Here is a 57671-nt window from a genome sequence, read left to right as displayed (position 1 = left end):
CAATATTCGTCTTATCTTCTCTGGAAAGTAAGTAAGCACGGTCGATGGCTTCAGCCAATTCTTTGGTTGGTACGACCATTTCAGTTTGAAAAGATTGCGGAATAAGCTTAGATGTATCAGGGTAAGTTCCGTCTAAAATACGAGAATAGAATAAAATCGAATGAATTTTGAATAAAACCTGATTGTCGGAAATAACTATATCTATAAGGGAATTTTGATCAGGCAAAATTTTGCTTAATTCATTCAGAGTTCTGCCTGCGATAACAATGTTAGGCAGTTGATGCGCATTATCATTATCGACCGTTACTTCTCTACTAGCGAGACGATGACGATCACAAGCAATAAATTTTAACTTATCACCTGAGATGTTCCAGAGGACACCCGTAAGAATAGGCGTAGACTCATTGGTTGATACGGCATAAGAAGTTTGCTTAATCATTGTTTTCAGCAAATCGCTGGGCAAACGAAGCATTTTACTTTCTTCAATTTCTGGAAGCAGCGGATATTCATCTGGGTCGAGCCCCATGATTTGAATTTCAGAAGAACCAGAACGAATAATCGTTTGAAAGTTATTTCTTACTTCGATTTCGATTAATTGTGCAGGTAGTTTACGAATAATTTCGACGAAGAATTTGGCTGGAAGAACGACACTGCCGGCTTGAAATAGTTCAATAATTTTAGTCGTGTCATTCTCACTAGGGGTAAAGCTTTGAATGGAAATATCCGTATCGCTTGCTGTAAGGGTTACACCGCTTAAGGTTGCATCTATTTTGATCCCTGTAAGGATAGGTATGGTTGTACGAGAAGATATGGCTTTGGAAACGTGACCAATGGATTCAATTAGATGGTCTTTTAGGATGGTTAATTTCATGATTTCACTCCTGTGGTTCTTTTTTTCATTGCGTTAGCATAATCATTATATAATAACATTCTTTATTAGTAATAGCAGTAGGGGCTCTGGATATGTGGATATGTGGATGAACCTTATATAAATCAAGCCTATCCACATGTGAATAGATTGTGCATAGACTTGCCCAAAATTAAATGTTATTAAGAGGGGTTCTTGATGCGTTCTGTCAGATTATGAACGATCTTGTAAAGATCCTGATCTACTTTTAATTGTTGTAATATTTTATCATGGGCATGGATAACCGTTGTATGATCACGCCCACCAAAATTATCTCCGATTTTCGGCAAAGAGAAGTCTGTCAGCTCACGTGCCAGGTACATCGCAACCTGTCTAGGGAATGCGACGGCTTTTGTTCGTTTACGGGCTTTGAAATCCTCTAACTTTAAACCATAGAATTCTCCAACCCGCTGCTGAATATCCTGTATCGTAATGACCCGCGGTCGATTCGATGGAATAATATCTTTCAATGCTTCGGCTGTTAGATGCACGCTAATATCCTGATTAATTAGGGATGAGTACGCAACAACTCGAATCAAAGCACCTTCAAGCTCACGAATATTCGTATCGATTTGGTTCGCGATATAGATCATCGCTTCATTCGGAATCTCCAGATTCTCTGCTTTCGCTTTCTTGCGAAGAATGGCTATGCGTGTTTCTAAATCAGGGGGCTGAATGTCTGTAATTAATCCCCACTCAAACCTCGAGCGTAACCGGTCTTCCAGGGTTGGAATTTCTTTAGGTGGCCGGTCACTAGAGATAATAATTTGTTTACCTTCTTCATGAAGTGCATTAAATGTATGGAAAAACTCCTCTTGCGTACCTTCTTTACCAGCGAGGAATTGAATATCATCAATCAACAATACATCGATCGTTCTATATTTATTACGAAATCCTTCGCCGCGGTTATCACGGACCGCATTAATAAATTCATTCGTGAACTTTTCTGATGAAATATATAAAACACGAGCCCCAGGGTTATGTTCTAACACATAGTGGCCAATGGCATGCATTAAATGGGTCTTACCTAAACCAACTCCTCCATATAGAAAGAGGGGATTATATGCTTTAGCTGGTGCCTCGGCAACTGCTAAGGATGCAGCATGGGCAAATCGATTGCCGGATCCGATAACGAACGTATCAAAGGTATACCTAGCATTCATCATATTGGTGAAATTTTCTTCACCTGTAACGATAGCAGGACCTTTAGGTGGGAAAACAGCTGGCTGAACTGCTGTAGACTGAGATTTCTGATCTTCCGTTTCAATGATGAATTTCACAGAAACCTGTTTACCCGTAAAGTCATAGATTGTTCCTTCAATTAGCTTGGTATACCGGCTTTCGAGCCATTCCTGTGCAAAATTGTTGGGCGCACAAATAACGACAGTTGAATCATTGAACACTGTCGCTTTGGTTGATTTAAGCCAGGTGTCGAAGCTTGGTTTACTGAGCTTAGTTTGAATAATCGTTAAAATTTGCTGCCATAAGTCCGTAGAATGGCCTTCCACAGTAATTCACTCCTTTGAAATCAAACATGTGGCATAAGGCCAGTAAAGATATGTTCGGTTTATAAAGCTTTATTGTTAAATCTCGAAAAATAAGCAATTCACATTACACGATTGACTTAATCGAAATCTGTATATAGCTTGCTCGGTTAACAACAAAAGAACCTTTATGTCTGATGCGGTCAAGAAAGGACGATTTTTGTCGATTTTATCCACATTATTAAGGATCGGTTGAAATGACTTATTCTTGTAGAGGGAAAATTGTTCACAATGTTATCCACAGGTTGTTGATAAGTCGGAGGGTTAGTGGTGTCTATCCACAACAGAAACATTATCATCTTATCAAAAGATTACTTGTTAATCAACGGATTGTTTGATATTATCCACATTTACAACAAGTTGTGCATAGATTTTGTTCACAACACAAGATATTGTTGATATTATGTTAATTTTCGACAAGCTTCTCTGTAGACCGGTAAAACTTTATACACAGGTTATTCTTTTTTTTATTTTTACTGAGATAATCTCTTCTTCACCTGTACACTTGAGTAGGTTGACTTTCTGCTGTGGAAATGATTTAATGAGTAGTAGAAATTTTGTAGGATGGATATCCTCAGGTAGGGAGGTGCTATAGATGGGTCCGACGTTTAACCCGAATACGAGAAAGCGTAAGAAGAATCATGGTTTCCGTAAAAGAATGAGCACGAAGAACGGTCGTAAAGTTCTGCAAGCTCGTCGTCTTAAAGGAAGAAAAATTCTTAGCGCGTAAAAATTGAGGCTCCGAAAGGGGCTTTTTTTTTTGCATTTTAAGGGATTGGTTTAGATGGTGTTAATTCTGTTAAAACTATATAAGCTAACTAATATTGTATTGAACCTAATTTAATTACGGAGTCATCTGTCTGGAGCGTACATAATCGTGGAAAAAATATATAGATTAGCTAAAAGAGAAGACTTTAATAAGGTATATCGATATGGGAAGTCGATGGCTAACCATCAATTTGTACTATATTATTTACCCCAACCTAAATTGGAACAATTTCGCCTTGGCGTGTCTGTTAGTAAAAAGGTAGGCAATGCTGTTGTTCGAAACCGGCTCAGACGAATGATGAAAGAAATTATCCGTTTGAAAAAAGAGAATATGACGCCACACTATGACTACATCTTATTGGCTAGAAAACCAGTGGTCGAAATGGACTATGCTGAGATGGAGAAAAGTATCTGGCATGTGATTCGCAAAGCTTCTTTATTAAAAAGAAATGATGTTATTAAAAAATGATGTAATATTTCCTTGCGAGCTGAAGATGTGTTATAGTTTATGATGGAAAAGATATTTAGGAGGATCTCATTTTGACTCGTCGAATTTATATGCTAGCTTCACTCTCTGCGTTGATCTTGCTGTTGGCCGGATGTAGTCCAACAGACGCTGCTACAGCACCTATTGATCCTGCTACAGCAAATTTTTTCACTAAATATTTAACGTACCCGCTTTCCCAGACATTAGACTGGTTTGCAGTTCATTTATGGGGTCAATACGGATTATCCATCTTGGTTGTTACCTTGATCATTCGTTTGATTATTTTACCGCTTACACTTAAGCAGTACAAAAGTTCCAAACGGATGCAGGATCTGCAGCCTGAGATGAAGAAGCTTAAAGAAAAGTATAAAGATGATGCAAAGAAACAGCAGGAAGAAACAATGAAGCTGTTTCAGCAAAATGGTGTGAATCCATTAGCAGGATGTTTCCCTATCATTGTTCAAATGCCAATATTGATTGCTCTTTATCAAGCGATCATGCGGAATGATCACATTCGTGAGCATACGTTCTTATGGATGAATCTTGGACAACCGGATCACCTATACATTCTTCCGATTATTGCTGCGGCAACAACGTTTATTCAGCAAATGTTTATGTCTTCCCAAATGAATCAACAAATGAAAAGCTTATTATATATTTTCCCAGTTATGATTTTCGTGATGTCCATGAATTTCGCAGCCGCGCTTCCGCTTTATTGGATTTACGGTAACATCTTCACAATCATTCAGTCTTACTTTATTTATGGTTCTCCTGGATCGCAAAAGTCCGGATCGCAAAATAATAAGGGTGGCCTGTCCAAATGAAAAAAATTGTGGTGACTGGAAAGACTATTGAGCTAGCGGTTAAATCCGGTTTATCTCAATGGCAAGTTTCCGAGGATCGTGTAAACATTCATATTTTGGTACAGCCCTCTCGTGGGTTGTTCGGATTTATTGGTTCCAAAGAAGCTAAAGTAGAGCTTGAATTGATACCAGATCCACTTGAGGAAGCTATTGCTTTCTTACAAGATATGTTCTCAGCGATGCAGATTTCCATCACCATAGATACGCGTAAAGATCGTGAAGGCTTCGTCTTGAATATGAGTGGCTCTGAATTAGGTATTCTGATCGGTAAAAGAGGACAAACACTGGATGCTTTGCAGTATTTGGTGAATATCGTTGCAAACCGGTATGCGAATTCACATTTTCGTATCATCTTAGATGCGGAAAATTTCAGGGACAGACGTAAAAAGACGTTGGAGGAGCTTGCAGTTAGGCTGGCCAATCGAGTGATTAAGTCCAAAAAAGAAGTGATTCTTGAACCGATGAATTCTCAGGAACGTAAGATTATTCATGCTGAATTACAGGGTCATCCTGTTGTAAAAACATACAGTAAAGGCGAAGAACCGAACCGTCGGGTGGTTATCGCTGTCAAATAACGCTACCGCAATGACTTTGATCATGTCATTGCTTTTTCTTTAAGATGAGGTAAATTCGAGGTGTAAATACTATGTTAAATGATACGATTGCTGCTATTTCTACACCGCTTGGTGAGGGTGGGATAGCGGTTATTCGTGTGAGCGGAGACGAAGCTGTTCCACTCGTGGAACGTATTTTTCGCTCTAAAACGAAATTATCTGTTGCTGAGACGCATACGGTACATTATGGATTCATAATAGAACCTGCTTCTGCCCAAAAGGTAGAGGAGGTTCTAGTTACGTTAATGAAAGCTCCACGTTCATTTACGATGGAAGATGTCGTGGAGGTCAGCTGTCACGGGGGCATTGTTTCTGTGAAAAAAGTGCTAGATCTATTGCTGCAGGAGGGTGTCCGGTTAGCAGAACCCGGCGAGTTCACGAAGCGAGCTTTCTTGAATGGTCGGATTGATCTGACCCAGGCTGAGGCAGTGATCGATTTAATACGGGCCAAATCGGATAGAGCTTTCAAGGTAGCTTTGAAGCAAGTAGAAGGAAATCTGTCGAAGCAAATCAAGCATTTACGTTATATATTAGTGGAATTAATGGCTCATGTGGAAGTGAATATTGATTATCCTGAGCATGACGTGGAAGAAATGACGAACACTTTCATAAAGAGCAAGTGTGACACGGTAATGCTTGAAATTGACCGTCTTTTGGTAACCGCGGAGCAAGGGAAGATATTGCGAGAAGGTATTGAAACGGCCATTGTCGGTAAGCCAAATGTCGGCAAATCATCGCTTCTTAATGAATTAGCGCAGGAGAATCGTGCAATAGTAACCGATATTCCAGGTACAACAAGGGACGTTATTGAGGAATTCGTGAATATTGGCGGTATTCCTTTGAAGCTGCTGGATACTGCGGGCATTAGGGAAACGTCGGATCTTGTTGAACAAATCGGAGTTGAGCGATCGAAGACTGCTTTAGCTGAAGCAGATCTTATTTTGTTAGTGCTAAATAGTAATGAAGAGCTTGAATTCGATGAGATTGCTCTAATGAAACAATTAGCTGATAAGCAAACGATCGTCATATTGAATAAGACGGATTTGAGCAGAAAGCTAAATGTTGAACAAGTTCTGAGTTATTTTCCACAGGAACGTATCGTTGAGCTATCCTTGATTGAGAATAAGGGTATTGAAGATTTGGAGAAAGCGATAGCGGCAATTTTCTTTGAGGGTAAACTAGAATCAAGTGATTTGACGTATGTTAGTAATATTCGTCATATTTCGCTACTAAAGCAAGCTAAACGTTCGTTACAAGATGCACTTGATGCTAATGAACAATATGTACCTATTGATATGATTCAAATAGATATTCGAGCTGCTTGGGAGCAGCTTGGAGAGATTATTGGCGATTCAGTTGGTGAATCATTGATCGATCAAATATTTACACAATTTTGCTTAGGAAAATGAAAACGACAGCATTTGCGTTTTCATAAAAGAGGGAGGGACGTTTATTATGGGATATCATGCAGGTGATTATGATGTTATTGTCATCGGTGCCGGACACGCAGGTTGTGAATCTGCTCTGGCCTCAGCACGCATGGGTTGTAATACGCTTTTATTAACAATTAATTTAGACATGGTAGCATTCATGCCTTGCAATCCATCTATTGGTGGTCCTGCGAAGGGCCACGTTGTTCGTGAAATTGACGCGCTTGGTGGAGAAATGGGTCGTAACATCGACAAAACGTATATTCAGATGCGAATGCTGAATACAGGGAAGGGCCCAGCGGTACATGCACTGCGCGCACAAGCGGATAAATTTGCGTATCAACATAAAATGAAAGAGACAATCGAAGCGACTCCAAACTTGACGTTACGTCAAGGTATGGCCGAGGAGCTCATTGTTGAAGGCGGCGTGTGTAAGGGTGTTATCACTAAAACAGGCGCTGAATACTATTCAAAAGCAATCGTATTAACGACGGGGACTTATTTAAGAGGGAAAGTTATTATGGGCGAGCTGATGTATGAGAGCGGACCAAATAATCAACAGCCTTCTGTTAAATTATCGGAATCCTTGCGTAAACTTGGTTTTGACCTCGTTCGTTTCAAAACAGGGACTCCGCCGCGCGTTCACAAGGATACCATTGATTTTAGTAAAACGGAAATTCAACCTGGTGATGATGAGCCTAAGTTTTTCTCATTTGAAACAAAAGAAGAAATTGGTGGCCATGAGCAGCTACCATGTTGGTTAACTTACACGTCTGAGGAAACTCATAACATTATTAATTCTAATTTACACCGCGCTCCGATGTTCTCGGGGGCTATTGAAGGAACAGGTCCAAGATATTGCCCATCCATTGAGGATAAAATCGTTCGATTCGCTGACAAACCTAAGCACCAAATCTTTCTAGAGCCAGAGGGACGTCATACTTCGGAATATTATGTTCAAGGGTTATCAACGAGCATGCCTGAAGATGTTCAATTGGGTATTCTGCGCTCAATCCCTGGATTAGAGAAAGTGGAAATGATGCGTACCGGTTATGCCATTGAATATGATGCGGTGGTTCCTACTCAGTTGAAACCTTCATTGGAAACGAAACTAGTTAGTGGATTATTCACTGCTGGACAAATTAATGGAACATCGGGCTACGAGGAAGCTGCTGGTCAAGGGGTTATGGCTGGGATCAATGCAGCTCGTAAAGTTCAAGAGAAAGAAGCTATTGTTTTGGACAGATCGGAAGGATATATCGGTGTTTTAATTGATGATCTTGTAACGAAGGGGACGAATGAGCCGTATCGTTTACTCACATCACGCGCTGAATATCGTTTACTTCTTCGTCATGACAATGCTGATTTCAGATTAACACCAATCGGTCATGAAATTGGTTTAATTTCGGATGAACGATATGCTGCATTTTTAAATAAGAAATCTTTGGTTGAGCAAGAAATTGAACGTTTGACTACGGTTAAGGTTAAACCTGAGCCGCATGTTCAGCAATTACTTGAGAGTTTGGATAGCGTAATCTTAAACAATTCAGTGCCAGCTATTGGACTGCTTCGTCGTCCAGAGATCGAATATAAACATATTGAACAAATGACTCCTTCTCCACTTGAGCTTGACGATGAAATGAAAGAACAAGTAGGAATTCAAGTAAAATATGCTGGTTACATTGAAAAACAAAGCAATCAAGTAGAACGTTTACGTAAGATGGAAAAGAAGAAAATTCCGGATGATATTGAGTATAGTGAAATACACGGTATTGCGACGGAAGCTAAGCAAAAACTAGCTAAAATTCGCCCGATTTCCATTGGTCAAGCATCACGTATTGGTGGCGTTACACCTTCAGACATTTCTATCCTGCTCGTTTATTTGGAACACTATAATAGAGTCATTGCGGCTAGAGGTTAATTTATGGATGCTATTCAACAACAATTTGTTCAGTTATTAGAAAAACAACAAATTTCTCTTTCTACAGATCAGCTTGATCAATTTGAGTTATATTACAAGACTCTTGTAGAGTGGAACGAGAAAATGAATTTAACAGGTATTACAGAGAGAGAGCAAGTTTACTTGAAACATTTCTATGACTCTCTTTCTGTTTCTTTTAATTATAACGTGGGACAAGTATCATCCGTTGCAGATATTGGCTCTGGAGCCGGATTCCCAAGTATTCCTTTGAAAATCGCTTTTCCACATCTTAAAATTATGATCGTTGATTCTTTGAATAAGCGAATTTTGTTTTTAAGAGAGTTAGTCTCTCAACTCGGGCTTACGGATACCGAATGTGTTCATGGCAGAGCGGAAGACATTGCTAGATTACCTAAATACCGCGATCAATTTGATTTGGTTACTGCAAGAGCTGTTGCGCGACTGCAGGTTTTGAATGAATTTTGCCTTCCTTTTGTTAAGAAGGGTGGAACGTTCATTGCAATGAAAGGTTCAGAGATTGATGAGGAATTAAGCGAGGCTTCATTCAGTTTATCAGAGTTGAAAGGGAAGGTAATCAAGGTGAATCGTATGCAGCTCCCGATTGAGGAATCGATCAGGCATTTTGTAGAAATTCATAAATTGGCAGCGACTCCCGCTAAATATCCTCGAAAAGCAGGTATCCCGCTGAAAATGCCTTTAATCAAACTGTGAATTTGTTCCACGTGAAACATTTACATGGATTCGAGTGTCAAATAGAAGGAAATAAGGACTCTATGTTGAATTATTAATAGAGCGAATCTAGCTTAATAGGTAAGTAATTTTAAGAGATTGCACAAGTTTTACTTCGGCGTAATATTGGCAAAATGTTTTCGTTCGTTGAAAAGAAAGTATAGGTTTATACTTTTGCTTCGCATCAACCTTGACAAACGCACTCGTCCTTGAAGGACGAAGATGCCGTTTATCCTTGTGTAGGACGAAGAGGTCGTCTATCTTTGGATCATTTTGGTCGCTTAAACTACGGGAAGAGTTGGTGGTAAGTTTTCCTATGAAAGAACAAATTTCAAAGCTATTTGGCCTATCAGATCGATCAACGACTGACGAGGTCAAGAACATATCGGTGAATAGTATTATTCCAAGTCCGTATCAGCCAAGGTTGCTGTTTGATGATGATCGAATTGATGAGCTAATGCAAACTATTCGAACTCATGGTATCATTCAGCCCATTGTTGTCAGAGTTAAGAACAACACGTTCGAACTAATTGCTGGTGAACGACGTCTAAGAGCTGTTAAAAAGTTGGGTCTCGATACAATCCCTGCGATTGTACGTGATTTTAATGATTCTCAAGCAGCATCTATTGCTCTTATTGAAAATTTGCAGCGCGAAGGGCTTACCGCAATAGAAGAGGCTGCTGCTTACCAACAATTAATTGAGATGCATGATTTAACACAGGAAAGCTTAGCTCAGCGTCTTGGTAAAAGCCAATCCACAATTGCAAATAAGATTCGATTATTACATCTAAGCGAACCTGTTAAGATGGCATTAATGGAACGAAAAATTACTGAACGCCATGCCAGAGCATTGTTGGCGCTTGATCAAGAGGAATTACAAGTTAAAGTGCTTGAAGAAATCATCGCCAAAGAGTTGAATGTAAAGCAAACAGAAATTAAGATTAATTTTTTGAAGGAAGCTACTAAAATCAAGAAATCTCGTCGCGTCTCTTTTTCGAAGGATGTTCGGTTAGCTCTAAATACGATTCGTCAATCCGTTGAGATGGTTTCGAGTTCTGGTTTAAATATTAATACATCTGAGCAAGATCATGATGATCATTACGAAATTATAATTAAGATTCCTAAACGATAATAAGGCATTTATTGCTACCTTAAACGGCGCAAGCCGTTTTTTTGCATCTTATGAACATAAACTATCAAATATTGATAAGGTAACTCGCTCATAGATATGTTAAGATAGTAATACTGCTTTAGTATGGCATTTGGAACATAAGCGATTGAGGTGAAATGGTTTTGTCTAAAATAATTGCAATAACAAATCAGAAGGGTGGCGTCGGCAAGACGACAACTTCTGTGAATTTAGGTGCTTCCCTAGCCTCTTTAGGGAAAAGGGTGCTTCTCGTTGACATCGACCCACAAGGCAATACAACAAGTGGCATTGGTATAAACAAAGCGGATGTTGTTAATTGTATTTATGATGTACTAATTAATGATGTTCATCCCAAAGATGCAACGGTAGAGACCAATGTTCCAAATCTCAAAATAGTACCTGCAACGATTCAGTTAGCAGGAGCTGAAATAGAACTTGTACCAACAATTTCAAGGGAAGTACGATTAAAGAAATCCCTCCAGTTAGTGAAACATTTATATGATTACATCCTTATTGATTGTCCTCCGTCACTAGGCCTTCTAACCATTAACTCATTAACTGCTGCCGATTCTGTCATTATTCCAATTCAGTGTGAATACTATGCGCTTGAAGGATTAAGCCAGCTGCTCAATACTGTCCGCTTAGTTCAAAAGCATCTTAATACAGGGCTTCAAATTGAAGGCGTTTTGTTGACGATGTTCGATGCAAGAACTAATCTTGGTATACAAGTTATTGAAGAAGTTAAAAAATATTTCCAGACAAAAGTATACCAAACGATTATTCCAAGAAATGTTCGCTTAAGTGAAGCGCCCAGTCATGGACAATCTATTATTACGTATGATCCCAGATCAAAAGGCGCGGAAGTGTATTTAGAGCTTGCGAAGGAAGTGATCTCTGTATGACCAAAGGCCTTTCTAAAGGTTTAGGTAAGGGATTGGATGCTTTAATTACTTCTTTACATATCGATGATAGTGATAAAGTTATTCAAATACCATTATCTCAATTGAGAGCAAACCCATACCAACCTAGAAAAAACTTTAATGAAGATAGTATTAGAGAGTTAGCTGATTCAATCAAAGAACACGGTGTTATTCAACCGATTATCGTTCGTAAAGTTCTCAAGGGTTACGAGATTATTGCGGGTGAGCGGAGGTTCCGTGCTTCTCAAGTAACTGGGATTGCGACAATTCCTGCTGTTGAAAGAAACTTTTCGGATCAACAAGTTATGGAAATCGCTTTGATTGAGAATGTACAACGTGAAGATCTCAATGCGATGGAAATTGCTTTTGCGTATCAAGGTATCATCGATCAGTTTTCTCTCACACAAGAAGAGCTTTCTGCAAAGGTTGGAAAGAGTAGATCTCATATTGCTAACTTTCTGAGATTGCTGCAACTGCCTGAATCCATTAAACAATATGTTTCACGTGGAACATTATCAATGGGACATGCTAGAGCTATTGTGGGTGTGAAGGATGATAAGGTGAAGAAAGAACTCGCGGAAACAACTATTAGTAAACAATGGAGTGTACGTGAGCTAGAAGAAGCTGTTAAAACGTTGGAAGAGACACCAGGGCAAGAAAAAGAAAGAAGTAAGCAAAAAGAAAAAAATAGAGATCCATATATTAATCAAGCCGAAGATCAGTTGAGAGATATTTACCGTACGACGGTGAAAATCAAACATCAGCAGGATAAAGGTAGGATTGAACTTCTCTACTATTCCAAAGACGATTTAAACCGTCTACTAGAATTACTTCAAGGAAAAATCTCTTAAAATTAGATAGCATACCGATGGTTTTCTTTCGAACTGAAAGATCAAACTAAGGTATGCTATATTTATGAGTTGATGAGTAAGTTTACAACTAGCGTGCTTTGCACCAACCTTATCAAGCGACCTCGTCTTTAAGGACGGGGTGAGCCTTTTATCCATGAGAGAGGGTGACTTAATGAAGGGTGTTATGTATTTTGATCAAGCGGCATCTTCGTGGCCAAAGCCGCCTGCCGTAATGGATGCCATGATGCAATGTATGCAGGAGTTCGCAGCCAATCCAGGCAGAGGCAGTCATCAGATGGCAGTGAAAGCCAGTAGGGTATTATTTGAGACACGAAAAAATACAGCGCGTTTATTCGGGATTAGAAATCCGAATGATATATCGTTTGCATTAAATACAACCCATGCGCTGAATCAAGCGATTAAAGGCTTCGTAAAACCCGGGGACCACGTGATATGCACCAATATTGAGCATAACTCCGTACGTAGACCGCTTGAATATTTGAAAGCTTCTGCTCAGGTTGAACTTACGTATATCCCTAGTGATGAACAAGGTAATATTCGATTAGATGAGTTGAAAAAGGTATTTCAGCCCAATACAACGTTAGTTGTTGTCAATCATAGTTCAAATCTGTTGGGAACAATTATGCCAGTTGGTGAAATAGGAGATATCTGTCGTTCTCAAGGCGTTAGGTTGCTCGTAGACGCGGCTCAAAGCGCCGGCATACTGCCTATTGATGTAGTGGGTATGAATATTGATATGTTGGCATTCCCGGGCCACAAGGGGCTCCTGGGGCCTCAGGGAACAGGTGGTTTATACATTCATCCGGACATTGATTTAGAGCCGCTATTACATGGAGGCACGGGGAGTCAATCGGAAGCCATACACCAACCCACCGTGCGACCAGACCGCTATGAAGCCGGGACACAAAACACAGTTGGAATAGCAGGACTGAATGAAGGCGTGAGATTTGTTTTGGCTGAAACCGTAGAAAAGATTCATGAAAAAGAGTGGCGTCAAACTCAGCTCCTGATGGAAGGGTTACTGGGAATTGAAGGAGTCACGGTTCTTGGGCCGACGCTTGGACAAAATAAAACAGGAATTATTTCCTTTAATATCAACGATGCGGATTCATCGGAAGTGGCCTTTATCCTGGATCAATCTTTTCAAATTGCTGTTCGTTCAGGCTATCATTGTACGCCACTTGCCCATGAAACTGCTGGAACTTTGGCTAAAGGTGCGGTAAGAGCGAGTATTGGTTATTTTACAACGGATAATGAAGTGGAAGCCTTGATTGATGCTGTAAAAGAGATTCAAACGCAGTATGCGAAGTAGAAAGAGGGATAAATCATGGGGGAAATGTTTGGCCTTGATGGTGAGGTCATTGTATTAACTTGTTTCGCATTAATCGTTGTGCTATTTATTTTCCTGTTAGTTGTATCCATTAAATTAAGTTCTTTGCGTAAACAATATAAACAAATGATGAACGGCTCACATGCAGAGAATGTGGAACAACTTATTATTGATATGCAAAAAGGATTGAACGAGCAAAAGGCCGAATCAATAGCGACTTCAGCCAAGGTTGAAACGATTCGTCAAGGAATGATGAAGACGAAGTCAAAAGTCACAATACATCGCTATAATGCCTTTAATGAAGGTGGAAGTGATTTAAGCTTTACACTAGCTATATTAGATGATTATCAAGATGGGGTCATTTTAACAGGTATACATAGCCGTGAACAGATGTATTTGTATGCTAAGCCAGTTCAGAATGCACAATCAACCTATACGCTAAGCCCTGAAGAAAAAGAAGCGATTAATCAAACTTTAAAGCAGTCGTAGCATTAGGTGCATAAGATTGCGTGCGACGCAAAGCTGAATGAAGAGCGTCACCAATAATATTGGCCATATTCATTACTAAGCTAAGCCGCGTGTTCTGCAGGACGAAATACTCCATAAATCCACCGACGTTTACAATTCCAGTGACATGGATGTTACCAACTGGAGGTAAATCTTTATTAACACCGGCACCCGGTTTAAGAGGTCCATCAGCAACCTGAATGCAACCGACACTGGATACTTGACCAAGGCAGGCATCGATGGCAACGATGAAGGGGTTTTGGAACTGGTTATGGATTTTATCCACGGTTTCTGCTAAATTCATGGCATGGACAGGCTCATCTAACGTACCGAAAAGATGGAGGTTGCGGAGGTTGGTTGTTCGATTCAAATGAGAGCCAACAAGTGGCCCTAACGAATCACCAGTAGAACGATCGGTCCCTACACATATGACAACGATAGGTTGATAGGTTGGTAGTTTGCTAAAGATGGTGTGCAAATGCTTTGAGAGAAGATAAGGAGTATCGGCATCTGTATGTTGAATTTTCAGTGGTTCTAGAACCGTATTTTTCACTCCATCGAAACCAAATTGGAATTTCATCGTATCCCTCCAAATGTTACTACTTTTTTTACTAGTATATGGAGAGATAGGGACATTTATACGTAGAAGAGGGGGACTTTCCCTGAAACTTTCAATCATGTTGCTAGCGTTCGATTCTACTCAACAAGCATTGAGGGCAGAAATGCTGCTAGAGTATGCAGATATCGAGATTGACATAAGACCAACTCCGAAAGAAATCACCGCGGGCTGCGCACTGTCTATCGAATTTCCAGGAGAGAATTTAGAACAAGTAAGAGACATTATTCATTCTGAAAATGTGGAAATAAGAGGCATCTATTTTAAAAATGAGGATAAATATGTTACGATGGAATGAAATTAAGGGGGGCTTCACATGGCCTTTGTAACTAAGTTTTTTGCAGATTTAGGTCAATGGATACAGGAACATATAAGTAAACCGGAAATGATAGCTTCGATATTTTGGATTGTTGTCAAGATTATATTAATCTATTTTGTAGCTAAAATTTGCATAAAAATAGCTGATAAAACAATTGCTCATATGATTTCAGCAAGAGATAAGTCGCCATTGAAATTTGATAGAAGAAGAACGAACACAATAGGGAGCCTCATACATAATCTAATAGCGTACACGATCAATCTCATATGCATTATGCTTATACTAGGGCAAGTAGGGTTGAATATAGGTCCTTTACTAGCTGGTGCAGGTGTACTCGGGCTAGCGATTGGTTTCGGGGCACAGAGTTTGGTGAAGGATGTAATAACAGGGTTCTTCATCATATTTGAGGATCAATTCGGGGTGGGGGATGTCATTCAGATTGATTCATTCAAAGGTACAGTGGAAGAAATCGGGATTAGAGTGACCCGGATTAAGAGCTGGACCGGTGAAGTGCATATTATTCCAAATGGGAATATCAAACAAGTCACCAATTTTTCCACTTACAATTCACTTGCCGTAGTTGATGTGACGATTCCTCTTCATTTGGATATTGATAAGGCTACGGAAATTCTCAAGGAAACGGTGAAACAAGTTCAACTGCTTACCGATGATATTGTGAAAGAACCTGAGGTGCTTGGTGTTCAGATGGTTGGGACAACGGATTTGAAGATTCGCATTATCGCGGAGTGCAAGCCGACTAGACAATTTAATGTCACGAGACTTTTGAATATCGAGATTAAAAAGCAACTCAATATCACACAAATAGAAGTGCTATAACCCAAGAAGATCGATCATATCCATAAATTCGGAAAAGGCGGTGGCAGACGAATGGAGAAGAAGCAGTATCAACTTGGCGATATTGTGCAAATGAAAAAGCCCCATCCGTGTGGCACCAATGAAATGGAAATCATTCGGATGGGCATGGATATTCGGATCAAATGTGTAGGCTGTAAACACAGTGTGTTAGTGCCGAGAACGAAGTTCGAAAGTAAGCTAAAAAAAGTTCTTCGATCGAATACAGAGATACAAGAAGAGTCCTCCTAACGGATTCAGGAAAAACACTTGCGAGAGCCTGACTTTTTTGATACAATAAGTCCTGTTCTCGCTTTTCATGGAAAGGTACCCAAGTGGTCCAAGGGGGCTGACTCGAAATCAGTTAGGCGTCGCGAGGCGTGCGTGGGTTCGACTCCCACTCTTTCCGTACTTTAGTGGAACCAACATATTGAAACAAATTAAGAGCCTTTTACGTCTATGAAGACGTAGGGGGCTCTTTTGCTTTGCAGATAGGGAATAAAAGGCAAGAAAAGGAAGCAAAATAACTCCATATCTAGGCATAGGTAAAATGAAGGAGGTAGATCGTTTTGAGAATTTGGTTAATGATGCTTCTGGTGCTAGCTGTGGTCATCACAGGGTGCGCCAAGAAGGATGAGGGGGGCACAGCAAGTCCTACTGCTGGCGTGACTGAACAGCCTTCTCCAGCGGCTACTGCGACGCCTGGCGGGATAAGCAGCCCAACGACGGGTGGAACAGCGGCTACTGCGACACCGAAGGCTGGCGACAATGTGACGAAGGATGAGCCGCTTCCTAAGATAACGAAGGAACAGGCTGATAAAATAAGTATGACAGGCACCTACGATGATATGGTGAAGCTGACAGGATCCAAAGGTAAGCTGGTTAAAGAAGAGAATGGAAAGAAAACGTATGATTTCGAGATATCCAATCAACCTGGTTATTACGTGCAGCTCGTTTTCTTCGCAGATGGTAAGATATCGGAGAAACGAGTTTATCAGAAATAGCGACAGCAAAAAGGCCGCACACCCAACTGGGTTGTGTGGCCTTCTTTCTTAAAGGGCAGAAGTGGTTGTATTTGTGCCTTTATTAAAAATTTTCTCACCATTGCCTGAACCCACATTGCCAAAGAGAATAGTTTCTCGGCAATTGGCATCCGAGATTCGGATCGGTGCTTTGGTACAGCTGTTTAGGCTATTACCTATTAACTGATTGTTATCCGAGTACGAACCGCTGTCTTTGCCTTCGGCAACGAGTAAAATGCCGTCTGCTTTACAACTACGAATAGAATTCTGACGAATCTGATTATCATAAGCGTTAATGAGGACAATACCGTTATTACCTATAGTTTGGAGCTGGTTATTGGATATGATATTGCGATGAGGGCGTTTTTGTTGAATGTCCGCTTGCCCCACTAACTGAATACCAATATCATCGATATCATATAAAGTATTAGCAGTAATCATATTGGAGACGCAGTGACCCTTGAGGCGGATGCCATAGGTATAACCTTTATTTCCGCTTGAATTTTTGAAACTCTCAATGATGTTGTCGGAAACGGTATTAAACTGACACGGTTCTTCTTTGGGACCGGATAAAAGGTCAACTCCAGATTGGTAGCATTTCTGCATGCGATTTCTCGCGATGACAGAACGACTGGAGCCATTGGTCAAAGTGATACATGGTTGAAACAGCATGTTGAATTGATTTTGTACAAAATGATGATTTTTACCATTACTGCACCAGATGCCATAACCTTGGGTATCGTAATCCAGCGTTCCGATGATGTTATCGAAGGTACAGTTCTCTACAACAACTCGGTTAGAATCAACGGATTTTACGCCATTATCGACCATTGAAAAGGTGCAGTCTGTGATGGTAATGTCGGTAGCTTGGTCGAGCGCAATTCCACATTCAATTCGTGGCACTGAGGCGTTTCCGAAGGAACCAATTCCTTGAAAAGACAACCCCTGGATATGTACATGTTGAACGGCAGATAAGTTAAGGAGTCCAAATTTATGGGTGGATGACCGAAGGATACTGCTGCTGCCGGCCCCCATTATGGTAACGTTCGTGCTTACGCGTAAAGGTATCTTGAGGAAGTACATGCCTGGCGGAATGTAGACTATGCCACCTGATAGAGCGGCCGTGTCGATAGCGCTTTGGATGTAAGGAGCATCGTCTTCATCATAGCGTCGGTTGCCGCGGGCTCCGAAATCTTTGACATTGTAAATAAGTGTGGAAGGAGATGCTGCTTGAGCAGTTGAGCTATTTGTGAAGATGTCTCCTGCTAAAAAAGCTAAACCTGCGCCGCCAATTGAAGCGAGCAGTTTTCTACGGCTAAAAGAGGGTGTAGATTGGGGCGGAGGGTTTAGATCAGAAGATGCTACTTCACGCTGTCTATCTTTATTTTCGTTCAAAAAATTTCACCTCATCAAAGGAATGGTAGATATAGTAAATTATAAGATAGAGCGAACAGAACGGGAAGAGCAGAAGTATCATCGAAACAGAGTTAATACTTTGTTAATAATTCATTTAGATGGATTCAATAAGCCTATATTAAAATAAATAGTAAGGAAACGTTTCCCCTAAATCGTATTAAAGGAGAACCAAGATGAAACTTAGCAAAAAAGGAATTACTGTACTTTCATTTACGATTGGAGCCTGTCTATTCGTATCTACTGCTTTTGCCGATACACTGCTTGGATCTGGATATGACCGGCTGAAAGATTCAGCAAAAAACACGGCTGCACTCATGGAAAAGGATTTGAACAACTATACGGTCGAGGCGTTGTATACGTTGAAGGATAATAATCAAACCTTGCTTCAAGCTTCCACGATCAAGAAAATGGATACGGCAAAACAAACGTCTGAAGAAAATACGGTGACTAAAGAAGCAAATGGCGAAACCACCTCCAATTATTCGTATTCCGACAATAAGCTTTCAGTTAGGAAAAGCGGCATGGAGGATACCTATTACGTAACGGAATATCCGGCTAATGTGAACAGGAAAGGACCAGCTCAGTTCGACAACCCGTTTAAAGAGAAGGGAGCAGCGGAGATCGAAAAGATTGTTGACGCTGTGGTTGGCTCTCTGAAAGATTATGTGCAAGTAGAGGAAGGGAATGACGGCGGAAAAGTATATGCGGGCAGCTTGTCCGAGGCACAGGTGCCAGCCGTCGTAAATGCTGTCTCCTCCTTTGGTATCAAGCAGATGCTTAACGATGAGATGGATTTACCGGGAATAGAGAGCGACATTTTTGTGAAAAAGGTTGTGGGTACGGCCGTTGAAAATAAAGCAGGCTATCTGGAAAATGTGACGGGTGATATTACCCTATCGGGAAAAGATAAAAATGGTGTTCAGCATGACTTAAACCTAAATGTCATTGTGAAGCTTTCTGAGATTGGCAATACGAAGATTGCCATGCCTGACCTAACAGGCGCGAACGTTGAGAAGGTCAGTTATTCGGGCGGATTCAGCAGCAAATATGTGGGAACATATAAAAATGATATTATTATGGACAAAGACGGCAAGTTTGTGAAGATTGGCGAGAGAACGGTTGAAATCACAAGCGTAGAAGGCGATAAAGTGACAGGAAAGTATTCAGAAACTGTTTATCCTGGTTTTGAGAGCGAGTATCCAAACAAGGATGCATTTGACTTTGCCTACAATCCAGTATCATCTACAACTTTTACTTACACAGATGCGAAGGGTGAACAAAAAAATGGAATGATTCATCCGAACTCTGCCGGCAAGGTTTATTTTGAAATGGGTATACAGGTCATGGATAAAAACTCGTACAAATCTAGCTCGAAACCATATTACGATGGAGAATTTAGACGCATATTTGAATAGAAATGGGGTTCAGGAGGCTGCAAATGCGGCTTCCTGAACATTTTTTGGGGAGATGATGAATTGACAGTCAAGGCGATTGAAATAAACGACTTAACCAAGTCATTTAAGAATGGCCGTGGAATAAGCGAGTTAAACTTAGAAGTAGATCAAGGCGATATATTCGGTTTTCTAGGACCAAATGGCGCAGGGAAGACAACAGCCATGAAGATGATGACCGGGCTCACGAAACCCGACCGTGGCGATGTAAAGATTTTCGGCGCCAGCATTTTAGAAGATTACGTCAATGCCATGAAGCATGTAGGCTGTATGATCGAAACAGCGGAATCGTATCCATATTTAACAGCAAATGAAAACCTGAAATTGTTCGCCAGGTTTTACCCGCAGATTGATCAGCGAAGAATCGATGAATGTCTTGAAATCACAGGCATGTTGAAATTTAAAAATGAAAAATCACAGAAATTTTCACTCGGGATGAAACAAAGGCTGGGGATAGCGGCTGCGATTCTGTCCAAACCAAAACTTTTAATTTTGGACGAGCCTTTAAACGGACTTGATGTCGAGGGGATGCTGGAAATGAGGAAATTGATCAAACAGCTTTCCCAGGAAGGCACGACTTTCTTTATTTCCAGCCACTTGATTCACGATGTGGAATTAACGTGCACAAGAATCGGAATTATTTACGGAGGCAAGCTTGTCAACGTCGAATATACTCAGAATATTCTTTCTTACTATTCTTCGCTTGAAAATTATTTTGTAAGTGAGGTGGACAGGAATGGCAGGGTTTAAAGCTGCATTTATAAATGAATCCGTGAAGCTGCTGAAAAAGAAAAAAATGCTTGCAGCCGTGATTTTGTCCATTCTTGCCGTGGTGATCGGGCAAATTGCCGTAACGACGATTAAGCATGGCCTTGGATTAAGGGTTGTTGGGAGTGTGGAATTTCCCATAGTGGTGCTAACGTTTATCACTTATACGCTTTTACCGCTGTTTGCCATTTTTGTAGCGATCGATATGTTTAACGGTGAATCCTCGTCGAATACGATGAAAATAACGCTCTTAAGGCCGGTCTCCAGATTTGGTATATTTAGTGCGAAGGTTTTAAATTTGGCATTATTTATTATTGGGAACCTTTTGTTTGTTATGCTTCTTTCTTTGCTTGTTGGATTTATATTTAATCCGGCCTCTGCCAGCTACATGGGCATCGTAAAGGTGATTTTATCATATGGCTTAACCTTTCTTCCCGTATTTGTGTTTGCACTTATCGTCGTCCTGTTGTCCAATGTGATCCAGGGGGGACTAGCTGTATTTTTTCTCTCTATTCTGGTGTTTATCGGTTTTAATTTTATGGGTATTGTGTTCTCATCCTATTCGAGTTTTTTTATTACGTCGATGTTTGATTGGTACACCCTCTGGATTTCTGAATCGATTAATGTGTTTAAAATATTCCGACAGATCTTAATCATGTCAGGCTGTGGTATCATGTTATTTACTACGGGGTATTACTTGTTTGACAGGAAGGATATATAGAAAGGAATATACATGCATTTAACCAAACGTTTTTTCACGTTGAATACGCTGGCTGTACTGGTCTCCATTGGTTTGACGTTCCTGGCTGTCATTATTTTTGTTGCTGCTTATACGAAAGTTTTTGGCCGCGAAGCCGGTATGAAGGAGTTTCAAAAAGTCTTCGAAGTTAGGGCAGCGATCAACGAAATCAAAAGAGAAGCACTGACCTTTAAGTTCGAGCAGCTCTTGGATCATAACTATCAACAAATGCTCTCTGATCGAGTTAACGCTTTGGATGCCAGTGCGATCATTTTAATAAATAAAGAAGTTTTGTACGCTACACAAAATTTTAATAAGTTCGATATCGATAAAAGCCTAATGCTGTCTGACGATTCAGCTAGTCTGGATGAGATAGAGCTTGATGGCAAAACTTATATGTTTACCCGAGCGGATTACAAACTTCCTTCTGGCGATAGGGGCATTTTGCTGCTGCTTGCGCCAATCAAGGTGAAAACAGGCTTTTATGTGCTGCTTGGCATTTTTACAGTCAGCTTTTTCACCGTTGTTTTTTTGCTAATGAATTTTTGGATTTCTTATAAGTTCTCACGCGGAATTATTTTACCGATTTCCAGGTTAAAGGACGCTGCTATTAAAATCAGGGAAGGGGATTTAAGCTGCGAGATTTCCGAAGAGGGCGAAGGCGAAATTCGGGAATTAGGCAGAACCTTGGAGTTAATGCGGATCAAGCTGAAGGAGTCTGTCTATGTGCAGCAAAAATATGATGATAACAGGAAGTTTTTAGTTTCAAGCATTTCTCATGACTTAAAGACGCCTGTTACTTCGATTAAAGGTTATATTGAAGGGATTATAGATGGGGTAGCCAAGACGCCTGAGAAACTTGAGGAGTACCTGGAAACTGCACGATCCAAAGCTATTTTGGTGAACGCTATGATCGATGATCTTCTTTTATATTCCAAGCTTGATTTGAACCAGCTTCCTTATCATTTTGAGAAAAGTGATTTGGTGAGCTATTTTGAGGATTGCGTAGCGGATCATAAATATGAGTGTGAAAAAGCTAATATTTCCTTAGAGTTAATAAACGAATTAAAGGAGCCTGTTAAAGTATTAATCGATCGTGAAAGATTAAAGAGGGTCATTCAGAACATTCTTGATAATGCTGTGATGTATGCAGGAGAAGTAGATGGAAAGATTGCCATTATACTCAGGGAAACACGAACGTCTGCTATTATAGAAATAAAGGACAATGGTAAAGGAATACCCGAGAATAAGCTCCCCTATATATTTGAACGATTTTATCAGGTAGACCCTTCAAGAAAAAGCGGCAGCGGACTAGGTCTAGCTATCGCAAAGCAAATTGTAGAAGGGCACGAAGGGAATATATGGGCTAAGAGTGACGTAGGAGAGGGGACTCGGATAATGATTTCTCTGAAGAAGTTCTAGCAAGTTTGGAGGTTATGATGAAGAAAATTCTGATTGTTGAGGACGACCAAAGCATCGCCAATTTGCAAAAGGATTACCTTGAGTTGAGCGGTTATTCGGTTAAGATGGTGAACAACGGATCAGCGGGTTTGAGAGCTCTAAAGGAGGAAGAATTCGAGCTCATTATATTAGATATCATGCTGCCGGATATGGACGGGTTTGAAGTTTTGAGAAAAGTGCGTGAGCAGGATGATATTCCTGTGCTTCTGGTATCAGCTAGAGCAGAGGAAATCTATAAGATTAATGGTTTAGGACTCGGCGCGGACGATTATATTACAAAGCCGTTCAGCTCGGGTGAGCTGGTAGCACGGGTTGGTGCCCATCTAAAAAAATTTGAGCGTATGAAAGAGCGGTTTGGAAATGGGAATGAGGGAAGCAGGATTCAGGTCAGAGGCCTTGAGGTTCAAAAGGATGCCAGGAGAGTTTTTGTGAATGGGAATGAAGTCATTTTGGCGCAAAAGGAATTTGACCTGCTTGTGTTTCTTTTGCAGCATGCCAATCGGGTGTTTGGCAAAGAAGAACTTTTTGAGAGAATCTGGGGGATGGATGCGATGAGCGACACCTCTACCGTAACGGTTCATATTGCCAGAATCAGAGAGAAAATTGAGGAGATCCCATCTAAACCCCAGTATATAGGAACAGTTTGGGGATCAGGGTACAGGTTTATGGTTTGATCATTCAATTGAAAATAGCTGGCACTTAAGTAGCTTAACTACATAAGGGCCAGCTATTCATTTTAATCCTAATAGTTCCTATTCCGACGTCTATAGCTGACAGAGAAACGGTCAATGATATACCCAACAAGGGCCCATGAGGCAATCGTTAACGCATAAATGATGAGCATTCGAAACATGGAAATTTCATAGATGTTCGTAAATGTTGATGCAAACCATGCTGGTACACTGAGCGCGTAGAACAGCATATAAAAGGCATCGTGATCATGAAATAAATAATGAACCAAGCACAAGGCAGCACCTAGAAAGGTGAACAGCCAGGTAAACGTGGTAGTTCTCATAGCTCATTCTCCTAGTCATGGGAACTTATTTTAGCGTTATCTTTTTTCGATGCCATTTTCGATTGTGGTTACTATTTTCCGGGAAAGTGTCACCTTTTTTCAACGTAACGGTTTTGGGATTGTTGATGCCCATGTGAAAAGCATTTTCGCCTATTTCCATATACTCGCCGTCGTTAGGAACATGATCGCCAGCATTGAATTCTGTCCATTCACCCACGATGATCACCTCTTCTTAAGAATAACAATCGTCTTTAGATTACCCCTTTGGAGGGGAAGCATGTATGAATCCCGTTACCAGCTTCCTCCTTCGCAGTTTATTAGAGAAAAACTTGTAATCTGTCGCTCGATTTGCTATAGTATTCAGGTGCGAGTTTTGAATAAGAATCCTCGCTCCTTGCTCCTTCGCTTGTCTGACAAGCTTTAAAGAGGAGCCGCTTAGTCCAAAAGGAGGTGAAATACATGCGCAAATATGAACTGATGTACATCATTCGTACAGACGTTGAACAAGAAGTTGTTCAATCTACGGTAGAAAAGTTCCAAGGCATCATCACGAACGGTGGGGGAGAAATCTCCAAACATGACCTGATGGGCAAACGCCGTCTTGCGTATGAGATCAAGAAGTTCCGTGACGGGCACTATGTGCTGGTACACTTCAACGCAGAACCTGCTGTTGTAACTGAACTTGATCGCGTACTTAAGATTTCGGACGAAGTTATTCGTCACTTAATCGTAAACGACGTAGCTTAAATGCATGCCAGTATTTTCGTCAGGAGGGTTGTTCCATGTTGAACCGTGTTATTCTTATCGGTCGATTGACCAAAGATCCAGAACTTCGATATACGCCAGCTGGCGTAGCTGTTACACAATTTACACTTGCAGTAGACCGCCCTTTCACGAACTCTCAGTCGAAAGAACGGGAAGCGGACTTTATCAATATCGTCACGTGGAGGCAACTTGCCGAAACATGTGCGAACTATTTGCGTAAAGGTCGTTTAACAGCAGTGGAAGGACGTATTCAGGTACGGAATTACGACAACAATGAGGGCAAGCGCGTTTATGTGACCGAAGTTATTGCCGATAATGTACGTTTCCTTGAATCTAGCAACAGCGGCGGTAATCGCGAAGAAGGCGGATCATCTAACGCAAACGCAAGCTACGGCGGCGGAAGCGGCAGTGGCAATCGTGGCGGTGGATCGCGCGAACAGCAGGATCCTTTCATTGATGACGGAAAACCGATCGATATTTCCGATGATGACTTGCCATTCTAAAGTAGAAAGGACTGAACAAACTAATGGCTTTCCAAAAAAGAGATAACAACAGTGAAGATCGCGGCGACCGCAAATTTGCTCCTCGTGGTAAAGGCGGTAAAGGTAAACGTCGTAAGGTTTGTTACTTCACAGTAAACAAAATCAAGCACATTGACTATAAAGATATTGAAACTCTTAAAAAGTTCATCAGTGAGCGCGGGAAGATTCTTCCTAGACGTGTAACTGGTACTTCCGCTAAGTACCAACGTGCATTGACGATCGCTATCAAGCGCTCCCGTACAATCGCATTGTTGCCTTACACAACGGAATAGGGTTAAACCAAGAAGGCAGCTGTATCTAACGGCTGTCTTTTTTTGTATGTCAAGAAGCAAACGACGAAGGGAGAAACCAATCGTGAAAATCCACAAAGAGCAGGCTGAACACTACATATGGGGCGATGATTGCGACGGCTGGTGCGGATAGGACAATTATCCAAGAGCGAATGCCGGTTGGCGCAAGTGAAGTCAAGCATGTGCATCAAAAGGCGAAGCAGTTTTTCTTTATTTTAAGTGGAGAAGCTAAGATGTAGATCGATGGTACGATCATCACTCTGAAGTCCCAGGAAGGTTGTACGATCTTGGCCGGTATTCCGCACCAAATTCGTAACGAATCCTTCGAAGCTGTCGAATTTCTAGTGATTTCAACACCATCAACGCAGGGAGATCGAACAGCTCTGTAGAGGCTTTCTTTTCTTGTGCCTATTTGTGGTATAATTGACACAATAGTCATTGCTAATGAGGAGAGATGACGGTTGCTGAATAGGGAAAAGGATGTTGACCTAGCCAGACGGGCCAAAGTCATTGAATGGCTCAAGACAGAAGTCGTAGATCATGTGGCTCATCTGCTCAAAGGCATATGGGAAGGCAGCCATGTGAAAATTGTAGATGGATTAGCCAGCTTAATTTCGAGCGGTTACATCCTAGGCAGAAGACTAGGCATTTCCTTTCACAGTTTAGACGAAGCTATTGTAGAGAAAATGAAGAAGCACCGCCAAGAGGGCCATCAACTTGAGGACTGGTACGGCGACATTTCATCGTTAGAAGAACATTTACGTAAGAGGTGAGCCCGGTTGGGGAAACAAAGTTGGCAAAGCATCATATGGAGCGCAGTGACGATTGTCTCATTGCTATCTTTAATGACGCCTTTTATTATTTTCACATTTAGTTTTCTCATGATTCCAGTTCTAATGTTATATGTAAAATCAAGTACAAGGCGTTTCGTCATTAGCTATGTGCTCAGCTTGCTCGTTGTTTATATACTTACCCAATGGCAAGGGATATTCCTCATGTCGGTTTCTTTATTCTTCTTACCGCCTGTTCTGGTCATGGGTAACTTATATAAACGTAAAGCCGCGGCAAGATCAGTATTAACGGCAGGAATTATCACGATTCTGGCAGAGTCACTGGTGAGTCTCGTTATCGGGTACGCGCTCGGATTTGATCCGGTTGCGAAGTTCAAGCAATTCATGATGGAAAGTATAGCGACTATGCCTCCAGGAATTCGCGATATTTTACCGAAAGATCAGGATTGGTATGTTAATTTCATCGTGCAAGTGATTCCTTTATATTTAATTTTCATAGCCCTATTCTACACGTTTGTGTCCCACGGCATTAGCCGCTGGCTGCTCAACAAAACTGGAGAAGGGATTCCAGGATTACGCCCGATGAGGGAGTGGATGCTGCAGAAATCGCTTGTCTGGATCTATCTAGTCGTATTTGTTTTAGATTTATTTACTAATCCGGCTTCAATTTCGTTGATTTCTACGCTACTAATGAATGCGATGCCGATGCTTATGCTAGCCTTTGCTATTCAGGCGATTTGCTTTCTATTCTTTGTTGCCCATGCAAACAAGTGGAAACCTATATTACCAATCGTGGCGATTGTATTAGTTTGCTTCATGCCTCCTTTATTTATCGTATACAGCTTATTAGGGGTATTTGATGTTGCGTTTCCAATCCGAGAACGGTTCAAGAAAAATAAATAGGATTAGGAGCTAGTTCGAATGCCGAAGTTCCTTTTGAAGCGGTGGCACGGTCAACATATCGTGTGGATTTTCGTCCTACTCATCATTTTGACAGCCATTATTTATATGTTCAAATGGTGGCTGGGCCTTACAGCCTTCCTGATCTGTGGTGTATTAGCTTACTTTACGCTGCAAGCGGAGACTGCTTTTCGTAGAGAATTAAATACGTACGTCGGAACGATTACACATCGGGTAAAAAAAGCGGGCAATGAAGTCATGAGTGGCCTTCCCATCGGTATTATTTTATATAATGAAGAGAAGCGCATCGAATGGCACAACCCTTTTGTAGCAAAAATGCTTGAGAAGGATTCGGTCATTGGCGAGTCGCTATTTGAGTTCTTCCCAGATCTGAAAAGCAAAAAGGACAAAAACGACAAAAGTGACAAGCTGGAGCTGTCCATTGGAAAGTTTATTTATCAAGTATGGATTCGGCCTGAGGAGCGGCTGCTTTATTTCCGTGAAATAACGGAGCAAGCGATTTTGGCGAAGAAGTATGAAGATGAGAAAACAGCGATCGGCATCGTAATGATGGATAATCTAGAGGAGTCGACGCAAGGTCTCGATGATCAGACCCGCAGTATTATGCTGGCTAAGGTGACTGGTGAGATTACCGAATGGGCTCAGAAGTATCAGATCTATTTGCGCCGGACGTCGTCGGATCGTTTCCTTATTCTGATGGATCAGAAGGCTTTGCGCCAACTGGAACAAACGCGTTTTGAGATCCTGGATGAAGTGCGGGACTTGACGATTGAAAATAAGCTTCCTTTGACGCTTAGTATTGGGATCGCCTCAGGAGCTGAGCAGCTCATGGAACTTGGTCAAATGGCACAGATGGGACTAGATATGTCACTCGGCCGCGGCGGCGATCAGGTAACGGTCAAAGTCGGGCAGCGACTTTCCTTTTATGGCGGAAGAACGAATGCGGTTGAGAAGCGTACGCGGGTTCGAGCTAGAGTCATTTCTCACGCTTTGCGTGATCTAATGAAGGATAGCGATAAAGTGATCATCATGGGTCATCGGTTCCCTGATATGGACTCCGTTGGCGCAGCGATTGGTGTCTTGAAGGCTGTACAGGTTGTCGGGAAGGAAGGCTACATTGTACTGGAGGGCGTCAATCCTTCGATTCAGAAGGTGATGGAGACGATTGCTGCCGATGAGCGGCTGCATCGTTGGTTCATTACGCCGGAACAGGCGATGCAGATTACGACACAGCGCTCGCTGGCGGTTGTTTTGGACACACATAAGGCGTCCATGGTAGCCGAACCTAAGCTGCTGCAGCAGACACACAGGGTCGTGGTGGTCGATCACCATCGCCGTAGTGAGGAGTTCATCCATGATGCGATACTGGTTTATATGGAGCCGTATGCGTCTTCAACGTGTGAGCTTGTGACGGAGCTGCTTCAATATATCAATGAGAAGCTAACCATGGAAGTGTTGGAAGCAACGATGCTGCTGGCTGGGATCGTGGTGGATACGAAGAGTTTCAGCCTCCGTACAGGAGCAAGAACCTTCGAAGCGGCATCCTATTTGCGCCGAAATGGTGCTGATTCCTCTTTAATCCAGCGTTTGCTGAAGGAAGATCTCGATTCGTATATCGAGAGAGCAGAGGTCATAAAACTTACAGAAACGATTTACGAGCATATCGCATTGGCAGTTGCTGAGCCAAATCGCAAATATTCTCAGTTGATGATTGCGCAAGTAGCTGATACATTGTTGAATATGACGAATATTATGGCATCCTTTGTCATCGCCGAACGACCGGACGGATTGATCGGGATTAGCGCAAGATCGCTAGGACAGATGAACGTTCAGATCGTTATGGAGCGTCTGGGCGGAGGCGGGCATTTAACGAATGCAGCTACGCAGATAGATGGCACTTTAGAGGAAGCAACGAATCGATTGAAGAAAGTACTTGAGGAAATGCAGGAAGAGGAGGGACTTTTCGAATGAAAGTCATTTTACTAAAAGACGTAAAAGGCCAAGGTAAGAAGGGCGAAGTGAAAGAAGTATCTGAGGGCTACGCACAGAATTTCCTAATCGCGCAGGGACTTGCTGCTCCAGCTACACAAGGAACCGTTAAGGTGCTGGATAATCAGAAAAAAGCCGAGCAGCGCCGCAAGGATCAAGAAAAAGCCGATGCTCAAGCACTCAGTGAGAAGCTTGGTGAAATGACCGTTCAAATCAAGGCGAAAGCCGGTGAAGGTGGACGTCTATTCGGAGCCATCCCTAGCAAGCAAATCGCAGAGATTCTAGAGAAGCAGTACAAGATCGTAATCGATAAGCGCAAAATCGTGCTGGAAGATCCAATTCGTACACTTGGTGTGACGAAGGTTGCTGTGAAGCTGCACAGTGAAGTAACGGCTAGCTTGAACGTGCACGTGACGGAAGAGAAGTAAGAAGCGGAGTGACGGGCGTTCCGGAGTAAGAGAGAACAGCGTTACAGAGCAAGAGAAAAATGCGTTACGGAGAAAGAACATGGATGCAGGTTAGAGTCCCTTGGAGGGGCTCTTATCTATTGTGAGGTTATACCGCGGTTAGTGAATCTACAAGGTAATTTTCGTAGTTTACTTCGAGGTATTTTATTAGATGTCTGTAGAGATATTTAAGAGTTTAGAGAGCGTAAGAGAGTTTAAGAGATCAAAGAGTGAAGTTTAAATCGTAAAGTGCAACCTGAAATGATAGATTAGCTGGTTGTGCCACTTCTAGGCACCAAATTAGATACCTAATAGCCCAATATCCAGAGTACTTGGAGTAGCAAACTGTTCGATCATACGGCGGAAACTTAGGAATTGGTAAGGTTCCTAGCGTATGAAGTTGCTGAAATAGGACGAATAACGGTCTGTAGACGCAGTCACTAGTTCGTTGAGTTTGAAATGAAAGATAGATTAGTAGTTTAAGCAGAAGACTAAAAGATGAACCATGGATGATAGAAAGCGATTGAAGAGTTTCTCATCCATTTGTGATGCAAGCCTATTAAACTAACTAACGAAAAGAAAGGCGGGTACAGCAGCATGAGCGGAGATAATATGTTTATGGATCGTGTACCCCCACAAAATATAGAAGCCGAGCAAGCCGTACTCGGTGCTATTTTGATTCACGGCGAAGCCTTGATTACCGCCATGGAGCGGATATCAAGCGACGACTTCTATCGTGGTACACATCAACGCATCTTCGAGTCGATTGTAGAACTCGCAGAAGAGCAGGAGCCCGTCGACCTGATCACGCTCACATCGCGCCTACAGAACAAGCAGCAGCTTGAAGAGATTGGCGGCGTGACGTATCTTTCTGAGTTGGCTAATGCGGTGCCAACAGCAGCAAACATTGACTACTACGCAGCTATCGTCGAGGAGAAGTCAATGTTGCGCCGCCTTATCCGCACGGCGACCCAAATCGTCTCCAATGGCTATGCCAATGAGGACGATGTAGGGTCAATGCTCAGCGAGGCGGAGGCGAAGATCCTTGAGATCTCGCAGCGCCGCAGCTCAAGCGGATTCGTGGTTATTCGCGATGTGCTCATGGAAGTATTCGAGAAAGTGGAGCAGCTTTACTCGAATAAGGGAGGGTCAACGGGGATCCCTTCGGGCTTCATTGACCTGGACAAGATGACGTCCGGCTTCCAGCGTTCGGACCTTGTTATCTTGGCCGCCCGTCCTTCCGTAGGTAAGACCGCGTTCGCGCTGAACGTTGCGCAGAACGTTGGCGTGCGGGCCAAGGAAACCGTCGCCATCTTCTCCCTGGAGATGGGCGCGGCGCAGCTCGTACAGCGTATGATCTGCGCGGAAGCGAACGTCGATGCCAACCGCATGCGGACAGGGTATCTCGAGGGCGACGACTGGGAGAAGCTGACGATGGCGATTGGCGCTTTGTCCGAAGCGAACATCTACATCGATGATTCACCATCGATTACGGTCGCGGACATCCGCGCGAAGTGCCGTCGTCTGCAGCAGGAGAAGGGGCTCGGCATGATCCTCATCGACTACCTGCAGCTGATTGCCGGCCGCGGCAAAGGCGATAACCGTCAGCAGGAGGTCTCTGAGATCTCCCGTACGCTGAAGCAAATTGCGCGTGAGCTCAACGTTCCGGTCATCGCGCTCTCGCAGCTGAGCCGGGGTGTAGAGCAGCGGCAAGACAAGCGTCCGATGATGTCTGACCTTAGGGAATCGGGTTCCATCGAGCAAGATGCCGACATCGTAGCGTTCCTCTACCGGGACGATTACTACGATAAGGAATCCGAGAAGAAGAATATTATCGAAATTATTATTGCTAAGCAGCGGAACGGTCCTGTAGGAACCGTAGAGCTTGCTTTCTTGAAGCAATTTAATAAGTTCGTGAATATGGATCGAAGTCACCAAGAAGCAGCAGCCGCGCAGTATTGACGGCTGCTTTTTTTAATTTTCAGAGGGCTAACCTATTAGTTTGCGCAATATCCGAACGATTATACGGGCACATGTGTAATTGTTCGTTTTTAATTGACTTTGCTCAGGGGGACTGCTACACTAGAGACGGTGAAAAAAACCTTGGTCGAATGCCTGCTTTTCGCAAGGCAACTTCGAGATAAGGTCGTTTTTCATGCCGTAAGGTAGGTTCACTTCCTGCAGATGACTGCCGAAGAAACCTGGATGTTCCTTTGCGGTGAGTAAGCCCTCTGAACCGGTTCGCCAAGTATGCAACGGTGTATAGAGGTATTTGCATCGCCAGAGGGAAAGTACGATGGACGCTAGACGCTTTAGCGCTTTAATGAAGTCCAACTTCTCTCTGTGGTACTAAAAGCCATAACGGCTCATTATGGGTGATTCGTCACCGTACGGAGGTAAGTGCATATGTCAACGGTTGTTGTTGTCGGTACGCAATGGGGAGATGAAGGGAAAGGGAAAATCACGGATTTCTTAGCGGAATCTGCTGAGGTCGTTGCTCGTTATCAAGGTGGTAACAACGCAGGCCATACGATCATTATTAGCGGGAAGAAATATAAGCTAACGATGATTCCCTCAGGTATTTTTTACAAAGATAAAGCTTGTGTAATCGGGAATGGCATGGTTATTAACCCGGCTGCGCTCATTGAAGAAATTAACTACATTCATGATAATGGTTTCACAACGACGAACCTTAACATCAGTGACCGCGCGCATGTCATTATGCCGTATCATTTATTGATGGATGGTCTGGAAGAAGATCGTAAAGGTGATAGCAAAATTGGTACGACCCGCAAAGGGATCGGACCTTGTTATATGGATAAAGCAGCTCGTAACGGTATTCGTATCGCTGATCTGATGGACGCGGAAGAGTTTGAATTGAAGCTTAGACGCATCGTTGCAGAGAAAAATGTTGTGATTGAGCAAGTTTACGGTTCACAGGGTCTTGATGTAGAACCAATTCTCAAAGAATATCTCGAGTACGCTGAAGTCATTCGTCCATATGTAACGGATACGTCGGTTGTATTGAACCAATACATTGATCAAGGACGCAGAGTATTGTTTGAAGGCGCACAAGGCGTTATGTTGGATATCGACCAAGGTACATACCCGTATGTTACCTCCTCGAACCCAACCGCAGGTGGTGTATGCATCGGTTCTGGTGTAGGCCCAACGAAGATCCACAACATCATCGGTGTGGCAAAAGCGTACACGACGCGTGTCGGCGATGGCCCGTTCCCTACAGAACTGGACAATGAAATCGGTGCTTGGATTCGTGAAAAAGGCTTTGAATACGGTACAGTAACAGGTCGTCCACGTCGTGTTGGTTGGTTCGACAGCGTTGTTGTTCGTCACGCAAGACGCGTTAGCGGAATCACAGGCTTGTCCCTTAATTCCATTGACGTTCTGACTGGTCTTGAAACGGTGAAAATTTGCACTGGCTACATGTACCGCGGCGAGTTAATTGAGCACTACCCAGCTAGCCTGAAAGCTATCTCCGAGTGTGAAGCTGTATATGAAGAGCTTCCAGGTTGGACAGAAGATGTAACTGGCGCACGTACGTTGAGCGATCTGCCTGAGAACGCCAGACATTATGTGGAGCGTGTTTCCCAACTGACAGGTATTCCAATCGCGATCTTCTCCGTAGGTCGTAACCGTGAGCAAACGAACCTAGTTCGTCCAATCTACGCTTAATCATAACCAAATAAGGCGAAATGTTCGCTTTTCCTGAATAACTTAAGAAATCCTCTAGGCTGTTTACAGCTTAGAGGATTTCTTTTTTATCAAAAAGGGATTTAATGGAGATGATTTCGTCAATACTGGGAGGGAGGAACATGATTTTGCGCCAGGAGTGATAGCGAGTATGAAAATAATAGCATGGTTAAGTAAGATCGTCATTGGAACAGTCCTGATTACATCGATTTCGATGTTTACGACATGGTATGTTGTAAACATGTATGTGGAGGATATTTTTCGACAATATCAGATCCCAGCTTTGGGTAAAAAGGTTCAATTTAACGAATTTGCTGCAAGATTGGCGGGGGAGCTGAATATAGTTATGCGTAGAGACGGGGGGAAGCAAGCTGCCCCATCTGAAAGCCCTGCACCTACGAAGCCTGTTCCTAGTCTCAACCCGTCTGGAAGCCTATCTAGCCCTAGTCCAAACGATCAACTTCCCACAAGTGGAGTTAGTTCTAATGACGGTGATGATGCTTCCCAAGGAGCCAAGGATGATGCCGTAGCCGTTATGGGAAGAGCGCGAAGTGAAGCGAACGAGCAGAAAAAGGAACTCGTCATGTCGACGGAGGATTTTGCCAAAAAGAAAGAAGCACTCTCTAGCGACGATAAGATGAAAATATTTTCTCTAGTTGTTGCCAAGCTGCCGCAAAGTGACGTGCAGAATCTATCCGTTTTGCTCGAAGATGGGATTACCACAGAGGAGTTAAAGCAAGTCAATGACACACTTAAAAAGCACTTAAGTGAGAAGGAATTGAAGCAGCTTACAGATATCCTAAGCAAGTATTAATGGAGTTGTCCGCCGTATTTGATAATCGTATCCTCAGCTTGGCGATAGCGTGACTTCTCAACACTTACCATGAGTGCAAAGGAAGGCTCAGCAGCAAAGCTGTCTACGGATTGAATGAAGCTGTCAGCTTGTTGATCAGAACTAGGTACTACGCCATTATCGAATTTGATATCTAGTACACCTTGTAGTTTAAGTACTTCAGCCGCTTGCTCTAAATTATCCCTATTTTGGAATGTGGCCGCCAAATTAACTTCCATCGTTGATGTCCCCTTTCAATTTTCATGCTAATTCGTCAATCCTTGGAGCAATGCGCATAATCTCTTGGATTTTCATACAAAAAATTGAATTTTTAGTGCCTTCTTTTGGTGATGGACACGAATCTATCACATGGATTTCGAGTATTTTGTTGAAATAGGCAGAGAAAGTGTGTTAAATTTAACAAAAGGCTGACATCCTTTATGGATATTATGTCTAATCAAGGTTTATTTATGTATCTACGGATGCAAAACCGTTCAAAGGGAGAAGATCATGACAGGTTTCAGGGGAATGCGCTTTGTCATGGATCTCATCAAGAGATTCACGCCTAAGCGAGAAAGCTTGACCGGAAATGAATCAATATCAGACAAGCAGCTGGAAGAATCAACGACAACAACGACGCTAACGGTAATGAAACGACATAAATGGTCCCTTGCTCTGGGAGTTAGTGCAATCGCGCTAACTGGGATAATTACGTTTACTGGACATCAATATGTAGAAGCAGGCATGGTGAATGTGTACCATGTGAAGCTGGATGGCCAAGAAATAGGTATTGTAAGTGACAATAAAATTATTGATGAATATAAGCAAAGAAAACCGCAAGAAGTGCAACAAAAATTCCCAGATGTACATGTCGTGTTGAAAACAAATGGAGTCACCTATGAGTCTGAAAGGGCTTTCAACGTAAAATCTGATGATTCAGCTGTTTTGGCAACACTTGATAAGCTGCTTGTGCCGCAACCGGTCGGCATTGAATTGAAGGTAGATGGGAAAACCATCGCAATTGTGAAGGATCAGCAGACGGCTGATCAGATTCTTGAACAAGTAAGTGCACCCTTTGCGCCTAAAGCCAAGGAAACCGCTAAGGTGGCTGTCCTATCAACAGGGTTAGGTGAGGATATCACAACAGCACCATCGGAACTCGAGAAAGTAGAGTTTATTCAGCAGGTGGATACCAAGGAAGTTCCTATCGAACCCGATGATTTGGCTAAACCGGAAGATGTCGTTAAGAAGCTCAAGACCGGTGATGTACAGCCAGCCAAGTATACGGTTGTCGAAGGAGATTGCGTTTCCTGTATCGCGAAGAAATTAGGGATTACGAAGCAATTCATTTATGATAAAAACCCCGGCATTCAAGATGATAAGCTGAAAATTGGCAACCAACTTGATGTGACGGTGCTCAAACCAACGCTCTCTGTTAAGACAACAGAACGGGTTGTACAGAATCAGGAGATTCAATACGACACTGAGTATGTGAAAGATGATTCACTTCGCGTAGGTGTTGTTCAACCGATAACCGCTGGGAAGAATGGGCTGAAGAAGGTTACGATACAAGTGACGAAGGTCGATGGTTTAATGACCGAAGAGAAGCTTGTGAATGAAGAGATCATTGATAAACCTGTTATGGCTAAGGTGAAAAAAGGAACCAAAGTCATTCAAGGCGAAGGCTCAGGGAAGTTCGCGTGGCCAGTCATTTCTCCAAGTATTTCAAGTACGTTCGGCGTGCGATGGGGTAAGCTTCACAAAGGGATTGATATCACAGGCAACAGGAATATCATGGCGGCCGATAACGGCAAAGTCACGGATAGCGGTTATAAATCCGATTACGGCAATTATATCATTATTAATCATTTGAACGGTTACGAGACGTTATATGGTCATTTGAGCAAAATCACCACGACCGAAGGTACTATCGTCGAGAAAGGCGATAAAATCGGTATTATGGGAAGTACAGGCGACTCCACAGGTGTTCACTTGCATTTTGAGATTCACAAAAGTGGCAGTGTGGAAAACCCATTAAAGTATTTAAATCGTTAAGATGAGATAGAGGCAAGGTCAAACCGGACAACTCGGGGGCCTTGTCTCTTTTTTTCAAAATATGAAGAATAAGCTTAGGCATAACCGGAATACGCATACTATTTGGTCGTTCAATATTGATTTGCCTCGATAGAGGTATTCTCACTTGAATGTATGATAAAATAGAGGGTAGTATGCAGGAAATAGACTGACTTTACATGCTCGTCCTAGTAGGACGTAGTCATTTATCCTTGAGTAGGCGGTGGTAGGTTTGTTTGGTAAAATTCTCGTGGTGGATGACGAACAACCGATTGCAGATATTTTGAAATTTAATTTGGAAAAAGAGGGCTACCAGGTCATCTGTGCGTATGACGGCGGAAGCGCTGTAGAGCTTGCTTTCTCTGAGCAGCCCGATCTGATATTGTTGGATCTCATGCTGCCTGTGAAGGATGGGATGGATGTGTGCCGAGAGGTTCGCTCGAAGCTGAATACTCCTATCATTATGCTTACAGCTAAAGATACAGAACTGGATAAAGTGCTTGGCCTAGAGATGGGCGCAGACGACTATGTGACCAAGCCTTTCGGCACTAGAGAGCTGCTTGCCCGAGTGAAGGCGCACCTGCGCAGACAGACGAAAGCGCAGTCGGCTCCAAGCGAGTCTGACACGCAGCGCAATGGATTGCGTATTCATGCCCTGTTTATCGATAACGACATGTACATGGTGTATAAAGATGGTACACCACTCGATTTGACGCATCGGGAGTTCGAGCTTATTCAATATTTGGCCAAAAATTCAGGCAAAGTGATGACACGCGAGCACCTGCTGCAGGCTGTGTGGGGCTTTGAATATTTCGGCGACGTACGAACAGTCGATGTAACGATTCGGCGCTTACGAGAAAAGTTGGAGACGGACCCGAGCCGTCCGGAGTATATTATGACGCGCAGGGGCCTCGGCTACTTAATGCGTAGTCCTAAGGCCGGAGGCTTCTGAGCATGAAGGGCATCCGCTTCTTTCAATCGATTCAAGCGAAGCTGATTATAATTTATGTCTTACTCATTCTGATCGCGATGCAGCTCATTGGCGTGTATTTCTATAAGACAGTCGAGACGTATTTCAAGAATGACTTTTTGACTTCACGCAACAGTCAGGTGACGCTGCTGACCGGCTTTGTAGGGTCGTACCTCACAGGGGATCAGGACAGCAAGAACGCTGCTGAAGGCAAGAAGACATATGCGGATTTGAATGAATTCGTCAGCAATTTATTTTCCATTAATAATGCGGAAATTCAAATTATAGATGCGAACGGGAACGTCATTAGTACATCGGTTCCTAATCATTTGAAACAAAAAAACACACAGCCGGAAGTCATCAGGGCGCTGCAGGGGATTAAGGATAACCAACGGATCTTCACGGATGAGGATGGTTATCGGAAGGTCATTATCGCCAAGCCGGTAGGCAGCGGTGCCCGTGTCCTGGGTGCAGTATACATTATAGCTTCCATGGAAGATGTTTATAAAACGATCCGATCGATTAACCGCATCCTCATCTCGGGAACCTTGATCGCTCTGGGGCTAACCGCTATTCTTGGTGTGCTTCTTACCAGTACGATTACGAATCCGATCAAAGAGATTACGAAGCAGGCGACGGCTGTCGCCGAGGGTAACTTTGATCAACAGGTTATTATTCAAGGGACCGATGAGATTGGACAGCTCGGTCATACGTTTAATTTTATGATGAATAGGCTCAAAGAAGCGCTCTCGCTGAATGAAGAAGAGAAGGAGAAGCTCGCTTCGATCTTAACGAATATGAATGACGGAATCATTGCCACGGACGATAAAGGTCATGTCATCGTGCTTAACCGCAGGGCGAAGCAGATTCTGCAAACGGAAGAGGAAACGACGCTCGGTCTGGATATATCCGAGGTACTCGGTATTCCGATGGATACGATTCGCGGTTTCCTCCAAGGTCATGTTAGTACGACGCTGCTGGACATTCATCTCCCCGATGATGATGAGCAGCTATCCGTACGTATCACGTTCACGCCGATTCACCGAAGAGGTGAAGGACAGAACGGGATTATTGCGGTGCTGCAGGACGTAACGGATCAGGAGAAGCTGGAGCAGGCGAGGCGCGAGTTCGTAGCGAACGTGTCGCATGAGCTGCGTACGCCGCTGACGACGATCAAGAGCTATCTGGAAGCGCTTGATGATGGTGCGATCGAGGAGCCGCAGCTGGCTTCACGCTTCATTAGTGTTACGCGCAGCGAGACGGAGCGGATGATCCGTTTAGTGACGGATCTCTTGCATCTATCGAGGCTTGATTCCAAGCAATCGATGATGAGTAAATCCTCGACGCTTGTGAGCGAGATGCTGGAGGAGGTAGCCGACCGGTTCTCCTTCCAGCTGCAGCAGCGGAAGATTCAAATTCTAATTCATGTGGAGCAGGGCGTGACCAGTTTGCTGCTCGATCGGGATAAAATTGATCAAGTACTCGACAACCTCGTGTCGAATGCGATTAAGTATACGGGCGATGAAGGGGCCATCCGGCTAGAAGCGAGGAAGATCGAGAAGGATGTGCTGGAAATTTCGGTCCAAGATAACGGAATCGGTATTCCGAAGAAAGATTTATCCCGTATTTTTGACCGATTTTATCGGGTGGACAAGGCGCGTTCCCGCAATATGGGCGGTACAGGGTTAGGTCTATCTATTGCCCGGGAAATAGTAAAAGCACATGGCGGCTCGATTATTTTGGAGTCGGAACTGGGACAAGGCACTCGTGTTGTATTCACACTGCCGATTCAGCAAGAGGAGGAAGATGAGCTATGATCGAGAGTCTGAAATCCATTCTTCTTGTTGTCTTGATTGGGACGAGCTTGTACCAAAGCTTTTATCTAGCTTCGTACAACCCGCCGAAGATAGAGCCTATCCAACAAAGTAATTATGTCCAGACGGAGACATTAGGGAAGCAATCGGAGCTGCATGACATGCTATTCCCTGATCAAATTATCGTTCATTTAGGCAATCAGCAGCACTCTGTTCTGTATCCAAACAATTACTACTACACACGATTGCTCGATAATATTAAGCAGCGAAGTTTTAAAGGCTTTCGCAAAACATCGATGTATTTGGTCAATGTGAACTGGGAAGAAGTTCGAACGAAACAGCAAGGGGTTGAGATTCGGTTCCGGGACGGTATCCCTTTTACCATTCTTCAGCAGCTTCTTCGAATTGAAGGCGAAATACCGATTGATAATGATAAAATAACGCGAATTTGGATCTACTCCAAGGACAATAACGAGGATGTTCGTGCTTTCTTCTTTACAGATTCCCCGGGCGTTGGGTACGAAGTCATCGGGGCCGATTTTACAAGTAAAGATGTGGAAAATTTCGCTGCATTTGGTGATCTGACGAATCTATACAAAACGACAAACAGTGGAGATTACTATCTCCCAATAAAGCCGCTTCGACTGCCCAATTATATATTTACTTATAGCTTGCTGACGGCAGACCAATTGAAACAAAGTCTATTCGTCGATCCTGGCATTACACGTTATCTCAAAGAACGGGATGGTTCTGAAATTTATACGGATAGTAAGCGTGGTTTCCAGTTAAATCGAGATCTGCGGTGGGTTACGTATTCGGATCCTGTTGCGCCAGTGGAAAGTAAAACAGAGGTATTGGAAGATTTGCAGGCTGGAATCAAATTTATTAATCAGCATATCGGCTGGGATGGGAAATATGTGGTTTCCCGCACGCCGCAGAAGCAGTTAATCGATAATCACTCGTTCACGTTCCGACAGTACTATGAATCCTTGCCGATTATTACGCCGCAGCCGGAAGGCTTTGGTTCTATGAAAATGCAAGTTCAGAAAGGGATTATTTCCGGATTCGAGAGGTCGATGATTATTCCCGATTTGAAGACGGTACAACGACGTGATTTCGAAATCATGTCTGGTGACGCTTTGGAAGAAAGGCTGCAGCATTATCAGAAGCGATCTAGTATTGTGTCTATTTTCCCGGCGTATCGTCCAGTAGTAACGGAAAAGACGCTTGTATTGACGGCAACATGGGCTATTGAACTGCGCGATGGTACGTATGATTATATGGAGTAAGCATTTTTCATTTCTGAGGAAAGGTTGGTGAGATCAGATCATGAATTGGAGTCGGGCTAAAACGATTTTGATTTGTTCCTTTTTGATGTTGAATATGATTCTTGGTTTCCAACTTTGGTCCACCAATCGTTCCAATCAGACGGAAATCGCTTTGGACACATCGAGTACCATTGAAGAGCTGAATCAAGCGCTCAAAAATAAAAATATACGGCTTATGGATGAGTTACCGACGGATCAACTAAAGTTGAAAGTCATTACCGTGAAGTATGACGATAATATGAAGCCCGGTGAGCCGAAGACGTTGAGAACGCCAATTAACATGAGTAATCTTCTTGGTAAAGGGGGCTAGTAAAGAAGTTCAAGCGCAATCGGAAATTCCGAATTTTGGCTTGTACCAATTGGATTCGGCAAGTAGTAGAAAAGGTGTCTATGTGTTCACTCAGCTATATGGTAAACTTCCGCTCTTCGATGTTACGGTGGAGTTGAGTGAGAACAATGGAGAAATTACCAGTTACCGTCAAGCTTACGTTGAAGTAGAATCAGGAGTAGAGCAGACGGAGCAGAAGTTGATCCCCGCACAGTTAGCTGTCCGCAGCTTAGTGGACAATTATTTGAGTGATGGCACCATAATTACGGAAGTCAGACTGGGGTATCACGGACAGCCGTATAATTCAGAAACGCAACCGATGTTTCCGCATTGGCGGATTACGATCGATAACGGAGATTTTTATTATTTGCAAGCTTTCAATGGAGCGGTTGAGTCTCCACAGAAAAGGTCTGAATTGGCTCCATTTGGTAAGCAAGTGGATGGTGCGAAAACAACGGAGAACCCTGAAAATAGCGAGGACAAGAGCAAGGATAAGAAGTAAGCAAGTGTGATAGTCAACAATGGACGGCAAGATGGATGACATGTAGGCATAGAGGAGTAGGGAAGATGGGTATGAGGTTTACGGTACTGTCGAGCGGTTCGACGGGTAATGCGACGGTGGTTGACAATGGTGAAATCAAGCTGCTGATTGATGTGGGATTTAGCGCCAAGAAGATGGAGCTGTTAATGAAGGAACGTGAGCTCGAGGCGAGCAGTATTGATGCCATTCTGGTCACACATGAGCATTCAGATCATATTAAAGGGCTTGGAGCACTGGCTCGCAAATATGATTTGCCAATCTACGCGAATGAGAAGACTTGGGAAGAGCTTGATCGTCAGATCGGTGTGATCGCGGAAGGCAATAAGCGGGTCATGGAAACCGGAGGTATCGAGGAATTCGGTACGCTGCGTGTTGAATCATTCGGAATATCACATGATGCAGCGGAGCCGGTGGGGTATTGCTTTTATGAAGGGGAACAGAAGTTAAGCGTTGTAACGGACTTGGGATACATGAGTGAGAAAGTCAAAGAAAAGATTACGGATTCAGATAGCTTGGTACTGGAGACAAATCACGATGTGGACATGCTGCGCGTGGGGCACTATCCATGGAGTATTAAGCGTCGCATCCTTGGGGACAAGGGTCATTTATCCAATGAAGCTGCAGGGGAAGCGCTCTGTGACGTGCTGACGCACAAGACGAAATCCGTCTATATGGCTCATTTAAGCCGTGACCATAATTTAATGGATTTGGCCAGGCTAACCGTGAATAACATAGTACAAGAGCGTGCCCCTGAAGCTAAACAGCTGCGGCTGATGGATACATATTTTGACCGCTCTACGAAATGGGATGTATTGGATTCGGAGTAAGCGCAGCGTCGAGTTCTTTGGATTTGAGCTGGATCTCCTGCGCGGTGATGAGACCCTTATCGATCAGAACTTGAATGAGAGATGAGAGGACGAGGGACTGGTGGTAGTGGCTATCTTTGAGGTCAGCGAGCTTACCAATCATGTTAATTTCATCAAAATGGGAAGGAATACGGTTCATTCTGAGCAATCTCCTTTATTTGTATGATTTAAAATTTCAGTTAACTCTAGTATTTCGTTAAGAGATTTGGTTTACTATTATTGTAGGCAAGAAGTGAACGAAACATTCCTGTTTTTTGAAATATAACAATACAAGGCAAGATCGAAAAACAATCCAAGATAAAATAAACAATCCAAGGCGAGAGCGGCATGGTTTAACCCCCATCAGCGAGGAGGGACCGATATGAGTTTGTTTGATGATGATTTTTATTCCACCAAGAGGTCCAGACAGCGCCAGGATTCTTGGCGTCCCAAAGGGACAGGGGCATTCACAAGCTTCGCGGGTCGCAGACGGAATGTGGCCCTCATTGCTGGCGTAGGCGGAGCGTTGGCCATGCTTTTGCTGATCGGGTTAGTAGGCGGCTTCGGGAAAAGTGACTCGTCTGAGGCGGCGCTAGCTATACCAGCTTCTGCGGCAATGGCGGAAGCACATCCGATGAACATCAACGATTCGGTCGTGGCGGCAACGGAGAAAATAAAGCCTGCTGTGGTCAGCGTAATTTCCTCGAAGAAGGATGATAAAGGGCAAGAGAGCGGACTCGGGATCGGCTCGGGTGTTATTTTCGCAAGGAATGGTGATAAAGTTCGAATTGTGACGAATAGTCACGTTGTTGAGAATGGGAACCAGTTCGAAATTGTTAATTTCCAAGGGGAGCATCGCAAAGCTACTCTTATCGGTCGCGATCGGATTACGGATTTGGCTGTACTGGAAGCAGATGGAAAAGACATCAAAGTACTTGCTGAATTTGGCGACTCCGAAACGCTGCGAGCTGGGGAGATGGCGATTGCAGTAGGGAACCCACTTGGACTTGGATTCTCGCCAACCGTTACCCAAGGTATCATTTCTTCGCCAAAACGAACGATACCGGTTTCGCTGGCACGTGAAGGCACGGATTATGACTGGGAGATGGATGTTATCCAAACGGATGCGGCTATCAACCAAGGGAACAGCGGTGGACCTCTAGTGAATATTGAGGGCAAGGTTATCGGAATCAATTCCATGAAGATATCAGATACGGGTGTGGAAGGGTTAGGTTTTGCCATTCCTATTAATAGTGCGAAGCCAATTATTGAGAGCTTGATCAAGGATCAAAAGGTGAAAAGACCGTTGATGGGTGTTTCGACGCAGGAACTGCAAGCTTTTAAAGGGACGGATGTATTAAAGCTCCCTGCAGATGTTAAGACTGGAGTTATCGTCTTCGATGTGTCGGGACCTGCCAAAGATGCGGGCCTCAAAGCGCAGGATGTCATTGTCCAGTTAGATGACCGCAAAATAGACAGCACAATCTCGCTGCGGAAATATTTGTACACCGAGAAGAAGATCGGCGATAAGGTCAACGTGGTGTACTACCGCGGCGGTAAGAAGCTGAGTGCGGTGGTTACATTGGTTGAAGCGATGGATAAGTGATGAATGATGAAGATACAAGATAAGTGATATTTGAAGAGATACAAGATATGCGTGGACAGAAACATTGCGGATGAGAGGTACTTGCATGCATGTAGTTTGTAAAGATCATGTAGAAATCGCGATTGATGAGTTTGTTGATGAGTATGAGGAAGCTCCGGACATTGTGGATCTGCAGAAGACCCACTTCGCTAGTTGGGAGCCGCCGACGCACTGCGAACACTGCAAGGAGTTAGCGCGATTTCTAGTTGTATGAGGAAGGCGGAGGCCTTCCTTTTTTGTTTGGGTTGGGAGCGGGTCGATCCACACGAACTGGACGAGTTTGATTGGATCAAATGAGGGGAGATTGTCGGATATGCATATACAGATATTAACCGTAGGGAAATTGAAGGAGCGCTATCTCGTGGACGGGATCGCGGAGTATGTGAAGCGCCTTGGGCCGTATGCCAAGGTGCAGATGATCGAGGTGCCGGATGAGAAGGCACCGGAGAACATGAGCCCTGCTGAGGAACAGCAGGTGCGGGTGAAGGAAGGCGAGCGGCTATTAGCCAAGCTCGGATCGGACGTGTACGTCGTGGCGCTGGCTATCGACGGCGAGATGTGGACGAGCGAGCAGCTGGCAGGCTCGCTCGATAAGTTGGCCACCTATGGGCGAAGCCAGGTGGCCTTCGTGATCGGCGGCTCGCTGGGGCTATCGAGCGAGCTGCTGCGCCGTGCGGATATGCGGCTGTCTTTTGGCCGCATGACGCTGCCGCACCAGCTGATGCGGCTGGTGCTGGTGGAGCAGATTTATCGTGCGATGCGGATAAATCGGGGGGAACCGTATCATAAATAACGGTATGATTATGAGGAAAGATTTAGGGTGTGTATCGAATTGAGTATATCCTGAAGTCCCCCCAAAGGTTGAATATTCCATGACTGAACTTAGGATGACTTTATACCCATAGTTGATATGATGTATGATTGGGGAACCAAAAGAATGGTGGCCATTAAGCAGGGAATTCATTCTTTGGAAAAGGACATGACCAATACGGATTAAGAACTATTAAAAAATAGACAAGGAAGAGCATACAACTAGGAGATACTACATGGAACTGTACACATCATTTTTATTGCTGAGCCTCACTTCATTCTTTACACTTATTAATCCACTTGCCATCATGCCCATCTTTATGTCGATGACAGCCGATCTTGAAGCACAGAAGAAAGTCCATACTGCTCGTAAAGCAGTAATTGTTTCATTTTTTACATTGCTCATTTTTTCAACTACGGGCGAATGGGTATTTCACTTTTTCAACATTTCAATTAACAGTTTAAAGATTGTCGGTGGGGTTATTTTCATTTTAATGGGACAGGATATGCTTCAGGCACGGCTTGTTCGTACAAAGGTTGATAAAGCGGATGTCGATGCATATGTAAATGATATTTCCATTACACCATTGGCTATTCCAATGATTTGTGGTCCTGGTGCAATTACTAATGGAATTGTTCTTATGGAATCTACGACAAATGTTATGGAGAAGATTATATTAATAGCTGTGATTGCGGTTGTACTTATGCTTACATACATTGTCCTTGTTAACTCAACTACAATTTATCGATTGATTGGTCCAACAGGCAACAATGTGCTAATGCGTTTAATGGGACTAATTGTTATGGTGATTGCCATTGAGTTTATGGTTAGTGGAGCTACGCCGATTATCCAGCAAATTTTGAAAATATCGCCTTAGCGGTGTTACGTTAAACCGTACCGTAAATAGTGGTGAAGAAACGCTGAAAAGCCCTTTCATGGGGCTTTTTTTCGTTAGCTGTAATTGTAGTACTACAGAAAAGAAGCTCATTAGCGGGGTCTGTGGCTCTTCGTCCTACCCTTATGGAAGTTGAACGTAAAACGACGTGGTCTCATTCAGTACACTTTTCGCGTAAATCTTTCCTTTATGCTGCTCGACAATGGATTTGGCTATAGCTAGTCCCAGGCCATAGCCGCCTTGCTTGCGTGAACGAGATGCATCAGCGCGGTAGAAGCGGTCGAAGATTCTTTCCAGGTGCTCGGGTGAGATGCCTTCGCCTGTGTTGGTCACCTTTAGCCTAATATCGTTATGATGCTTCTTGAAGGTTAGTGAGATAGATCCTTTAGCATTGGTGTATTTGATGGCATTATCCAAGAGAATCATGATCACTTGTTTAATTTGCTCGCTGTTGCCGTGTAGGGTCAAGTTAGGTTCAATCTCATAATTCAGTGAAATATTGTTCTCGAACATAACGGCTTCCATCGTTAGAATGACGCTTTCAACAGATTCGCTCACGTTGAAGTTCGTGAAAATCATACTTGCTCTGGAATCATCCATTTCAGTTAGGTACAGGAGATCATTGGTCAACGTCTTCATTCTTTCCGTCTCTGACTTGATACGGTGCAGCCACTTCGATTGATTGTGAATCGTATCTTCGCTATTGGATAAGAGAACGTCCGCATTGGTGTTAATGACGGCTAATGGCGTTTTCAATTCGTGGGAAGCGTCGGCGATAAATTGCTTCTGTTTATTGAAGGCTTCTCTGACCGGAGCGATGGAGCGGTTTGCAAAAAATCGGCTCGTAAAGAAGATGACGATGAGCATAACCAATCCCACGATGGAGAACGTATAAACTAGATTCTTAAGGATGTTCTGCTGAGCAGTGACGTCGAGGTAGACGACGGAATTTCCCGTTTCATTTTTCTGCACGATATAAGCCCATGTATTGCCATCTAGGTTAAATTGGCCGTTATCCGAGTTATTGGAGGCGGCTTTCTTTATTGCCAGGTCGTAGAATTCGGTGTCCATGTCAAATCGGGATTTGGTGGCTGTGATCTTCCACTGTGCGTCTGTTTGCAATAAGAAAGAGACTGAGCGTTCCGGCGAAAGGTTGGCATTTACCTTGGACTCTTGTGGGGGATGATCCCCGTCTGGTCGCGGCTCTCCCTTTTTTCCGCTAGGCTTGAGGAAGAAGTCGGATACTTTATGCAGCTCCATTTCGATATCGCGCTGTACATTCTGATAGGTAATCGTATAAATGGCAGCAAAGGCCAAGAGCATGATGAAAGAGATGATGACCAAGTTAGCGATAAGAAATCGATTGCGAAGCTTGCTGAACATTAGGAGGTCACCTCCAATACATAGCCTACGCCTCTAATGGTGTTTATTCGGACTGACGAATTTAGAAATGCAATTTTTTTTCGTAAAAATGAGATGTAAACTTCCACGTTGTTATGTTCAACCTCGGAATCGAAACCCCAAAGCTTTTCGATGATCTGTTCTTTAGATGTTACCGAAAGCTTCCTCGACATCAGCAGCTCCAGTAATTCGCTTTCTTTTAAAATCAGCTTGAGTTCCTTTCCTTTGCACGTAAGCTTGAGATTCCCTGTATTCAATTCGATATCTCCGAACTTTAACGCATCCTCCGGCACAACCTCGCCCTTGCGTCTTAAAGCCGCTCTAATTCTCGCGAGCAGTTCCTCGGTCGAAAACGGTTTGGCTACATAGTCGTCTGCGCCGTAATCCAGACCTGAGATCTTATCGGATATTTCGCCCCTAGCTGTAAGCAAGATAACGGGAGTCGAGATCCCTTTGCTGCGAATTGTCTTCAATAAGGTGATGCCATCCATCTCAGGCAACATAATGTCGAGCAATAACAGATCATATATGCCGCTTAATGCATGATCCAGCCCAGATTGGCCATCATGAACGGCGTCGACGGAGTAATTGTGTTTTTTTAAGATTTGGGTTAAAGCCTCAGCTAAATGAACTTCATCTTCTACAATTAATATTCTCATGAATGCTTCCCCTTTTTATGTCAGTTTGATAAAGCCGCGCTGCATGACTTCATTATAGGGATCGAACCTTTAATCAAACTTAATCTTAACACGAGCCTAGAGCTTAACAAAAAATTAACATGGCATTCGACATTTAAGTTTCACTAAAGGTTCGAGGGCTAATATACAGACATGAAGCAGCAAGCACTTGCAAAGGAGAAAGGGGAACATCACCATGGCGATTGAAGTATTCAACCGATATGAAAACAAGTATCTGATGGATAGCAAAGCCTTTTACGTTTTATATAACCGATTGCTTGAATATATGGAGCTCGATGAATACAACAAAAACGATAAGTTCTATTCGATAAGCAACATGTATTACGATACCGAACATGATTCTTTAATCAGGAATAGCTTGGCGAAACCAAAGTACAGGGAGAAACTCCGAATAAGAGCCTACGGCATTCCTGAAGAGGATGGCAAGGTGTACTTAGAGCTTAAGAAGAAGGTATTCGGTTTAGTGAACAAAAGAAGAACGGCGCTAATGCTGAACGAGGCTTATGATTTTGCCCGCTCTGGTGTTGAGCCGGAATTCAAGTCTTATATGAACAAGCAAGTTATCCAGGAAATCAAATACTTCCTTCAGCGATATGACCTGCAGCCCAAAGTGTATCTGGCTTATGACCGAATTGCGATGTTTTGCAAAAATAACCGAGATCTGCGGATTACATTTGATACGAATATCCGATCTAGGAGGTATGACCTCAAGCTTGAAAATGGGGATCAAGGGGAATCGCTAATCAGCCGCGGGCAATGGTTGATGGAAGTGAAGGCGGAGAAAACAATACCCCTCTGGTTGTCGAGAATGCTGTCGGAACACCATATGTTTCGAACAAGCTTCTCCAAGTACGGTAATGAATACAAAAAAATGCGAAATGAAAGATTTGCGGGGGAGAGAATTCAATTATGATAGAATCCATTTTTGCTCAGGCGGTATCGAGTTCGGAGTTAACCTTAGTCCATGCGTTGTTAACCATCCTGATTTCTATCGCACTAGGTGCGATTATCAGCTTCACTTATATGAAAACTCAACCTATGTATAATCAGAGTTTCACTTTGACAATGATTGTGCTGCCTGTGATTATAGCGGTTATTATCCTGTTGATCGGCAACAACATCGCTAGAGCTTTTAGTCTTGCCGGAGCATTTTCCATTATCAGGTTTAGAAGCGCTCCCGGAGATCCGAAAGATATCGCGTTCGTCTTATTCACAATGGCTGCAGGACTGGCTTGCGGCGTAGGATCATTCGGTTACGCGGTGCTGTTCACGATTGCTCTTTGCTTACTCATGTTTTTTCTGAAAGCTATCAAATTTGGAGCTAAAAAATCCGCACAGAAATTGCTGAAAGTCACGATCCCAGAAAATTTGGGGTACGAAGAAGCTTTTGATGAGATCTTCAAGACTTTTAAGATTGATTACGAGTTGAGAAAGGTTAGAACGACCGAGCTGGGTAGTTTGTATGAGCTTGTATACCTGGTTGCCATTGATCATCTCACGAACCAGAAAGAATTCCTCGATGCTGTCAGGTGCAGGAACGGAAACTTGGATATTACCCTAACGATGAGTCCAACCGTATCAGAATACTAAAATGAGAGAGGTAGATGAGATATGAAAAAACTTTTAATAACAAAACAAGCGGGAGTAGTTCTATTATGTGCTGTTATAGCATCAGCATGCAGCAATCAAACCGACACATCAACTTCCAATACAGAGGCCTCACCGACTGTATCGGTTCAACCGACGGCAACCGCCGCGTCAGGGGTACAAGCAACCAGTACCGATTTAATCCAGAAGGTTGAGTATGCCGACGATGACAAGTACATGGATTGGAGTGCATCCAATCCTACCGAAATCAAGCTGAATGGTACCACGGCAACGATTAACGGGTCAGGGGCAGAGGCGAAGGAAAGCACCGTTTCGATCACAGCGGCCGGAACGTATGTAGTGAGCGGGAAACTGGATAACGGTCAAATCGCTGTTAACGTAAAGGATGAAGGAATCGTTCGCTTGGTATTAAACGGAGCGGAGATTTATAACAGCAATACCTCGGCTATCTTCGTCGAAGAAGCAGGGAAGACGATTATCTCATTGCCAGAGGGAACAACGAATCTGGTATCAGACGGAAAAACGTACGTCTACCCGGATGCGTCAACAGACGAACCCAATTCGGCTATCTTCAGCAAAGACGATCTTACGATCAATGGTACCGGAAAGCTCGTTGTTCAAGGAAATTATAACAATGGGATCACGAGTAAGGATAAGCTGAAAATAACGGGAGGAACACTTGATATTCATGCCGTTGACGATGCACTTATGGGGCGCGATTTGGTGGCTGTCCAAGAAGGCAGTATGACCATAGAAGCGGGAGGACACGGGATCAAAACGTCGAACGATACAGAGGGCTCCGAAGGTTACATTGACATTGCCGGCGGTTCGTTAAACATCAATTCCGGTGAAGATGCCTTGCACAGCAGCGGCGGTCTTCACGTAAATGGGGGAGAAGTGCTTATTAATGCCGGCGACGATGGAATCCATGCGGAGGTCTCGATCGCAATCGCGGGAGGCACGATCGATATCGCCAATAGCAATGAAGGGATCGAAGCCCCTATGGTCGTGATCTCAGACGGTAAAACAAGTGTTGTCTCGAGTGACGACGGCGTGAATATCTCATCGGGAGATGCCGAAACCGCTGGTGGAGGTGGGCTCGGTGGACCTGGTGGAAATCAATCTGGCACCGCTTCAAGCAACAAACTTACGATTAGCGGAGGGAATCTAACGGTTGATTCGAAAGGCGATGGTTTAGATTCGAACGGTTCGATTGCAATGACCGGCGGTACCGTTATCGTTAATGGGCCAATTGAGAACGGCAATGGCTCCTTGGATTACGACGGGACATTCGAAATGACGGGCGGATTTCTGGTTGCCGCAGGCAGCTACGGCATGGCGCAAGCCACGTCCGAGCAATCGACACAGCCAGGCGTACTGATGATCTATTCGAAAGCGCAGCAAGCAGGCGCTATGGTTCATCTGGAAGATAGCGATGGCAATACGGTTCTAACATTTACACCGCCGAAAAGCTATCAGTCTTTGTTCGTCAGCTCCCCGACAATGAAGAAGGATGCTTCGTACACGCTTAGCTCGGGAGGAACGTCGACTGGTAGTCAAGTGAACGGCCTCTATGACGGCGGCGAGTACCAAGGTGGCACTAAGGTGGTTGATTTTACAACGTCGAGTGTCATAACCTGGTTGTCCGAATCGGGTGTGACCGCGGCAAGAAGCGGGATGGGAGGGCCCGGCGGCAATCGAGGACAGGGCGGAGGCAGAGGTGGAATGCCACCGGCAGGTGGTGGAGAACCGCTGCAAAGGACGCAGTAATTTATCAAGTTAGCTCACGAATTTCCATGGGTGATCGAGGCTGTCTTCGAGGATCACTGCGAATTTAAGGGTACCCAATTCGGGTGCCCTTTAAATTCGCCTTTTTAGAGTGATACAGAGAGCCGTGGAGAGAAACTACATATTACAATTTAGCAAACCATTTCTTTGACTTCACAATCACAATTACGGCAACGAGCCCCCATAGCCACACTATACATTCGATTGCCCACAACGGTAACATCTTAGCTTGATAAAGACCCGCAAAAAAATCGATTAGAGCATGAATCAAAACCGCATAAAGCAAGTACACGGCCTTTCTTGTCCGAATCCCGTACAAAACAGTTAATGAAATTGCAATTTGGATAAATTCGCCGGTATGCGCTCGAACGCGCCTAACCAATATTCATGTTGCGGTGTATGAATCATTCGGTCTTTGAGCCTGTAGCGAGGTCGGTTTTGAACAACTCCTTTGTAAGCAGGGTAGCTAGCGTATCAACAGACATCTTGCGGATACCGATCATGGGTGCAAGTTGAATCGCGCAAGCTGTCATCCCTGAAATGATAAAGCGTGGTAGCGGAGCAATCGACTCTGTTGGTTCCATGTGGGCGACTCAAGCTATTGGTGCTACACCTTCAAGTGCATACTCAGCTGCCATGGCGGGTAGACACGCGTTAACACGCAATCTAGCCATAGAATTTGCCAAAGATCAAATTCGTGTCAATACTGTCGCTCCTGCTGTAGTAGAAACACCCGTTTACAATAGCTTCGTCCCCCAAGATCAAATTAGAAATGTATTAGATAGTTTTCATGCATTTCATCCACTTGGAAGAATTGGTCAGCCTAAGGATATGGTATCCGCCATCTTATTCTTGGCTAGTGAGGAAGCAAGCTGGATTACGGGAGCTATTTTACCTGTTGATGGTGGTGTAACTGCTGGCAAACATTAACTTCACTATGTAATAGAAACCTAGTAGTTAGAAGATCCAGATATGGCAAAGCTAGTTCCATTAATAGGGTCTCTTCTCACAACAGCCCATAAAACAAAGAGGCTTTCCTTAATCAGGAGGGCCTCTTCTTTTCATCCTCAATTCGTAAATAGGCCATACACAAATCCAAGGAGCAATGTACCTACCGCGCCGATCCGAATGATCTGATCGCTCACTGGCAACGCTGCTTTTTAAGCGAATTGCTTGGCTCCAAGGGGAGGTTTTCTGATAGCAACGTCGAATGATTGAGTAACAAGATCTGTTAAATTGTATGGAAGATATCAACATTAACGGAGGGAGATTTGATATGAGAGCGCTATTTATTGGAGGTACAGGGACGATTAGCTCTGCAATCACCAAGCAGTTGTTAGAAAAAGGATGCGAGCTTTATCTTTTAAATAGAGGTACAAGGAATGAGGACTTGCCAGCTGGCGTAAACATTTTGAAAGCGGATATTAATGATGAAGATCATGTATCTAAGCTTATTGAAAACTTGGAGTTTGATGTCGTTGCAGATTTCATAGCATTTAAGCCGGTTCAGTTGGAAAGAGATTATCGCTTATTTAAGGGTAAAACGAAACAATTTATGTTTATTAGCTCGGCTTCTGCCTACCAAACCCCTTTATCCGATTATAGAATTACAGAGGGAACTCCTTTATCAAACCCATATTGGGAGTATTCCAGAAATAAGATTGCGTGTGAAGAATATTTAATGAAGCAGTATCGTGAGAATGGCTTTCCGATAACGATCGTAAGACCGAGTCACACCTATAGTGAACGTTCGATTCCACTTGGCGTACATGGAAGTAAGGGTACCTGGCAGGTTGCTAAGCGAATGCTGGAGAACAAGCCCGTCATCATTCATGGAGATGGTACTTCCCTGTGGACAATGACACACAATAGTGATTTTGCTAAAGGTTTTATTGGTTTAATGGGCAATATTCATGCGATTGGTGAGTCCGTTCATATTACTTCAGATGAGACGGTTACCTGGAATCAAATTTACGAGGTAATTGCTGATGCCCTTGGAGTGAAACTTAAAGCAGTCCATGTTTCATCTGAATTTCTGGCTGCATGCAGTAAGGATTACAGAGGTGGGTTGCTAGGAGATAAGGCTAATTCGGTCGTATTTGATAATTCAAAGCTGAAACGACTTGTTCCCGAATTTGTTGCAAACACGCGATTTGATCAAGGGATTAGGCAAACGATCGCCTACATTCTAGCCCATCCTGAACATCAAACAGAGGATAAGGAATTTGATCATTGGTGTGATAAGGTTATCCATGCATTAGATGCTGCTGTAAGGAATATAACTGAATAGGTCATTCCAAAGGTAGGGATCAGCCATGTATTGGTTATTTTTAATCATTATTTTGATATGCGTTCTTATTTTTTTGTTCATGTTTGCACGCAAGGCTAGAGATAAACTAGAGACAAGAAAAGTAGTTCAATTATCACTTAAACAAAAGAAGAATTCGGTGAATAAACAGAACAAACAAACTTGTAGTTTTTGTCGAAAAAAAGCCAAACGTCTTTATTTTTATTCATCCGAAAGCGGTCAGGTATTAGGAGTCTGTGATCCATGTAAACCGCAAGCGGAGCGGCGAGCTTTGATGAGAATATGACCTACTATAAAGGCTCGTTGGTGATAATGCAAAAGTCAAAGAAAAGGTCAGGAGAGCTTTTTCCTAGCCTTTTCTTTTTGTGTTGATTAAAGATGCTTCCTTCCATAAAGGTGGAATTATCTAAGCAGGGAATAGGAGGAAACTAGTCGAATATAATTGGAAATTGTCGTTTTCTGAGACAAATAAGGAGAAACATGATGGAGAGACTCTCAAACACCTATGACTTCCCCCTAGTCCTTCTTTCTATTATAATCGCCATTATTGCTTCGTTTGCTGCATTGGATCTAGGAATTCGTATACATAAAGCAAAAGGCAATGCCCGTTACATATGGTTATCTGGCGGAGCATTTGCGATGGGGATGGGCATTTGGTCCATGCATTTTATAGCTATGCTTGCATTCCATTTGTCTATTCCGGTCACCTACAATGTAACGCTGGTCATTGTTTCGATTCTTCCTGCCATTTTTTCATCGGGGTTAGCATTGCATATGGTAAGTCAACCTTCTATGCGTACATTCCAAGTCATCATAGGTGCCTTTTTCATTGGGATTGGAATTGTTTCTATGCACTATACCGGGATGGAAGCCATGGTGATGGAAGCAACAATTACATATAATCGTTTTCTATGGGCTCTTTCTGCCATCATCGCATTTGTCGTATCATTAGTAGCCTTACTTCTATTGTTTTGGGCGAAACAAAATTCGAATAAACCGGATTTTGGGTGGAGAAAAGTAGGAAGTGCTGTCATTATGGGGGTTGCTATATCAGGCATGCATTTCACTGGGATGTCGGCAGCAACGTTCACACACGATCATAACCATATCAGCTTGTCGGGATCATCGTTCGATAATACTCTTCTAGCGTATTCGATTGGCATTGGCATGCTGATCATTCTGGGATTGGTGTTTATCAGCACTTTTGTTGAGAACCGTTTTGAATCACAATCTTTGGGGTCAGAAAGAAAATTCCGTTCCGTGATCGAGTCCGCTAACGACGCTATTATTTTAGCCGACAGCAAGGGTACCATTATTTCATGGAACACCGGAGCCCAGCTCATTTTTGGGTATCAAGAAAAAGATATTTTAGGTAAAATGCTGCAAATCTTAATACCTGAACGATACAGAGAAGCTCATAAAAAAGGAATGGAACGTTACCTTACCACAGGCAAACCTCACGTTATTGGGAAAACCGTCGAATTACAAGGACTGAGAGAAGACGGAAGTGAATTTCCAATCGAAATTTCCCTTGCAGCGTGGGTAGAGGAAGGAAATACCTACTTCAGCAGCATCATTCGAGATATTACGGAACGCAAAAAAACGGAAGAAAAAATCAATCAAATGGTATATCTTGATCCTTTGACAGGATTGCCAAATCGACGTTTACTCAATGATCGCCTCACGCAAGCATTGGATCAGGCAAGTGAAAATAAACAAATTATAGGGATTATGTTTATCGATTTGGATCGTTTCAAATATATCAACGACACGCTAGGACATGCCATAGGTGATCGTTTATTGATTGAGGTTGCCAAACGAATTAAAGGCTGCATGGGTAAAATGGATACCGTTTCACGCCAAGGTGGAGATGAATTTATTGTGCTTCTCCCCAATATTACTTCTGACGACATTACGAAAAAAGCCCAAAAAATAGTCAACGTATTCACGCAATCGGTTGTGTTAAGCGATCACGAGATGTTTGTAACCCCATCCATTGGGATCAGTTTATATCCATCCGATGGCAGGGATATAGAAACCTTGATCAAGAATGCGGATACAGCCATGTACCGTGTAAAGGAGCAAGGAAAAAATAATTTCCAGTTTTATACACCTGACATGAATGAAGCGGTGTCCCAAAAGATGAAGTTAGAGATGGGACTGCGCAAAGGTTTGGAACGCGGCGAATTTAAGGTTTACTATCAACCGCAGATTGATGTCATTTCCGGTAAAGTGATTGGTGTAGAAGCCCTGATCCGTTGGCAGCATCCGGAATGGGGAAATATATCGCCCGATGAGTTTATCCCCTTAGCCGAGGAGACTGGATTGATCATTCCAATAGGCGAATGGGTGCTTTATGAAGCATGCCTCCAAAATAAAATTTGGCAAAATACAGACTATCCACCTTTACGTATCGCTGTAAATATATCTTCCCGTCAATTTCAACAAAACAATTTAGTTGAGGTGGTCAGTAAAACTTTAAAAGACACGGAGCTTGACCCTCAATATCTTGAGCTTGAACTCACGGAAAGCATCATCCAAGATTCGAAGTATGCAATTACTACGATGCAGAAACTAAAAGCAATGGGTATTCATCTATCCATTGACGATTTTGGAACCGGATATTCTTCTTTAAGTTATTTGAAACTATTCCCTATCGACAGTTTAAAAATCGATCGCTCTTTTACAAGTAATATTTTTGAGGATTCAAAGGATGCAGCACTTGTTCATACCATCATCGATATGGCACATAATCTGGATTTAAAAGTGATTGCGGAAGGTGTTGAAACGCAGGAGCAGTTACATTTCCTTCAACAGAGACAATGTAACGAAGCGCAAGGATACTTTATTAGCCGCCCAGTATCGGGTGAAGAACTTTCCATTTTCTTAGAGAACCGTTCATAATAGTAGTAGTAGACGCCACCCTTGAGAAGGTGATCCTCATACAAAAATGACTGGACAAGTATATACTTATCCAGTCATTTTGCGTATTACATCCCGCTATCTTTTAGCCAGATCCTCAATGGAAGTAATGTTCATATATTTGGGAACAACTAGACCGAGCTTGGTTCCAATCAGGTTGGGTCCCAAGTCCTCGAATTTACCTTTAAACTTCTCATAATAATCTTTATGCGTGGTTGGCAGCCAAGCTGCAACCATGGCATCGGCATCCCCGCTAGCGATACCCGCCCACATGGGTCCTGCCTCCACCTGAAGCATGTCCACTTGGTATCCCAGCTTGCTTTCCAGCACGTATTTAACCACATTTGTACTCGCAATTTCAGAATCCCACGCTACATAGGCAAGCTTTAACTTCTTCCCATTCGCTTTGGGAATACCGCTAATCCATGCATTCACTTTATCCGGGTTAGTCTCCACCCACTGCGAGGCCGACTCCTCGGGTTTCTGACCCTCTTGGATTTTCGCCATCACTTGTTCCATATCTGCAGGTTTCCACTGAAATTTATCGAGGAATTGGTAGGCTGAAGGATGATCGGCTTGTAAATGGAGACGTACAATCGTGTGAATCTCCTCATCTCCACCGAATACGTTTTTTGGATCCGTCAAATATTTTAGATCATACTTAGAAAACATCCAGTGTGGTGTCCAGCCGGTTACAATAATGGGCTTGCCTTCCTTATAGGCTTTGTCTAAGGCAATAGTCATAGCCGTACTGGAACCTTCAATTAGCTTCCATGAGGTAAGATTATAAGCCGTAAGTGCTTTTTCCGAAGCATTCATTAAGCCGGAACCGGGGTCAATGCCAATAATGCTGTAACCCACCTGGTCTCCAACAAACGTACTATTCGAAACAGGAGCTTTCTTCCCTATTCCAATTAAGATAGCAATGATGCAGAAAGCGGCTATGGATGTGATTACCAATGGCTTCTTTAATGCGAAAGACTTGTTCCCTTTTCTTTTCTTTCCAATGACGCTCTGTGTTAATCGGTCCAGAAGGATAGCCAAAACGACAACAGCAAGTCCTGCCTCAAATCCCTGGCCCGTCTTCAATTGAGTCACCGCCCGGTATACGTCGGCTCCGACGCCCTGTGCTCCAATCATTGAAGCAATGACCACCATCGATAGAGACAGCATAATGGTTTGGTTGATCCCGGCTAATATGGTAGGCAATGCCAATGGAAACTGTACTTTGAAAAGCTTCTGAGCCGGGGTTGACCCGAATGCATCCGCAGCTTCCACTAAATCGGCAGGTACCTGCAGGATACCGAGGTTCGTTAAGCGAATGGTCGGCGGAATAGAGAAAATAACGGAGGCGATAACCCCTGGTACCACGCCAAGACCGAAAAAAGTAACCGCGGGAATGAGGTATACAAACGCCGGCATCGTCTGCATAAAATCCAACATCGGGGTCAGTGTACTCCTCACCGAACGGTTTCTGGCACACCAGATCCCGAGTGGCAGTCCAAGAATAATGGAAATAAGGGCAGAGGTTAAAACCAAAGCCAATGTGTCCATTGTGGAGTCCCAGTATCCGAGATTACGGATAAGCAGCAATCCGAGCACGGCGAATAGCGCCAACCGCCACTTGCCGAAATAGTAAGCAAGGAGCGTTAGAAGTATGATAACAACGATAGCGGGGAAGGCATGA

Annotated in this window: 60 protein-coding genes, 1 tRNA gene and 2 pseudogenes (2 of these 63 running past the window's edge); 51 read left to right on the top strand and 12 right to left on the bottom strand. The window is 43.3% G+C overall.

Features of this window, described 5'->3' with window-relative positions:
• Positions 1–871 carry the 5' portion of a DNA polymerase III subunit beta gene (gene dnaN / locus QFZ78_RS23065; protein WP_307551009.1) on the bottom strand. 272 nt of this gene lie to the left of the window's left edge, so 871 of the gene's 1143 nt are visible here — the first part of the coding sequence; its start codon is at positions 869–871; the stop codon falls past the left edge of the window.
• Positions 872–1050: 179 nt separating this feature from the next.
• A complete protein-coding gene (gene dnaA, locus QFZ78_RS23060) occupies positions 1051–2415 on the bottom strand; it encodes a chromosomal replication initiator protein DnaA (protein ID WP_307551007.1) in 1365 nt (454 codons plus the stop codon).
• 631 nt (positions 2416–3046) lie between these two features.
• Between dnaA and rpmH the strand changes: the two genes are divergently transcribed.
• The 12 genes from rpmH (at position 3047) to QFZ78_RS23000 (ending at position 14045) form a co-directional block, all read left to right on the top strand.
• Positions 3047–3181, top strand: coding sequence for a 50S ribosomal protein L34 (rpmH, locus tag QFZ78_RS23055; RefSeq protein ID WP_029196162.1), 135 nt, complete (start codon positions 3047–3049; stop codon positions 3179–3181).
• Positions 3182–3328: 147 nt separating this feature from the next.
• Positions 3329–3688, top strand: a complete 360-nt coding sequence (gene rnpA / locus QFZ78_RS23050; RefSeq protein ID WP_057304386.1) for a ribonuclease P protein component — start codon at positions 3329–3331, stop codon at positions 3686–3688.
• A 71-nt stretch (positions 3689–3759) separates the two neighbouring features.
• Positions 3760–4530 carry a membrane protein insertase YidC gene (yidC, locus tag QFZ78_RS23045; RefSeq protein WP_307551004.1) on the top strand — a complete coding sequence of 257 codons (771 nt, stop codon included), beginning with the start codon at positions 3760–3762 and terminating at the stop codon, positions 4528–4530.
• Positions 4527–5144, top strand: a complete 618-nt coding sequence (jag, locus tag QFZ78_RS23040) for an RNA-binding cell elongation regulator Jag/EloR (protein WP_307551001.1) — start codon at positions 4527–4529, stop codon at positions 5142–5144. The genes yidC and jag overlap by 4 nt, the downstream gene beginning before the upstream one ends.
• Positions 5145–5215: 71 nt before the next feature.
• Complete coding sequence (mnmE, locus tag QFZ78_RS23035; protein ID WP_307550999.1) at positions 5216–6592, top strand: tRNA uridine-5-carboxymethylaminomethyl(34) synthesis GTPase MnmE; 1377 nt, start codon at positions 5216–5218, stop codon at positions 6590–6592.
• A 46-nt stretch (positions 6593–6638) separates the two neighbouring features.
• Complete coding sequence (gene mnmG, locus QFZ78_RS23030) at positions 6639–8534, top strand: tRNA uridine-5-carboxymethylaminomethyl(34) synthesis enzyme MnmG (RefSeq protein ID WP_307550997.1); 1896 nt, start codon at positions 6639–6641, stop codon at positions 8532–8534.
• 3 nt (positions 8535–8537) lie between these two features.
• Positions 8538–9266, top strand: coding sequence for a 16S rRNA (guanine(527)-N(7))-methyltransferase RsmG (gene rsmG / locus QFZ78_RS23025; protein WP_307550995.1), 729 nt, complete (start codon positions 8538–8540; stop codon positions 9264–9266).
• A gap of 334 nt (positions 9267–9600) precedes the next feature.
• A complete protein-coding gene (noc, locus tag QFZ78_RS23020; protein ID WP_307550993.1) occupies positions 9601–10416 on the top strand; it encodes a nucleoid occlusion protein in 816 nt (271 codons plus the stop codon).
• A gap of 161 nt (positions 10417–10577) precedes the next feature.
• Entirely contained in the window at positions 10578–11336 is a 759-nt protein-coding gene (locus tag QFZ78_RS23015; protein ID WP_307550992.1) for a ParA family protein, read from the top strand.
• Entirely contained in the window at positions 11333–12205 is an 873-nt protein-coding gene (locus QFZ78_RS23010; protein WP_307550990.1) for a ParB/RepB/Spo0J family partition protein, read from the top strand. Before QFZ78_RS23015 ends, QFZ78_RS23010 begins: the two co-directional genes overlap by 4 nt.
• Before the next feature lie 172 nt (positions 12206–12377).
• Entirely contained in the window at positions 12378–13538 is a 1161-nt protein-coding gene (locus QFZ78_RS23005; RefSeq protein WP_307550988.1) for an aminotransferase class V-fold PLP-dependent enzyme, read from the top strand.
• Positions 13539–13553: 15 nt separating this feature from the next.
• On the top strand, positions 13554–14045 hold the full coding sequence (locus QFZ78_RS23000; RefSeq protein ID WP_307550987.1) for a DUF4446 family protein: 492 nt from the start codon (positions 13554–13556) through the stop codon (positions 14043–14045).
• Here QFZ78_RS23000 and yyaC read toward each other — a convergent pair.
• Complete coding sequence (gene yyaC / locus QFZ78_RS22995) at positions 14020–14643, bottom strand: spore protease YyaC (protein WP_307550985.1); 624 nt, start codon at positions 14641–14643, stop codon at positions 14020–14022. The two genes, QFZ78_RS23000 and yyaC, sit on opposite strands and share 26 nt — an antisense overlap.
• Positions 14644–14740: 97 nt before the next feature.
• Between yyaC and QFZ78_RS22990 the strand changes: the two genes are divergently transcribed.
• The 5 genes from QFZ78_RS22990 to QFZ78_RS22970 all read left to right on the top strand — a co-directional run bounded on the left by QFZ78_RS22990 (position 14741) and on the right by QFZ78_RS22970 (position 16854).
• On the top strand, positions 14741–14977 hold the full coding sequence (locus tag QFZ78_RS22990; RefSeq protein ID WP_082615209.1) for a putative Se/S carrier protein: 237 nt from the start codon (positions 14741–14743) through the stop codon (positions 14975–14977).
• Between the two features lie 18 nt (positions 14978–14995).
• Positions 14996–15835, top strand: coding sequence for a mechanosensitive ion channel family protein (locus QFZ78_RS22985; protein WP_307550983.1), 840 nt, complete (start codon positions 14996–14998; stop codon positions 15833–15835).
• 51 nt (positions 15836–15886) lie between these two features.
• Positions 15887–16102 (top strand): DUF951 domain-containing protein, encoded by a 216-nt coding sequence (locus tag QFZ78_RS22980; protein WP_029196148.1) that lies wholly within the window; start codon positions 15887–15889, stop codon positions 16100–16102.
• Between the two features lie 69 nt (positions 16103–16171).
• Positions 16172–16259, top strand: a tRNA-Ser gene (locus tag QFZ78_RS22975).
• A gap of 160 nt (positions 16260–16419) precedes the next feature.
• Positions 16420–16854 carry a hypothetical protein gene (locus QFZ78_RS22970; protein ID WP_307550980.1) on the top strand — a complete coding sequence of 145 codons (435 nt, stop codon included), beginning with the start codon at positions 16420–16422 and terminating at the stop codon, positions 16852–16854.
• A 48-nt stretch (positions 16855–16902) separates the two neighbouring features.
• Here the strand turns inward: QFZ78_RS22970 and QFZ78_RS22965 are convergent, their stop codons facing one another.
• Positions 16903–18267, bottom strand: coding sequence for a right-handed parallel beta-helix repeat-containing protein (locus QFZ78_RS22965; protein WP_307550978.1), 1365 nt, complete (start codon positions 18265–18267; stop codon positions 16903–16905).
• Between the two features lie 194 nt (positions 18268–18461).
• Here QFZ78_RS22965 and QFZ78_RS22960 point away from each other — a divergent pair, with 194 nt between their 5' ends.
• From QFZ78_RS22960 to QFZ78_RS22940, 5 genes are read left to right on the top strand one after another with little or no spacing between them, the layout of a single operon-like run.
• Positions 18462–19703, top strand: a complete 1242-nt coding sequence (locus QFZ78_RS22960) for a hypothetical protein (RefSeq protein ID WP_307550976.1) — start codon at positions 18462–18464, stop codon at positions 19701–19703.
• Between the two features lie 60 nt (positions 19704–19763).
• Complete coding sequence (locus tag QFZ78_RS22955; protein ID WP_307550974.1) at positions 19764–20489, top strand: ABC transporter ATP-binding protein; 726 nt, start codon at positions 19764–19766, stop codon at positions 20487–20489.
• The gene (locus QFZ78_RS22950; protein WP_307550973.1) at positions 20476–21228 is read left to right on the top strand and encodes an ABC transporter permease subunit; all 753 of its coding nucleotides are present in this window, start codon (positions 20476–20478) and stop codon (positions 21226–21228) included. Before QFZ78_RS22955 ends, QFZ78_RS22950 begins: the two co-directional genes overlap by 14 nt.
• Before the next feature lie 12 nt (positions 21229–21240).
• A complete protein-coding gene (locus tag QFZ78_RS22945; RefSeq protein WP_307550972.1) occupies positions 21241–22668 on the top strand; it encodes a sensor histidine kinase in 1428 nt (475 codons plus the stop codon).
• 17 nt (positions 22669–22685) lie between these two features.
• On the top strand, positions 22686–23381 hold the full coding sequence (locus tag QFZ78_RS22940; RefSeq protein ID WP_307555850.1) for a response regulator transcription factor: 696 nt from the start codon (positions 22686–22688) through the stop codon (positions 23379–23381).
• 68 nt (positions 23382–23449) lie between these two features.
• Here the strand turns inward: QFZ78_RS22940 and QFZ78_RS22935 are convergent, their stop codons facing one another.
• A complete protein-coding gene (locus tag QFZ78_RS22935) occupies positions 23450–23722 on the bottom strand; it encodes a hypothetical protein (RefSeq protein ID WP_307550970.1) in 273 nt (90 codons plus the stop codon).
• Positions 23723–23747: 25 nt separating this feature from the next.
• Entirely contained in the window at positions 23748–23939 is a 192-nt protein-coding gene (locus tag QFZ78_RS22930) for a YjzC family protein (protein WP_307550969.1), read from the bottom strand.
• Positions 23940–24181: 242 nt separating this feature from the next.
• Between QFZ78_RS22930 and rpsF the strand changes: the two genes are divergently transcribed.
• The 11 genes and pseudogenes from rpsF to QFZ78_RS22875 all read left to right on the top strand — a co-directional run bounded on the left by rpsF (position 24182) and on the right by QFZ78_RS22875 (position 33991).
• Positions 24182–24469 carry a 30S ribosomal protein S6 gene (gene rpsF, locus QFZ78_RS22925; protein ID WP_028557223.1) on the top strand — a complete coding sequence of 96 codons (288 nt, stop codon included), beginning with the start codon at positions 24182–24184 and terminating at the stop codon, positions 24467–24469.
• A gap of 35 nt (positions 24470–24504) precedes the next feature.
• On the top strand, positions 24505–24990 hold the full coding sequence (ssb, locus tag QFZ78_RS22920) for a single-stranded DNA-binding protein (protein WP_029196140.1): 486 nt from the start codon (positions 24505–24507) through the stop codon (positions 24988–24990).
• 23 nt (positions 24991–25013) lie between these two features.
• Positions 25014–25301: a 30S ribosomal protein S18 gene (rpsR, locus tag QFZ78_RS22915; protein WP_029196139.1), complete on the top strand. Its 288-nt coding sequence runs from the start codon at positions 25014–25016 to the stop codon at positions 25299–25301.
• Between the two features lie 82 nt (positions 25302–25383).
• Positions 25384–25708: pseudogene (locus tag QFZ78_RS22910) on the top strand (cupin domain-containing protein).
• A gap of 72 nt (positions 25709–25780) precedes the next feature.
• A complete protein-coding gene (locus QFZ78_RS22905; RefSeq protein WP_029196137.1) occupies positions 25781–26092 on the top strand; it encodes a MazG-like family protein in 312 nt (103 codons plus the stop codon).
• Between the two features lie 6 nt (positions 26093–26098).
• Positions 26099–27013: a DUF2232 domain-containing protein gene (locus QFZ78_RS22900; protein ID WP_307550967.1), complete on the top strand. Its 915-nt coding sequence runs from the start codon at positions 26099–26101 to the stop codon at positions 27011–27013.
• 18 nt (positions 27014–27031) lie between these two features.
• Positions 27032–29002 (top strand): DHH family phosphoesterase, encoded by a 1971-nt coding sequence (locus QFZ78_RS22895; RefSeq protein WP_307550965.1) that lies wholly within the window; start codon positions 27032–27034, stop codon positions 29000–29002.
• Positions 28999–29448: a 50S ribosomal protein L9 gene (rplI, locus tag QFZ78_RS22890; protein WP_307550963.1), complete on the top strand. Its 450-nt coding sequence runs from the start codon at positions 28999–29001 to the stop codon at positions 29446–29448. The genes QFZ78_RS22895 and rplI overlap by 4 nt, the downstream gene beginning before the upstream one ends.
• Positions 29449–30063: 615 nt before the next feature.
• Complete coding sequence (dnaB, locus tag QFZ78_RS22885; RefSeq protein ID WP_307436910.1) at positions 30064–31428, top strand: replicative DNA helicase; 1365 nt, start codon at positions 30064–30066, stop codon at positions 31426–31428.
• Between the two features lie 444 nt (positions 31429–31872).
• Entirely contained in the window at positions 31873–33159 is a 1287-nt protein-coding gene (locus QFZ78_RS22880; protein ID WP_307550962.1) for an adenylosuccinate synthase, read from the top strand.
• A 169-nt stretch (positions 33160–33328) separates the two neighbouring features.
• On the top strand, positions 33329–33991 hold the full coding sequence (locus tag QFZ78_RS22875; RefSeq protein ID WP_307550960.1) for a hypothetical protein: 663 nt from the start codon (positions 33329–33331) through the stop codon (positions 33989–33991).
• Here the strand turns inward: QFZ78_RS22875 and QFZ78_RS22870 are convergent.
• The gene (locus tag QFZ78_RS22870) at positions 33988–34248 is read right to left on the bottom strand and encodes a hypothetical protein (protein ID WP_307550958.1); all 261 of its coding nucleotides are present in this window, start codon (positions 34246–34248) and stop codon (positions 33988–33990) included. The two genes, QFZ78_RS22875 and QFZ78_RS22870, sit on opposite strands and share 4 nt — an antisense overlap.
• Before the next feature lie 271 nt (positions 34249–34519).
• Between QFZ78_RS22870 and QFZ78_RS22865 the strand changes: the two genes are divergently transcribed.
• The 7 genes from QFZ78_RS22865 to QFZ78_RS22835 all read left to right on the top strand — a co-directional run bounded on the left by QFZ78_RS22865 (position 34520) and on the right by QFZ78_RS22835 (position 41890).
• The gene (locus QFZ78_RS22865) at positions 34520–36064 is read left to right on the top strand and encodes a M23 family metallopeptidase (RefSeq protein ID WP_307550957.1); all 1545 of its coding nucleotides are present in this window, start codon (positions 34520–34522) and stop codon (positions 36062–36064) included.
• Between the two features lie 250 nt (positions 36065–36314).
• Positions 36315–37034, top strand: coding sequence for a response regulator YycF (yycF, locus tag QFZ78_RS22860; RefSeq protein WP_307550955.1), 720 nt, complete (start codon positions 36315–36317; stop codon positions 37032–37034).
• A gap of 2 nt (positions 37035–37036) precedes the next feature.
• Positions 37037–38869, top strand: a complete 1833-nt coding sequence (walK, locus tag QFZ78_RS22855) for a cell wall metabolism sensor histidine kinase WalK (RefSeq protein ID WP_307550953.1) — start codon at positions 37037–37039, stop codon at positions 38867–38869.
• On the top strand, positions 38866–40155 hold the full coding sequence (locus tag QFZ78_RS22850; protein WP_307550952.1) for a YycH family regulatory protein: 1290 nt from the start codon (positions 38866–38868) through the stop codon (positions 40153–40155). The genes walK and QFZ78_RS22850 overlap by 4 nt, the downstream gene beginning before the upstream one ends.
• A 40-nt stretch (positions 40156–40195) precedes the next feature.
• Complete coding sequence (locus QFZ78_RS22845; protein WP_307550951.1) at positions 40196–40504, top strand: two-component system regulatory protein YycI; 309 nt, start codon at positions 40196–40198, stop codon at positions 40502–40504.
• Complete coding sequence (yycI, locus tag QFZ78_RS22840; protein WP_307550949.1) at positions 40488–41024, top strand: two-component system regulatory protein YycI; 537 nt, start codon at positions 40488–40490, stop codon at positions 41022–41024. The genes QFZ78_RS22845 and yycI overlap by 17 nt, the downstream gene beginning before the upstream one ends.
• A 65-nt stretch (positions 41025–41089) precedes the next feature.
• Positions 41090–41890: an MBL fold metallo-hydrolase gene (locus QFZ78_RS22835; protein ID WP_029196125.1), complete on the top strand. Its 801-nt coding sequence runs from the start codon at positions 41090–41092 to the stop codon at positions 41888–41890.
• Here QFZ78_RS22835 and QFZ78_RS22830 read toward each other — a convergent pair.
• The gene (locus tag QFZ78_RS22830) at positions 41859–42068 is read right to left on the bottom strand and encodes a hypothetical protein (protein WP_029196124.1); all 210 of its coding nucleotides are present in this window, start codon (positions 42066–42068) and stop codon (positions 41859–41861) included. The genes QFZ78_RS22835 and QFZ78_RS22830 overlap by 32 nt on opposite strands.
• 222 nt (positions 42069–42290) lie before the next feature.
• Here QFZ78_RS22830 and QFZ78_RS22825 point away from each other — a divergent pair, with 222 nt between their 5' ends.
• From QFZ78_RS22825 to QFZ78_RS22805, 5 genes and pseudogenes are all read left to right on the top strand, one after another.
• A complete protein-coding gene (locus tag QFZ78_RS22825) occupies positions 42291–43514 on the top strand; it encodes a S1C family serine protease (RefSeq protein WP_307550946.1) in 1224 nt (407 codons plus the stop codon).
• Between the two features lie 85 nt (positions 43515–43599).
• Positions 43600–43767: a CxxH/CxxC protein gene (locus tag QFZ78_RS22820; protein WP_063860151.1), complete on the top strand. Its 168-nt coding sequence runs from the start codon at positions 43600–43602 to the stop codon at positions 43765–43767.
• A 99-nt stretch (positions 43768–43866) separates the two neighbouring features.
• Positions 43867–44346 carry a 23S rRNA (pseudouridine(1915)-N(3))-methyltransferase RlmH gene (gene rlmH, locus QFZ78_RS22815; RefSeq protein ID WP_307550944.1) on the top strand — a complete coding sequence of 160 codons (480 nt, stop codon included), beginning with the start codon at positions 43867–43869 and terminating at the stop codon, positions 44344–44346.
• Between the two features lie 43 nt (positions 44347–44389).
• A pseudogene (locus tag QFZ78_RS22810) lies at positions 44390–44550 on the top strand (winged helix-turn-helix transcriptional regulator); the annotation flags it as partial.
• A gap of 49 nt (positions 44551–44599) precedes the next feature.
• Positions 44600–45241 carry a MarC family protein gene (locus tag QFZ78_RS22805; RefSeq protein WP_307550943.1) on the top strand — a complete coding sequence of 214 codons (642 nt, stop codon included), beginning with the start codon at positions 44600–44602 and terminating at the stop codon, positions 45239–45241.
• 141 nt (positions 45242–45382) lie between these two features.
• Here QFZ78_RS22805 and QFZ78_RS22800 read toward each other — a convergent pair whose 3' ends face one another.
• Positions 45383–46642, bottom strand: a complete 1260-nt coding sequence (locus QFZ78_RS22800; RefSeq protein ID WP_307550942.1) for a sensor histidine kinase — start codon at positions 46640–46642, stop codon at positions 45383–45385.
• The gene (locus QFZ78_RS22795; protein WP_307550940.1) at positions 46642–47319 is read right to left on the bottom strand and encodes a response regulator transcription factor; all 678 of its coding nucleotides are present in this window, start codon (positions 47317–47319) and stop codon (positions 46642–46644) included. The genes QFZ78_RS22800 and QFZ78_RS22795 overlap by 1 nt, the downstream gene beginning before the upstream one ends.
• 214 nt (positions 47320–47533) lie before the next feature.
• Between QFZ78_RS22795 and QFZ78_RS22790 the strand changes: the two genes are divergently transcribed.
• Genes QFZ78_RS22790 through QFZ78_RS22780 form a run of 3 tightly spaced genes read left to right on the top strand, consistent with a single transcriptional unit; the run spans position 47534 to position 50736 of the window.
• Positions 47534–48271, top strand: coding sequence for a polyphosphate polymerase domain-containing protein (locus QFZ78_RS22790; RefSeq protein ID WP_307550939.1), 738 nt, complete (start codon positions 47534–47536; stop codon positions 48269–48271).
• The gene (locus QFZ78_RS22785) at positions 48268–48948 is read left to right on the top strand and encodes a DUF4956 domain-containing protein (protein WP_307550938.1); all 681 of its coding nucleotides are present in this window, start codon (positions 48268–48270) and stop codon (positions 48946–48948) included. Before QFZ78_RS22790 ends, QFZ78_RS22785 begins: the two co-directional genes overlap by 4 nt.
• A 21-nt stretch (positions 48949–48969) precedes the next feature.
• A complete protein-coding gene (locus tag QFZ78_RS22780) occupies positions 48970–50736 on the top strand; it encodes a carbohydrate-binding domain-containing protein (RefSeq protein WP_307550937.1) in 1767 nt (588 codons plus the stop codon).
• A gap of 142 nt (positions 50737–50878) precedes the next feature.
• Here the strand turns inward: QFZ78_RS22780 and QFZ78_RS22775 are convergent, their stop codons facing one another.
• The gene (locus tag QFZ78_RS22775; protein ID WP_307555848.1) at positions 50879–51046 is read right to left on the bottom strand and encodes a hypothetical protein; all 168 of its coding nucleotides are present in this window, start codon (positions 51044–51046) and stop codon (positions 50879–50881) included.
• 224 nt (positions 51047–51270) lie between these two features.
• Between QFZ78_RS22775 and QFZ78_RS22770 the strand changes: the two genes are divergently transcribed.
• The 3 genes from QFZ78_RS22770 to QFZ78_RS22760 all read left to right on the top strand — a co-directional run bounded on the left by QFZ78_RS22770 (position 51271) and on the right by QFZ78_RS22760 (position 55966).
• Positions 51271–51684, top strand: coding sequence for an SDR family NAD(P)-dependent oxidoreductase (locus tag QFZ78_RS22770; protein ID WP_307555847.1), 414 nt, complete (start codon positions 51271–51273; stop codon positions 51682–51684).
• A 346-nt stretch (positions 51685–52030) separates the two neighbouring features.
• Complete coding sequence (locus QFZ78_RS22765) at positions 52031–53044, top strand: SDR family oxidoreductase (protein WP_307550935.1); 1014 nt, start codon at positions 52031–52033, stop codon at positions 53042–53044.
• A gap of 498 nt (positions 53045–53542) precedes the next feature.
• A complete protein-coding gene (locus QFZ78_RS22760) occupies positions 53543–55966 on the top strand; it encodes a bifunctional diguanylate cyclase/phosphodiesterase (RefSeq protein ID WP_307550934.1) in 2424 nt (807 codons plus the stop codon).
• 96 nt (positions 55967–56062) lie between these two features.
• Here QFZ78_RS22760 and QFZ78_RS22755 read toward each other — a convergent pair whose 3' ends face one another.
• A protein-coding gene (locus tag QFZ78_RS22755) for a glycine betaine ABC transporter substrate-binding protein (RefSeq protein ID WP_307550932.1) crosses the window boundary here: on the bottom strand, positions 56063–57671 show its 3' portion. The gene runs 131 nt beyond the window's last position; the window shows 1609 of its 1740 coding nt (coding positions 132–1740); its start codon lies off the right edge, out of view; the stop codon is at positions 56063–56065.

This window comes from Paenibacillus sp. V4I5, assembly GCF_030817255.1.
In the GTDB taxonomy this organism is placed as follows: domain Bacteria; phylum Bacillota; class Bacilli; order Paenibacillales; family NBRC-103111; genus Paenibacillus_E.
Note: the sequence above shows the minus strand (reverse complement) of the source record. Positions and strands in the feature narration are given on the sequence as shown.

What these genes read in the sequence shown, in the direction of transcription:
- QFZ78_RS22985 (WP_307550983.1), top strand. Translation starts at nt 14,996, where the DNA reads ATGGCCTTTGTAACTAAGTTTTTTGCAGATTTAGGTCAATGGATACAG.
- QFZ78_RS22940 (WP_307555850.1), top strand. Translation starts at nt 22,686, where the DNA reads ATGAAGAAAATTCTGATTGTTGAGGACGACCAAAGCATCGCCAATTTG.
- rlmH (WP_307550944.1), top strand. Translation starts at nt 43,867, where the DNA reads ATGCATATACAGATATTAACCGTAGGGAAATTGAAGGAGCGCTATCTC.
- QFZ78_RS22825 (WP_307550946.1), top strand. Translation starts at nt 42,291, where the DNA reads ATGAGTTTGTTTGATGATGATTTTTATTCCACCAAGAGGTCCAGACAG.
- QFZ78_RS22780 (WP_307550937.1), top strand. Translation starts at nt 48,970, where the DNA reads ATGAAAAAACTTTTAATAACAAAACAAGCGGGAGTAGTTCTATTATGT.
- QFZ78_RS23005 (WP_307550988.1), top strand. Translation starts at nt 12,378, where the DNA reads ATGAAGGGTGTTATGTATTTTGATCAAGCGGCATCTTCGTGGCCAAAG.
- QFZ78_RS22875 (WP_307550960.1), top strand. Translation starts at nt 33,329, where the DNA reads ATGAAAATAATAGCATGGTTAAGTAAGATCGTCATTGGAACAGTCCTG.
- rpsR (WP_029196139.1), top strand. Translation starts at nt 25,014, where the DNA reads ATGGCTTTCCAAAAAAGAGATAACAACAGTGAAGATCGCGGCGACCGC.
- QFZ78_RS22980 (WP_029196148.1), top strand. Translation starts at nt 15,887, where the DNA reads ATGGAGAAGAAGCAGTATCAACTTGGCGATATTGTGCAAATGAAAAAG.
- ssb (WP_029196140.1), top strand. Translation starts at nt 24,505, where the DNA reads ATGTTGAACCGTGTTATTCTTATCGGTCGATTGACCAAAGATCCAGAA.
- QFZ78_RS22880 (WP_307550962.1), top strand. Translation starts at nt 31,873, where the DNA reads ATGTCAACGGTTGTTGTTGTCGGTACGCAATGGGGAGATGAAGGGAAA.
- QFZ78_RS22830 (WP_029196124.1), bottom strand. Translation starts at nt 42,068, where the DNA reads ATGAACCGTATTCCTTCCCATTTTGATGAAATTAACATGATTGGTAAG.
- QFZ78_RS22800 (WP_307550942.1), bottom strand. Translation starts at nt 46,642, where the DNA reads ATGTTCAGCAAGCTTCGCAATCGATTTCTTATCGCTAACTTGGTCATC.
- noc (WP_307550993.1), top strand. Translation starts at nt 9,601, where the DNA reads ATGAAAGAACAAATTTCAAAGCTATTTGGCCTATCAGATCGATCAACG.
- QFZ78_RS22870 (WP_307550958.1), bottom strand. Translation starts at nt 34,248, where the DNA reads ATGGAAGTTAATTTGGCGGCCACATTCCAAAATAGGGATAATTTAGAG.
- QFZ78_RS22945 (WP_307550972.1), top strand. Translation starts at nt 21,241, where the DNA reads ATGCATTTAACCAAACGTTTTTTCACGTTGAATACGCTGGCTGTACTG.
- QFZ78_RS22935 (WP_307550970.1), bottom strand. Translation starts at nt 23,722, where the DNA reads ATGAGAACTACCACGTTTACCTGGCTGTTCACCTTTCTAGGTGCTGCC.
- walK (WP_307550953.1), top strand. Translation starts at nt 37,037, where the DNA reads ATGAAGGGCATCCGCTTCTTTCAATCGATTCAAGCGAAGCTGATTATA.
- QFZ78_RS22805 (WP_307550943.1), top strand. Translation starts at nt 44,600, where the DNA reads ATGGAACTGTACACATCATTTTTATTGCTGAGCCTCACTTCATTCTTT.
- jag (WP_307551001.1), top strand. Translation starts at nt 4,527, where the DNA reads ATGAAAAAAATTGTGGTGACTGGAAAGACTATTGAGCTAGCGGTTAAA.
- mnmE (WP_307550999.1), top strand. Translation starts at nt 5,216, where the DNA reads ATGTTAAATGATACGATTGCTGCTATTTCTACACCGCTTGGTGAGGGT.
- rpmH (WP_029196162.1), top strand. Translation starts at nt 3,047, where the DNA reads ATGGGTCCGACGTTTAACCCGAATACGAGAAAGCGTAAGAAGAATCAT.
- QFZ78_RS22950 (WP_307550973.1), top strand. Translation starts at nt 20,476, where the DNA reads ATGGCAGGGTTTAAAGCTGCATTTATAAATGAATCCGTGAAGCTGCTG.
- QFZ78_RS22960 (WP_307550976.1), top strand. Translation starts at nt 18,462, where the DNA reads ATGAAACTTAGCAAAAAAGGAATTACTGTACTTTCATTTACGATTGGA.
- dnaB (WP_307436910.1), top strand. Translation starts at nt 30,064, where the DNA reads ATGAGCGGAGATAATATGTTTATGGATCGTGTACCCCCACAAAATATA.
- QFZ78_RS22785 (WP_307550938.1), top strand. Translation starts at nt 48,268, where the DNA reads ATGATAGAATCCATTTTTGCTCAGGCGGTATCGAGTTCGGAGTTAACC.
- yyaC (WP_307550985.1), bottom strand. Translation starts at nt 14,643, where the DNA reads ATGAAATTCCAATTTGGTTTCGATGGAGTGAAAAATACGGTTCTAGAA.
- mnmG (WP_307550997.1), top strand. Translation starts at nt 6,639, where the DNA reads ATGGGATATCATGCAGGTGATTATGATGTTATTGTCATCGGTGCCGGA.
- QFZ78_RS23000 (WP_307550987.1), top strand. Translation starts at nt 13,554, where the DNA reads ATGGGGGAAATGTTTGGCCTTGATGGTGAGGTCATTGTATTAACTTGT.
- QFZ78_RS22895 (WP_307550965.1), top strand. Translation starts at nt 27,032, where the DNA reads ATGCCGAAGTTCCTTTTGAAGCGGTGGCACGGTCAACATATCGTGTGG.
- QFZ78_RS22765 (WP_307550935.1), top strand. Translation starts at nt 52,031, where the DNA reads ATGAGAGCGCTATTTATTGGAGGTACAGGGACGATTAGCTCTGCAATC.
- QFZ78_RS22990 (WP_082615209.1), top strand. Translation starts at nt 14,741, where the DNA reads ATGTTGCTAGCGTTCGATTCTACTCAACAAGCATTGAGGGCAGAAATG.
- QFZ78_RS22760 (WP_307550934.1), top strand. Translation starts at nt 53,543, where the DNA reads ATGATGGAGAGACTCTCAAACACCTATGACTTCCCCCTAGTCCTTCTT.
- rplI (WP_307550963.1), top strand. Translation starts at nt 28,999, where the DNA reads ATGAAAGTCATTTTACTAAAAGACGTAAAAGGCCAAGGTAAGAAGGGC.
- QFZ78_RS22865 (WP_307550957.1), top strand. Translation starts at nt 34,520, where the DNA reads ATGACAGGTTTCAGGGGAATGCGCTTTGTCATGGATCTCATCAAGAGA.
- QFZ78_RS22795 (WP_307550940.1), bottom strand. Translation starts at nt 47,319, where the DNA reads ATGAGAATATTAATTGTAGAAGATGAAGTTCATTTAGCTGAGGCTTTA.
- QFZ78_RS22820 (WP_063860151.1), top strand. Translation starts at nt 43,600, where the DNA reads ATGCATGTAGTTTGTAAAGATCATGTAGAAATCGCGATTGATGAGTTT.
- rpsF (WP_028557223.1), top strand. Translation starts at nt 24,182, where the DNA reads ATGCGCAAATATGAACTGATGTACATCATTCGTACAGACGTTGAACAA.
- QFZ78_RS22835 (WP_029196125.1), top strand. Translation starts at nt 41,090, where the DNA reads ATGGGTATGAGGTTTACGGTACTGTCGAGCGGTTCGACGGGTAATGCG.
- QFZ78_RS23010 (WP_307550990.1), top strand. Translation starts at nt 11,333, where the DNA reads ATGACCAAAGGCCTTTCTAAAGGTTTAGGTAAGGGATTGGATGCTTTA.
- QFZ78_RS22790 (WP_307550939.1), top strand. Translation starts at nt 47,534, where the DNA reads ATGGCGATTGAAGTATTCAACCGATATGAAAACAAGTATCTGATGGAT.
- QFZ78_RS22845 (WP_307550951.1), top strand. Translation starts at nt 40,196, where the DNA reads ATGAATTGGAGTCGGGCTAAAACGATTTTGATTTGTTCCTTTTTGATG.
- QFZ78_RS22850 (WP_307550952.1), top strand. Translation starts at nt 38,866, where the DNA reads ATGATCGAGAGTCTGAAATCCATTCTTCTTGTTGTCTTGATTGGGACG.
- rsmG (WP_307550995.1), top strand. Translation starts at nt 8,538, where the DNA reads ATGGATGCTATTCAACAACAATTTGTTCAGTTATTAGAAAAACAACAA.